This window comes from Nonomuraea guangzhouensis, assembly GCF_019396345.1.
Taxonomy (GTDB): Bacteria; Actinomycetota; Actinomycetes; order Streptosporangiales; family Streptosporangiaceae; genus Nonomuraea; species Nonomuraea guangzhouensis.
On sequence record NZ_JAHKRM010000005.1, the window covers coordinates 388,673 to 446,343 of the forward strand.

Consider the following 57,671-nt stretch of genomic DNA (forward strand, 5'->3'; position numbering starts at 1 on the left):
AGGAGTCGGCGATGAACTTGGCGCTGCTGAAGCGCAGCATGGCGGGGATCAGCACCGCGGGGTAATTCGCTCCGCCGCCGGAGGTCTCGGCGCGTTCCCCGGCGGGGACGAGGTGCCGCAGCGAGCCGCCCGCGCCGATGCCGGCGAAGCCGGCGCCATGGGCGAGGGCGTCGAACCCGGCCAGGTCCGTACGCCACAGCCCGGTGCCCGGTACGTCGGCCAGCAGCTGTCGAAGCTGCTGAGGGGCGGCCGCGAACTGCTGGAGCGGGTCACGCTGCCCGCCGAGGATCAGCGCGACCGGGTGCTCTATCGCGCGGATCGCGGCCACCAGGGTGGCACGCGCCTCCGGCCGCAGCCACCCGATCGAGACGGGGAGCGTCACCACGACGTCGTCGCGCTGCAGCGCCCCAGCCGCCTTCACCACGGCCTTCAAGGCCGCGGGATCGCCGGCCTTGATATAGCGGGTCGGGGTGATGGCGAAGGACGCCCCGTTGTCGAGCTGCTCCTGAAGCGCGCCGTCCAGGTCGCCGCCGAACAGGGCATCCTGCGGCAGACAGAACGGCGCGTCGGTGGTGGCGACCTCCTTCTCGTAGGCGGCGCAGTCTTCGGCCAGCACTCCGGAAAAGGCTCGCCGCAGCGCGTGCAGCCGCGCCGAGCAGCCGGTACCGCACACCACCAGGCCGCCGTGATCGGGATGAAGGTAGCCGGGCGCTTCGAGCAGCAGGTTGGCGCGCTCCAAGGTCAGGGCGCGCTGCGTGATGGCGCGCCCGGCCCTACCGCGGTCGGGCGGCGAGGTGAGCAGGGAACTCGCCCCGGTACGGGCTGGTGCGCTGGTGCGGTCGTCCATGTGCTCACCTCGTGAGACGTAACCGGTGTCAGGCGGGGTCGTGCGCGGGAGATCCGGGGTGGGGCAGCAACAAGCGGGTGAACTCCTCAGCAAGCAGCCCCGCGATCTCAGCGGCGCGGTCCAGTCCGTGCTGAGCAATGAGTCGTTGCGCCGCGGCGGGCACGGCCTGCGGGAGCTCACGTGGGATTTCGCCGGGTTCTTGGGACCGGTAGCCGAGCGTGGACATCTCGATCATCAGGTTGCGGTACTGCCATTCGCTGATGGCGGCCAGGGTGAGCGCCTTACGGGCCAAGGCGGCCATCGACACACCCCATCGTCGCTTCAGCATCTGCAGACGCGGCAGGTCCAAGCCTGCGCTCAACTCGCCGCCGATGTCCGCGGCGGGCATCAGGAACTCGCTGGCGAACTCATCGGCCTGCCGCTCCTGCTGCGGGGTGGCGCCGGGCTCGGGGTGCATGATCACGTGCCCGAGCTCATGGGCGAGGCTGAACCGGAACCGGTCGGCCGGAGCGTGCGCGCCCAGCAGGAACAGCGGGCGCTCCGCGCCGTTCCACTGGCTGACCGCGTCCAGGTCACGGCTTTCGAGATCGCGTACGAGAATCAATCCGCCGGCCCCTTCGATCATTCCGACCAGGTGGGTGATCGGCCCGGCGGGAACCTCCCACAGCTTGCGCAGGGTCTGTGCCGCCTCGGTGGGGGTGTCGAGGTCGTTCACGGCGATGTGCTCGAAGCGGTGAAGGGTCGGATCGGCGGGCAGGGCCCGCAGGAGACGGTGGGTCTGCAGGCGGCCCAGGGCGAGCTGCGCGTGGATGCGGCGCAGCGCGTGGGCTCCCAGCGCGGCCTTCTTGCGGTGATGCACCAGCCCGATGCCGACCCCGGTCAGGTCGGCGTCCAGGCGAAGCAACGCCGACGGGTAGCCCAGCGCGCGGGCGTACACGGTTAGGCGATCTCCCTCGACGACCAGGCGGCCCGCTTCGGCCTTGCTCACATAGCCTTGGCTGATCGGCTCTCCCGCCAGGGCCGACATGGCGCGAGCCAGCGCGGTCTGGGTCATCCCGCGGGAGTCACGAGCCAGCGTCAGCATGCTTGCATGCGCCGTCTCCTGGGCCACACCACGCTCCGGATCTCGCCATCAACCGCTTTTCTATCCCTCAGATTACATCACCAAAATATTCCTCGCGTTGGAATGGCCTACCACGCTGTCGGATGGAGGCTCCCTCGCGGACTCGGTCGGCGATGTGGATGCGCTCGTTCTCGTTCAGGTACCGCGAGGAACGGAAAGGCGGCCTTTGCGGGCCGGCCGGGTGCTCGACCTGCTTCTGGTGGATCGGGGCTTTAGGCTTGAGGCCCTTGCCTGGCGAGTGATGACCGTTCCTCCATTTCTTGCCGGTCCGCAGGTTGATCCCCACCATCTGAGCCGCTTCGCGCGTACTGAAGCCCTGATCCATGAGCCGGAAGTATTCCTCCCGCTCACGGACCAGGGCTCGTGGTCCCTGCGGCTTCTCTGAACTCCCAGATCGATGCCGCGACATCACGAGAGGCCAGCTCAGCTACAGTCATGATCATCAGTGGGGGGTGGGGAGGTAGTCGCGCAGGGACAGACGTGGAAATCCACTGGGTCAGGTCACTAGCGGCGGGGGCTGAGGTCTCGAGGTTCTCCCGCCCATCGCCCGTCAGGTCGCCGGCCTTGCCGTGTCGCCGACCTTCCCCTGGCTCTCCGCTGTCTGGCGGAGTGCCTGATTCCGATTTCACGTATCGCGATCGGTTAGCTACTGATATGTAGGAGTGATGCGGCGCTGCGTTCAGAGGGGGGCGCGCCCGCATAGAGGCGTTCGGCCGCTAGCACTTGCAGCGGCCGGACGCCCCGCATTCCGTCTCGCACACCACCTCGGCAGCACGTGTGCCACGGTCAGCGGCGACTCTCGCAATGCCGCCTCCCCGGCTGCCCACCCGACGGCCTCAAACCCGGCACGCAAGCCGTCGACTCCGACCACGATCATGACGACTCCTTCCTTCCAGAACACCACCGACTGTCGCGGCGGCCTGGCGCCGAAGGTCCCTCAGATGAAGGACGTGCGGCCCTGAGAGGGCCTTGGAGGAACGAGGTCGCCACCCCGGGGGAACCGCTGTGCTGCTGTTACAAACTGCACCCCTCCATCGTCTTCCGCACCGCGTCGGGCGGCCCCATGGACCAGGACCTGCGTACCGGCCTGGAAGGCGTGGAGATCAAGGTCGGCTTCGAGGTGGACCGGATCGACGAGGCCCAGCGAGAGGGATGGAGCGTCCTCATCCAGGGCCCCGCCCACCACATCACCGCCGACGAACTGCCGGAGGTCACCGACGCCGGCGTCACCCCGTGGGCGGGCGGCGAGCAGCACCTCTACATCCGCATCACCCCGCACCGGGTCACCAGCCGCCGCATCCACAACCTCTGACCTTTCGCGAACTCCGCATCGAGATCACGTGGCGCCGCTGCGTCATCAGGCAGGCTTCTGTTTTCTTTTCTATCCCACCCGCAGATCCATGAATTGCGCATTTTCGCAATTTCGTACAGCATGGAGCTGGCTTTGTCGGTGATCGAGAACCAGGGGCGTGATGTGAGCGAGTCTTTTGCCGCCGCGGTCAGGCAACGACTACGTCTGGCGGACGCGGCGCTGCGGGCAGCCCGCGCCGAGGATGACGTCGACGCGCAGATGCTGGCCGAAGCGGAGTGGGAGGACGTGACGCACCTGGCCCGCTCACACGGGGTGCGTCTCGATGCCGACCCGGGCACCACCGACCCGGGCGGCTCCACAACAGGCCAGACGGCGGCCCAGTGATGTCGATGCCCCTGTATGAGGCCAAGGCCGAGCTGTTCAAGCTGCTGGGCCATCCAGTGCGGATCCGGGTGCTGGAGCTGTTGCAGGACGGGCCGATGCCGGTGCGGGACCTGTTGGCCGCCATCGAGGTGGAGGCGACGGGGCTGTCACAGCATTTGGCCGTGCTGCGCTGCTCGGCCATGGTCACCGCGCACCGTGATGGCTCGACCGTGACCTATGCCCTGTCCGGCGGGGATGTGGCCGAACTGCTGCGCGCGGCGCGCACGCTGTTGACGCACAAGCTCACCGGTCAGCATGAGCTGCTGAGCGAGTTGCTCAAGGCGGAGACCGGCGCCTCGTGACTTCCTTGTTCTCCTCGGGCTGGGCCCGTATCCGCGGTGTGCTGCCCGAAGGCGGGGAGCTGGCTGCGATGGGCCGTCGCCCGCGCCGTGACCTGCTGGCCGGGCTCACCGTGGCGATCGTGGCGCTGCCGCTGGCGCTGGGGTTCGGCATCTCCTCCGGTATGGGCGCCGAAGCCGGGCTGGCCACCGCGGTGGTCGCTGGGACGCTGGCGGCGTTGTTCGGCGGCTCGGGCCTGCAGGTGTCCGGCCCGACGGGGGCGATGACGGTGGTACTCGTGCCGATCATGCACGCTCATGGCGCCTCCGGCGTGCTGATGGTCGGGGTGCTGGCCGGGCTGCTGCTGATCGCGCTGGCGCTGGGCCGCGCCGGCAAGTACATGGCCCTGGTTCCGGCCCCGGTGGTGGAGGGCTTCACCATCGGCATCGCCTGTGTGATCGGCCTGCAGCAGATCCCTGCCGCCCTGGGGGTGGCGACTCCCGCGGGGGACAAGGTCACGGCTGTAGCCTGGCACGCTGTCCAGGACTTCCTCGCCCAGCCGCGCTGGTGGGCCCTGGGCATCGCTCTGACGGTGGCCGCGCTGATGCTGGTGGGCGCACGCTGGCGGCCCGCGCTGCCGTTCTCCCTGCTGGCCGTCGCCGCCGCCACCCTCGCCACCGAGCTGGCTGATCTGCCGGTGGCCCGGATCGGGCAGTTGCCCGCCGGGCTGCCCGCCCCCTCCCTGGCCTTCCTGGATCCGGCCGCGCTGAGCTCACTGCTGGCCCCGGCGGTCGCGGTCGCCGCCCTGGCGGCGCTGGAGTCGCTGCTTTCAGCCGCGGTCGCCGACGGCATGAGCGTCAACCACAAGCACGATCCCGACCGGGAGCTGTTCGGGCAGGGTCTGGCCAACCTCCTGACGCCGCTGTTCGGCGGTGTCCCGGCCACCGGGGCGATCGCCCGGACCGCGGTCAACGTCCGCTCGGGCGCCCAATCGCGGCTGGCCGCCCTGGCGCACGCGGGCATCCTGGCGGTGATCGTGTTCAGCGCGGCCGGCCTGGTCGCCCGGATCCCGCTGGCCGCGCTGGCCGGCGTGCTGCTGGCCACCTCGGTGCGGATGGTGGAAGTCGGCTCGGTCAAGGCCATGATCCGCTCCATCCGCGGCGACGCCGTCGTGCTGGCCCTGACCGCGCTCGCCACCCTCGCCCTCGACTTGGTCCAGGCCGTCATCCTCGGCTTGATCGTGGCCGGCGCGCTGGCGTTGCGCGCCATCGCCCGCGACGTCCGCCTGGACGCGATGCCGATTCACCCCGACCTGCCCGGCGACCACACCGAACAGGAGCACGCCCTGCTCGCCGAACACATCGTCGCCTACCGCCTGGACGGACCGCTGTTCTTCGCCGCGGCCCATCGCTTCCTGCTGGAGCTGTCCGAAGTCGCCACCGTCTCCGTGGTGATCTTGCGTATGTCCCGCGTCACCACCCTCGACGCCAGCGGCGCTCTGGTCCTCGGCGACGCCATCCAACGGCTACAGCGGCGTGGCGTCACCGTCTACATCTCCGGCATCCGCGACGGCCACCACCAGCCGCTGCACGCCCTCGGTGTCATCGCCCGCCTCGACCAAGCCGGCCATGTCTTCGCCACCACCCCTCAGGCCATCGCCGCAGCCCGCGACCGGCTCCAGCGAACCGGGGTCCTGCCCGCCTCCAGCCACACCAACACGGTCCCCGACGCCGCCATCACCCCCCGCTGAAGACCCGATCGCTCTCGGCCTGCCCAGCCATCGCATCCACACATCCAGTTCCCATCTCACCAGCGAGATGACGGGCTCAGGACGCGATTGCACCACGTCCACTCCGGTACGGAGTCCGATCCGTCGCGAACCGGCTGAGCAGATCGCACAGCACCGGGTGGGCAGGGCGGCTCCGAACGCCATCATCCAGCCTGGCGGCGGGATGGGAACCAGGGTGAGCAGGGTCCCAAGCGGTGGCACCAGTGTGACCGAACTCTGCAGGGCGGCCGTGGTCATCGGAGCGGTGAGCGTGCGCAGGGAGCGGACCGCCTGCTCCGCCTTCATCTCCTGGCTAACCCCGATGACCACGTTCACCGGCAGGATGGCGGGCACTCTCGGGCACGTCCCGAGCACCAGCAGCGTGACCAGCCCGGCGGCCAGTAACATGATCGATAGGGGATCAGTGAGCTGACGCCTGATCCTCACGGGCACGGACGGTTGTTTGGGCGCGGGAAGTTCGTTGAGCCCGTGCTCGGCCAGCAGGGTGCTGTACGCGAACGCCGTCAGCACATACCGGGCCATGGCGCTACGGATCTTCAGGTCCGAGCCTGAGGCGGGCCCGAAATGGTGGTGCCAGTCCAGCAGGCCGATGCCGCTGGTCGGGCCGTGCTGACTTGACCAGGTTGTTCTTCGTCATCTCGGGGTGTTCGGCCGTGCTGGCCCTGGGCCTGGGAGCCGACGCCCTCGCAGCTGCGGTCGGCGCCTTCACCGCTGGCCTGCTCGAGTACCTGATCAACCGGTGAGCCGGCGGAGTCGCCGACCGGGATGGCGCCGATCTGCTCTGAGGAGCCCGATGACGCAGAGGCAGCGTGCGCGCCGACCGAAACTGTCCGAGATCTGACGCAGGCTCCGGACGATCTGCGCTGCGGTCCGCTCCTGCCCGAGCTCGAGCATCTTGGTCGGGATACGCGGGTCGGCTTGCGGGCGGGATGAGCGCGTCGAACCCGTCGGTCCCGCCAGGTCCCGGATCCACGAGTTCCGTCGGGTGGTGGCCCGGGCGGACGGCTGTTCACGGCCAAGTGGGCGATGTGCCTCTGCACCTGGCGCAGCCGTTCGGCCACCCTTATGGCGCTCGGCTTGCGCCGGTTGTCGTGCCACTGTGTCGCCGAGTTGTTGAGCCAGGCTGGGCTTGTCGTGGACGCCCGACTGGTGCGCACACCCGTTGACCAGCATATCCATCAGGTCGTACGCGGGGGGCACGTCCGCGGGACCGTTCAGAGATCAGCTTGCGGACTCGTGTGGGTAGTGGAGGTCGAAGGCGGGGCGTTCGGATCGGATGCGTGGGAGGGCGGTGAAGTTGTGCCGCGGCGGCGGGCACGAGGTGGCCCACTCCAGCGAGTTGCCGAATCCCCAGGGGTCGTCCGGCAGTGCGCGGCGCGCGCCGCGTGCTGTGCGCCAGACGTTGTAGAGGAAGGGCAGGGTGGACGCCCCAAGCAGGAACGCGCCCGCTGATGATACGGCGTTGAGCGTGGTGAAGCCGTCGGCGGGGCTGTAGTCGGCGTAACGCCGGGGCATGCCGAGCGCGCCGAGCCAGTGCTGGATCAGGAAGGTGGTGTGGAAGCCGACGAACAGCGTCCAGAAGTGAATCTTTCCCCAGGTCTCGTTGAGTAGCCTGCCCGTCATCTTCGGCCACCAGAAGTAGAAGCCGGCGAACATCGCGAACACCACGGTGCCGAACACGACGTAATGGAAGTGTGCGACCACGAAGTAGCTGTCGGTGACGTGGAAGTCCAGCGGCGGCGAGGCCAGGATCACGCCGGTCAGTCCGCCGAACAGGAAGGTGATCAGGAAGCCGAGCGCGAACAGCATCGGGGTCTCGAAGCTGAGATGTCCCCGCCACATGGTGCCGGTCCAGTTGAAGAATTTCACCCCGGTGGGCACCGCGATGAGGAAGCTCATGAACGAGAAGAACGGCAGCAGCACCTGGCCCGTGCCGAACATGTGGTGCGCCCACACGGTCATCGATAGCCCGGCGATCGCGATCGTGGCCGACACCAGCCCGATGTAGCCGAACACGGGCTTGCGGCTGAAGACCGGGAGGACCTCGGTGATGATGCCGAAGAACGGCAGCGCGATGATGTAGACCTCGGGGTGGCCGAAGAACCAGAACAGGTGCTGCCAGAGCATCGCGCCGCCGTTGCTCGCGTCGTAGATGTGCGTGCCCAGTTTCCGGTCGGCTTCCAGGGCCAGCAGTGCGGCGGCGAGCACGGGGAAGGCCATCAGCACCATCATCGAGGTCAGCAGCACGTTCCAGGTGAAGATCGGCATCCGGAACATGGTCATGCCCGGCGCCCGCATGCCCACGATCGTGGTGATGAAGTTGACGGATCCCAGGATCGTGCCGAGACCGGCCAGGCTCAAGCCCATGATCCACAGGTCGCCGCCGATTCCCGGCGAGCTGATCGCGCTGGACAGGGGTGTGTAGGCGAACCAGCCGAAGGCTGCCGCGCCGCCGGGAGTAACGAACCCGCTGATCGCGATCAGTCCGCCGAACAGGAACAGCCAGTAGCTGACCGCGTTCAGGCGGGGGAAGGCCACGTCGGGTGCGCCGATCTGCAGCGGCATGATGACGTTGGTGAATCCGGCGAACAGCGGGGTGGCGAACAGCAGCAGCATGATGGTGCCGTGCATGGTGAAGAGCTGGTTGTACTGCCCGGCGCTGGCGAACTGCAGTCCCGGCTGGGTCAGCTCGGCCCGGATCACCATGGCCATGACCCCGCCGATCAGGAAGAAGCCGAAGGAGGTGATCAGGTACAGGTAGCCGATGATCTTGTGGTCCGTCGATGACAGCCATGACACCAGGAGCCGCCCCTTCGGGGTGCGAGTCCGGGCGGCAGAGGTGACGTGCTCGGTGACGGCCATGCGGATCACCTTTCGAGTCGGCGGGTGACGCGTACCCGCCACTGGTCCGGCCCGCAGGCCAGGTAGGCGAAGCCGTAGTCGTTGTCGCCGCTCGCCAGGGCGTCGCAGAGTTTGCCCGGGTCGGTGCGGGAACACAGGTCGAGGTGTTCACCGCGGGGCAGCCTGTGCAGCCGGTCGCCGATGGCATCGAGCAGCCGCTCGGCGGGCAGCGCGTCCAGGTCGATCGTGGGGCCTTCGGTGAGCGGATACCAACGGTGCGGGCAGGCGCCGAGGGCGGCGGTGGAGATCGTCGGCCTGCCAGGCGCGGTCAGGGTGGCCTGCTCGGTGGCGAGGTGGTTGTGAAGCTGGGTGAGCAGGTCGCGGACGGTGGTGGCGATCTGGGCGGGTGAGCGGGTGTCGCGCCCGCAGGCCGCGGCGGCGATGGTGTCCACGCAGGCGCGCAGCCGTGCGTGGTCGCGGGCCAGCCGGGACAGTTCGGGGGTGGCTTCGTGGGCGGGGAAGAGCAGTCGCTCTTCGTCGGTGAGCTGCCTGATGAGCTCCGCGCGCAGATAGCGGGCCAGCGCCGTCAGCTCCCGGCTGGGCCAGCGGTCTTGCGAGGCGATCTGCAGGACGATACGGGCTCGGTCGGTGATCTGGGCCAGGAGGTGAGTGTGTTCCGCGGTCAACGTGGTCTGCGTATCCATGGTCCCTTCCTTTGACCGGATCTGGGCGAGGCCGATGCCGTAACTCCCTGGACCGGTTCGCGTGCGCGGCCGTAGATGCGTTCGTCTGGATGAATGACCTGCTCTTTGCGGCCCGGTGGGGCCAGTCCATCTGGGTTCTTCCCCGCGCGTGCGTGGTCCACCATTCCTTGCGTGGCGATCATGGCCCTTACCGCTCGTCTTCCCTGAGACCTGGTGCGTCCTTCCTGTCCATGCCGTTCCTTTCCGTACCGTCAAAGGCGTGGCTTGTGCCGGCGACGATGCTTGGGTGCGCGCTAGATCAGCTCTCCGCCAAGATCCCCGCGGTGGTGTGGTGGAACGGCCTCGTTCCGGGTGGTGTCATGCGGGGACGGCGCGTCCGGCTGCGGGGCGCTGTCCCATGCCGGGGGGAGGATCGCGGTGTCCATGCGCCGCAGTTCGTCGCGGTGTAGCGCGACCAAGCGCGCCAGGATGCGCTCGCCTTGGGGGGTCAGCATCACCCGCACCGCCCGGCCGTCGCTGGGATGCGCGCCCCGGTGCACAAGGTCCTGTTTCTGCGCTCGGCTGATGAGTTCGACCACGCTGTGGTGGCGCAACAGCAGCCGGTCGGCGAGTTCCCGTACGCTCGCCCAGTCACGGCCGGGGAACCCTTTCAGAGCCAGCAGCAGCTGGTATTGCTGCGGGGTCAGGCCGGCAGAGCGCACCGCCTCCTCGCTGAAGCGCAGATAGGTGCGGAGCCCGAAACGGAACCGGGCCAGCGCCTCGAAGTCCTGCTTGGTCAGGGGCTCCGTTTGTACTACTTCGTCCTCCACGACCGTGCCGCCCCTCTCTCGGATCTCTCAAAATAATATCGCGATGCGATATAAGCGCACCTTGCCCATACGTGCGAGCCGCCCGCGGCGACGGGGTCGATGGACTGTAATTTATATCGTGCTACGATATAAGTGTCCAGGTGGATGGAGGATGAGATCGCACCTGGCGACAGCGCCCTGGAGGTGTGTCGTGCTCGACGACTACGAACGTGAAGCACTGCGTGAGATCCAGCGCAGGTTGCTGGTCGAGGATCCGGAGTTCGCCCAGTCCTTCGACGCCGATACGCAACGCCTGAACCGGGCGGCAACACCGGACCTACCCAAGAGGGCCTACACGGTCATGCTCGTCTTCGGCTCGGCGTTCGTGGTGATCTTGCTGCTGGCCGGATCGCCGTTCATCGCCTTGCTGTTCGCCGCGTTGACCATGTGGGTCTGGTACGCACGCGCTCACCGCCAGGAGAACGGTCGTGGACGGCCGTGACGCCGACGGCGCCCGGCAGGAGATAGAGAAGGCCCCGAGTCGTCGAGGAAATCCGGCTTAGGGCAGAGCATCGGAGGATGCAATGATCGACATCATCGTCATCTCTGCGCTGATCGCGCTCCTTACGCTGGGCGCGATCGTGCTCGGAGCGAGTGTCCGGGTCGTCAAACAGTTCGAACGAGGCGTCGTCTTGCGGTTCGGGCAGGTCCGCGCCAACATCCGCGGTCCCGGGCTAACGCTGATCGCGCCGATCGCCGACCGGCTGCACAAGGTCAACATGCAGATCATCACCATGCCGGTGCCCGCCCAGGACGGCATCACCCGCGACAACGTGACCGTCCGGGTAGACGCCGTCCTCTACTTCCGGGTCGTCGATCCGGTGCGGGTGATCGTCGACGTCCAGGACTACGAGTCCGCCATCCAGCAGGTCGCCCTGGCCTCGCTGCGTTCGATCATCGGAAAGAGTGAGCTGGACGATCTCCTGTCCAACCGGGAGCATCTCAATCAGGGTCTCGAGCTGATGATCGACAGCCCGGCCGTGGGCTGGGGCGTGCACATCGACCGTGTCGAGATCAAGGACGTGGCCCTTCCCGAGACGATGAAGCGGTCGATGTCACGCCAGGCCGAAGCCGAACGGGAACGGCGCTCACGCGTCATCACCGCCGAGGGCGAACTTCAAGCCTCGGAGAAGCTGGCCCAGGCCGCCGAGACGATGACCGAGCACCCCGCGGCGCTGCAGTTGCGGCTGCTTCAGACCGTCGTCGAAGTCGCCGCCGAGAAGAACTCCACCCTTGTCCTGCCCTTCCCCGTCGAGTTGCTCCGCTTCCTGGAACGCGCGACGCCGCCCGAGGCCGCCCCGGCGACAGCCACCACTGGCACGTCCACCCCGCCCTCCATCGCCGCGCGAGCGGAGGAGCCATCCATACCGGTCGACCGACCTCTGCAGGACGGCCAACACCTTGACCCTGTCACGTCCAGCGGGGTGCTGGCTGACCGGTAGGCCTCAGTGCTTCCCGGGAGGTGGACGAAGGCCTCCACCGTCATGGAAACCACCTGAACTCGGCTTGACGTCCACCGGCGTAGCGTCGGTGTCAAGAGAGTGATGGCGGCCCTGGTGAAGTCCTCAACGAAAGCGGATGTACGTCCTCGGATGTACATCACCGCACGAATAGGAAAGGGAGCCATGCCATGGCCGATTCACTTGCCGAACTTACTGCCCGGGGGGTGTCGATCTGGCTGGACGACCTGAGCCGGGAACGGCTGGTTTCAGGCAGTCTGGCCGACCTGGTCGCGCGGGACCACGTGGTGGGGGTCACCACCAATCCCACCATCTTCGCGAAAGCCATATCCGGCGGTGATGCCTACAACGCACAGATGAGCGACCTGGCGGCGCGTGGCGTCGAGGCCGCGGAGGCCCTGCGGGCGCTGACCACGTTCGACGTCCGTGCCGCCTGCGATGTCCTGCGGCCGGTCTATGACGCTAGCGACGGGGTGGACGGCCGGGTGTCGATCGAGGTCGACCCCCAGCTCGCCCACAACACCGAGGCGACGATCGCTGAGGCACGGGCACTGTGGTGGCTGGTGGACCGTCCTAACCTGTTCATCAAGATCCCGGCCGCCCGTCAGGGGCTGCCGGCGATTGCCGCGTGCCTGGCCGACGGAATCAGCGTCAACGTCACGCTGATCTTCTCTCTGTCCCGTTACGAAGCGGTGATGAACGCCTTCCTCGACGGGATGGAAGCCGCCCTGCAGGCCGGACGGGATGTGTCAGCGCTCGCCTCGGTGGCCTCATTCTTCGTCTCCCGGCTCGACACCGAGGTCGACGCGCGATTGGACAAGATCGGGACCGCCGAGGCCGCCGGACTGCGCGGCCAGGCCGCCCTGGCCAACGCCCGGCTCGCCTATCAACGCTACGAGCAGGTGCTCGCCTTGCCACGCTGGACGGCGTTGGAGGCTGCGGGCGCGCGTCCGCAGCGTCCGCTGTGGGCGTCGACCTCGACCAAGGACCCGGCCTACTCCGACACGCGCTACGTGGTCGATCTGGTCGCGCCCGGTGTGGTCAACACCATGCCCGAGGCCACCTTGCGCGCGGTCGCCGACCACGGCCAGGTGCCGCCCGACTCGGTACGCGAGCACTACCAGCACGCCCAGCAGGTACTCCAGCGGCTGCAACGGCTGGGCATCGACTACGACGACGTCGTGCAAAGGCTCGAAGACGATGGTGTGGCCGCGTTCGAGGCGAGCTGGGACCGGCTGCGCGAGCAACTGGCCACCACCCTACGAGCAACCGACAGAGGTGCTGGACATGGCCGTTGACATGACGTACCTGATCGCCGGAGCAGGTCTGGCGGGGGCCAAGGCCGCCCAGACCCTGCGCGAGGAGGGCTTCCAGGGACGGATCGTGCTCGTCGGTGAGGAGAGCGAACGCCCCTACGAGCGGCCGCCGCTGTCGAAGGGCTACCTGCTGGGCAGAACCAAGCGGGAGGAGATCTACGTCCACCCGCAACCGTGGTACGGCGAGCACGACGTCGATCTGCTCCTCGGTACGGCGGTCACCGGCATCGACCCCGCCGGGCACGAGGTGAGCCTGTCCGACGGCAGCCGGATCGGCTACGCCAAGCTGCTGCTGGCCACCGGCTCCTCCCCGCGGCGGCTACCGATTCCGGGCGCCGACCTGGATGGTGTGCTCTACCTGCGCCGGGTCGAAGACAGCGACCGGCTCAAGGCGGTCTTCCCAACCGCGTCCCGGGTCGCGATCATTGGCGCCGGCTGGATCGGGCTGGAGACCGCGGCCGCCGCCCGCGCCGCCGGAGCCGAGGTGACCGTCCTGGAGAGCGCGGAGTTGCCGCTGCTGCGGGTGCTCGGCCGCGAGGTCGCCGAGGTCTTCGCCGGGCTACACCGCGAGCACGGGGTCGATCTGCGCTGCGGCGTGCGGGTAGCCGAGATCTTCGGCCGTGGCGGCCAGGCTATCGGCGTGCGGCTGGCCGACGGCAGCCAGATCGACGCCGACGCCGTCATCGTCGGAATCGGCATCACCCCCAACACCGGGCTCGCTCTCTCCGCGGGGCTGGAGGTGGACAACGGCGTCCGGGTCACCGCGCGACTACGCACCTCCGACCTGGACATCTACGCCGCCGGCGACGTGGCCAACGCCTTCCACCCTCTGCTGGGCAAGCACATCCGCGTCGAGCACTGGGCCAACGCGCTGCACCAACCGCAGGTCGCGGCCAAGACCATGCTCGGCCAGGACGTCCGCTACGAGCGGCTGCCGTACTTCTTCACCGACCAATACGACCTCGGAATGGAGTATTCCGGCTACGTCGAACCTGACGGATATGACGAGGTGATCTTCCGCGGTGACGTCAAGACGCGCCAGTTCATCGTGTTCTGGCTGCGCGACGGACGGGTGCTGGCCGGTATGAACGTCAACATCTGGGACGTCAACGACGCCATCCAGGATCTCGTGCGCGCGGGCAGGCGGGTGGACACCAGCGCGCTGGGCGATCCCAGGACACCGCTGGGCTCGCTGGTCGGCGCTTCGCCCTGAACAACGGCGGGTCAAGGCGTCGAACCGTAGACACCCGCGAGCAGATCGTGGACTCGTGCGATCGTGAGGAGGCCAGCCATGGAAGGCAAGGACAAGGGCAAGGGCAGGATTCAGGTACGTCGGGTCTATGAAGAACCGGCGGCAGGTGACGGCACCAGGGTGCTGGTCGACCGGATCTGGCCGCGAGGGCTGACCAAAGCCAAGGCCGGCCTCGACGAATGGTGCAAACAGGTCGCCCCCTCAACAGAGCTGCGCACCTGGTATCACCACGACCCCGAACTCTTCGCCGAGTTCGGCCGCCGCTACCGCAGCGAACTCCAAGCCCCCGAACGGGCGGACGCGGTGACGCACCTGCGCAAGCTCGCCCAAGACGGCATGCTGACGCTCCTCACCGCGACCAAACAGCCCGAGATCAGCGAGGCAGCCGTGCTCGCCGAACTGCTCCAGCACTGACCACGGCAATCGACAAGGAAACTCGTAATCGAAGAGGCCGCTACGCGCAGGCGCAGGCTCTGGACCTCCGTCCCGCCGACGGCCGACAGCAGGCGGAAAGCCATCGTGGCGGGAGTAACGCCCGGGTGGCGACAAACTCTTGAGGTAAGCCGGGAGGCGCAGCATGGGGCACAACGTCGCGCAGAAACTTATCGCCACCCACCTCCTGTCCGGCGACATGACCGCCGGGCAGGAGATCGCCCTGCGGATCGACCAGACCCTCACCCAAGACGCGACCGGCACCCTGGTGATGCTCGAACTGGAAGCACTCGACCTGGACCGGGCCCACACCGAGGTGTCGGTACAGTACGTCGACCACAACCTGTTGCAGACCGACAGCAAGAACGCCGAAGACCACACCTTTCTGCGCTCGGCTTGCCATCGATTCGGGCTGTGGTACTCCAAGCCGGGCAACGGTGTCTCCCACCCGACCCACATGCAGCGCTTCGGCATCCCCGGCAAGACGCTGGCCGGCTCCGACAGCCACACGCCGACCGCGGGCTCGCTGGGGATGCTCGCGATCGGCCTGGGCGGCCTCGAGGTAGCGATGGCGATCGCCGGTGAACCGGTGTACCTGCGGATGCCCGAGATCTGGGGGGTACGGCTGACCGGCGAACTGCCGGCCTGGGTGAGCGCCAAGGACGTCATCCTCGAAATGCTGCGGCGGCACGGCGTCAAAGGCGGCGTGAACCGGATCATCGAATACCACGGTCCTGGGCTGGCGCATCTGACGGCCATGGACCGGCATGTGATCGCGAACATGGGGGCCGAACTCGGCGCGACCACCACGGTGTTCCCGGCCGACGATCAGGTCCGGGATTTCCTGCGGGCAGAGCGGCGCGAGCACGACTTCGTCGAACTGCTCGCCGATGCGGATGCCTCCTACGACGTCACCGACGAGATCGACCTGTCGAGTCTGGAGCCGCTGATCGCGCTGCCCAGCTCACCGGGGAACGTGGTCACGGTGCGCGAGGTAGCCGGTCGGCAGGTGGACCAGGTGGTGGTCGGCTCGTCAGCCAACCCAGGGCTACGCGATTTCGCCGTCGTCGCTGCCATCGTTTCTGGGCGGCAGGCGCATCCGAGGGTGTCGTTGGACATCAACCCGAGCTCGCGGCAGATTTTGCAGGACCTCACGAAGATGGGTGCCACGTTCACGCTGATCTCGGCCGGTGCGCGGCTGCACCAGTCCGGCTGCATGGGCTGCATCGGCATGGGTCAGGCGCCGGCCAACGGGCGTAACAGCCTGCGCACCGTCCCCCGCAATTTCCCCGGCCGGTCCGGAACCCGTGAGGACTCGGTCTTTCTCTGCTCCCCCGAGACCGCCGCCGCGGCTGCTCTCACCGGCCAGATCACCGACCCTCGCGACTTGCCGCACCGGCTCGGCATCGACTATCCGCACCTGGAGTTGCCCGCCGAGTCCAGCGTGAACACCGCCATGCTCGAACCGCCGCCCTTGGCGCGCGCCGATCAGGCTGAACTGGTCAAGGGCGCGAACATCTCCTCGCTGCCCGGCTTCCCGCCGCTGCCCGACCGCATCGAGGCGCCGGTCGCGCTCAAGGTCGGCGATGATGTGTCCACCGATGAGATCCTGCCCGCCGGAGCGCGGGTGTTGCCCTACCGCAGCAACATCCCCAAGCTGGCCGAGTTCACCTTCGCACAGATCGATGAGGACTACGTCGGCCGGGCACACGCCTGTCGCGGCAGCGGGCACATCGTGGTCGGCGGCGCCAACTACGGACAGGGCTCCTCGCGCGAACACGCCGTCATCGCCCCCCGCTATCTCGGCCTGCGCATGGTGCTGGCGGTGTCCTTCGCGCGCATCCACTGGCAGAACCTGGCCAACTTCGGCGTGCTCGCGTTGGAGTTCACCGACCCCGACGACTACCACCGCATCGAGCAGGGCGACGTTCTCGTGCTGGACGGGCTCAGGCACGCGATCGCCTCCGGCGGCACCGAGATCACGGTGCGCAACACCAGCCGAGACCAGCAGTACTCCACCCGGCACCGACTGTCCGACCGGCAGATCGCGATGCTGCTGGCCGGTGGGCTGATTCCCTGGCTCCGCGAGCGAAAGAGCAGCCGATCATCCCAGCCGCCCGCCTCGCACGACGTCAGGTAAACATGAAGCTCTCGCCACCGCCCCGTCCGCCCCATGCTCCAGTGCCTTATCGCCAGTCCCAGCGCAATCGGCATTGGTGCCGCTCCCTTTTTCCCCGCGTTCGTGGCGCACATAAAATCAAACTGAGTGAGTGCCTAAGAAGGGTCAATTTACCGGCTGGACGAAAGGCAGCCCACTGGAGGGACCCGTTCGCGGAGCTATAGATTACGCGCATCTGGGAAATTTTACCCGGTCATCACCGATACAGCTTCCGCTTCTTGACATGGCCGACAGATTACGAAGTACCGTTGAGATGGTGGAGGTTCTACGCACAGAGGTGGCCATCATCGGAGGTGGCCTTGGTGCCTGTGCTGCGGCATTGGCAGTCACACGCCTTGGACACCGGGCAATACTCACTGAGGAGACCAGCTGGATCGGGGGGCAGTTGACGAATCAGGCTGTTCCACCTGATGAACATCCGTGGATCGAGGATTTCGGCGCCACTGCCAGCTATCGAGCATTGCGAACCGGCATTCGTGACTACTATCGAGCTTTTCTGCCGCTCAAGCCCGAAGTCCGCGCCGATAGGGCGTTCAACCCGGGTAATGGTTGGGTGAGCAAGCTCTGCCATGATCCACGCATCGCTGTCGCGGTACTTCACCAGATGGTCATACCGCACCAGTTGGCTGGGCGGCTATTCGTGCTACACCCTCACCGGCCGGTCGCGGCATGGAGTCACGGAGACCGAATAGTCGGTGTGGTGGTGCGGAGTATCGAGTCGGGACGGGACGTCCTGATCGAGGCGCCGTTCTTCATCGACGCAACGCCCTACGGCGACCTGCTCGAGCTGGCCGGGGTCGAGCACGTAATCGGAGCGGAGTCGCGTGCCGAGACCGGTGAGCCACACGCGGCAGAGCAGGCGGATCCGCGAGACCAGCAGGCGATTACCGTCTGCTTCGCCATGGAGCACCTCCCTGGTGAGGACCATACGGTCGACAAGCCACTGCAGTACGAACTCTGGCGTGACTTCCACCCGCCCGGGTGGCCTGGCCGGTTGCTCAGCTGGACGACCATGCGGCCGGAGACCAATGAGCCGTTGACGCGATCATTGTTCGAAGCCGATGACGATCATCCATGGTGGCGATTCCGCCGCATCATGGATCGGAACAATTTCGTGGGTGATTTCGCGCGCAGCGATATCACCGTGGTGAACTGGCCGCAAAACGATTATTGGTTCGGCCCCGTCGTCGGCGTTGACGAGGCGGAACAGGCGCGCAACATTGAAGCTGCGCGGCAACTCAGCCTCAGTCTTCTCTACTGGCTGCAGACAGAGGCTCCCCGCCCGGACGGTGATGTGGGCTATCCCGGACTGAAACTTCGCGGTGACGTCGTCGGAGGAACCGCCGACGGACTGGCACCAGCGCCATACATACGGGAGAGCAGGCGGCTGAAGGCCGAGTTCACCGTGCTGGAGCAGCACATCGCTCATCCTCTGCGACCCGATGGGCCTGAACTCTTCACCGACTCCGTCGGCATCGGCTCCTACCGGATCGACCTCCACCCGAGCACGAGCGGGACTCTCTATCGCGATATGGGTTGCTGGCCGTTCCAGATCCCACTCGGGGCGATGATCCCCGTGCGGGTGGAAAACGTGTTGCCCGGCGGGAAGAATCTGGGCACCACCCACATCACCAACGGAGCGTTTCGCGTACACCCCGTTGAATGGAATGTGGGAGAGTCTGCGGGAGTTTTGCTGGCTTTCTGCCTCGAGCGGAAGACCACTCCACGACAGGTTCGCGAGCGGGAAGGCCTGCTCGACGAATATCAAACCCTGCTACGCCAACAAGGTATTCAGCTGACCTGGCCCTCGATTATTCCTTTGTGAGCAGCCACGATGAACATCGACACTCAGCCCTTGCGAATCGGGATCTCTGGATCCTATGGCGGAATGAACCTGGGGGACGAGGCGATCCTGCAGGCCATTCTCGCTCAACTGCGCGCGAGCCTCGTCGCCGAAATCACCGTCTTCTCTCACAATCCGTCGGACACTCTTGCCCGGCATCGCGTCGAGCATGCGATTTCCGCCCGACTGCTGCCAAAGAAGGAGGCCAGACAAGTGGTCAAGGAGTTGGATCTCCTGATCCTCGGCGGTGGCGGCATTCTTTACGACGGGGGCGCCGAGGCATATCTCCGTGAAGTCTTTCTCGCCCATGAACTCGGCGTCCCGGTCTTCATCTATGCGGTCAGCGCTGGGCCGCTCAGGACTCCATCCGCCATGCAGGCCGTTCGGGATGCGCTTAACCATTGCGCCGTCATCACCGTGCGCGATCGATTGGGCTACCGACTGCTGGAGGACGTCGGCGTCCAGAACGAGATCCACCTTACCGCCGACCCCGCCTTCCTGCTGGAGCCGGAAGAGATGCCGATCGACGCCCTCGTAGCCGAAGGCGTCCAACAGGAGCGCAACCTGGTCGGCTTCTCCGTGCGGGAGCCAGGTCCGGCCGCACCGGACATCGATCCCGAAGATTACTATGCGCTGCTCGCCAACGCGGCCGACTATGTCGTCGAACGCTACGACGCCGAAGTCGTGTTCGTCCCGATGGAGAAGACCGACGTCCAGCACAGCCATGCTGTGGTCGCCCACATGCAGAACGCGGAGAGCGCCGAGATTCTGAGGCGCAGGTACTCGCCGGGCCAGGTTCTCGATCTGATGAGACGGTTTGAATTCGCGGTCGGCATGCGGCTTCACTTCCTGATCTTTGCGGCGTTGCAAGGCACCGCCTTCTCGGCACTTCCGTACGCATCGAAGGTGGTCGGCCTCCTCGAGGACTTGAAGATAGATTCACCGCCGCTGGCGAACATGGGAATCGGACAGCTCATCGCGCACGTCGACCGCTCGTGGGACACTCGCAAGCAGATTAAGGCGAAAATCGAAAACCGCCTTCCGTCGCTGATACACCGAGCCAATCAAACGAACGCACTTCTTTCTGATTTCGCCCGCAAAGAGCCGCCGAGCTGAGGTAGAAATGTGGAGCAGCCGACCGATCGGGGTCGGATGCTTGGTCGGACCAGGACGTAGCCATGCCGGTGTGCGCTGTAGCGGCTGCGAGTTCGCTCAGCACAGCTCTGCGGTCGATGCGGTCCAGTCGTTCCGCATCGACGTGCCTGCGGTGACCGGCACCTGTGGCGGGCTGCCGGTCGTACACGACCTGTTTCTACCGTGTCGTCCTCAGCTGGTGGGAGGCGAGGCCGCGCACGTCGACCTCGTCCAGGGTGGTGACCACCAGGTCGGCGTGCGCGGCGGTCAGCAACTGCTGGTCATCGGCGCGAGCGACGCCCAGCGCGGCCATCTTGCCGGCTTTGGCGGCCCGGATCCCGCTGACCGCGTCCTCGACGACGAAGCAGCGCTCGGGTGCGGCTTTGAGCTCGGCCGCCGCGGTCAGGAAGATCTCCGGGTCCGGTTTGCCCCGCGCCAGGTCGCGCCCGGACAGGTCGGCGTCGAAGAAGTCGAGCAGGGTCAGCCCGGGGTGGACGAAGTCGTAGGTCAGGCCTTCCTGTTGGGCGAAGGTGTCGAGGTGGATGTGCTTGAGGAAGCGGTCGGCGTTCTTCGACGACGAGGCCGCTGCCGCCGGGATGCCAAGGTCGCGGACGGCCATGACGAACCGCAGCGCGTCGGGATAGGCCGTGAACTGTCTGGCCTCGATGAGCCGGACGATGAACGCCTGCTTGCGGGCGGCGTAGGTCTGCGTCCGGGCTTGGGGGTCGGGGAATTGAAAGTGTTCGAGGGCCGCGAGCGCCCCGGCCGTGCGCGGTTTGCCGGAGATGACGCGCTGGTAGACCTGCGGGGTGAAGGCATCCTCCGACCAGGTGGTGTGCTCGCGAATGTCGGCCCAGTCGCCCTCCATGAGCTCGCGCAGCGCGTCCTTCCAGGCGCGCTCGTGCGGTGAGTCGACGAGGACGCCGTCCACGTCGAAGATCGCGCCGTCGAATCCGCCGGTCGCCATGGCGGGCTCACCTCCTGTCGCCCGCGTCACGTGGAGGCGGGGAGGACGCCTCGGCGGGCAGCTTGAACACGCACGTGCCGCCTGGGCTCAGTTCGTGGATGTCGGGGCCGACACCGACGCGCAAGGGCCAGCGGAACCCTTCGGCCTGGGCGAACACGATGAGCTCCCCGCCCTTGACACTCACCCGCAGCGAGGTGCCACGAAAGCGCATGCACAGCGCCACGCCGTCGAGCCGGTCGAGCAGGCGCGGCTGCAGGCGCAGCACGCCGTCGTCGCCGATGCTGCTGCCCATGAAACTGCGCTGCAGCAGGTCCAACGTGCCGGACATGACGCCCATGTGGATGCCTTCCTTGGTGGTGCCGCCCTGCACGTCGCTGACGTCGCTTTCCAGCGCCACCAAAAACCGGTCCCAGGAGCTTGCCGGGTCAAGGCCGGCCAGCACGCCGGCGAAGGTGACGAAGCTGAGCGTCGAGCCGTGGGAGGTGCGGCGGTCGTAGTACTCAATGGTGCGCCGCGCCAGATCCCGGTCGTAGCCGTATCCGAGTCGCTCGAAGACCGCCCGTAGCTCGTCGTGATCGAACAGGAAGAACAGCATCACCGCGTCGGCCTGCTTGGCCACCTTGAAGCTGTTGGGGTCCTTGCCCTCGGCCTTGAGGATGCGGTCCATGCGCTGGATGTTGGGATAGGTGGCCCGGTAATGGTCCCAGTCGAGCTCGTCCAGATCGGCGTAGCCCTCGAACTGGCTGATGACGCCATCGTGGAAGGGGATGTACATCCGGCGGCTCATGTCCTCCCAGACGCGTAGCTCCTCATCGGTCACGTGCAGGTATCTGCGCAGCATGGCGGACCGGCTGGCAGGGAGCAGATCGAGCACCTGCGGCATGGTCGCGGAGATCCAGGCCGCCATCGCGTTGGTGTAGGCGTTGTTGCGCAGCCCCGCCTGCTCGGCGCCGGGATAGCCCTCGTGGAACTCGTCGGGGCCCATCACCCCGTGGATCTCATACCGCTGCCTGCCGAGGTTGAAGTGCGCGATCGACGCCCAAAACCGCGTGATCTCCAGCATCAGCTCGGCGCCGTAGTCACGCAGAAACTCCAAATCGTCGGTTGCCTGGTAGTACCGCCATACGTTGTAGAAGATCGCCGCGCTGACGTGGCGCTGGTTGTGGCTGAGGTCGGGGTCCCACTGGCCGGACAGCGGGTTGAGATGAACCTGCTGGGTCTCCTCGGTACCGTCGCTGCCGCTCTGCCAGGGGAACATGGCTCCCCGGTAGCCCGCCTCGCAAGCGGCGGCCCGCGCCTCGGCCAGCCGCCGGTAGCGATACAGCAGCAGCGCCCGCGTGATCTCCGGCAGACGCAGGTTGAGGTACGGGTAGACGTACAACTCGTCCCAGAAAACATGCCCGCGGTAGGCCTCCCCGTTGAGGCCGCGGGCCGGCACGCCGGCGTCGTGCCGGGCGGTGTGGCGGGAGCACACCTGCAGCACGTGGGCGATGTGCAGGCGCAGCAGCAACTGGGCGCGGGGTTCGCGGGGCAACTGGATGTCGCAGCTGTCCCACAGTTCGGTCCACGCCGACTGATGTTCGTCCAACGCGTCGTCGAAGCGCGGGTATCGCAGCACGTGCCGCCCAGCGGCGGTCAGCGGCTCAGTGATCGCGTTGTCGCGGGAGGTGAACAGCGCGACCATCTTCTCCACGCGGGCCGGCTTGCCCTGCTCCACGTCGAAGGCGAGCACCTGCTGGATGTAGTCCTCCATCTGGTGCAGGCTCCGCTCCACGCCAACGGGGCCGTTAAGTTGAAGCCGCTCGCCCAGAAACACCTGCGTTCGCGCGGCTTCGGCGACGTAGATGTTCGACTGACGCGTCTGTACCTTGAGCGCGATGATCTCGGGCCCGAACGTGCGCGGCGACACGGGGTCGAGGTGGCGCCCCTCCAACTCGCGGTAGCGGGCGACCATATGATTGGTCATCCGGCCGTCGAGCGCGGTCACGACCTCGACGCGCCCAGACCAGTTCTCCGGGACCAGCGTCCACTCGATCCCTGCCTGGTGACTGTAGGCCATGCTCACGAACCGGCGGCTGGTCAGAGTCGTCACGCGGCCCGCGTGGTCACGGAAGCGCAGATCGCGCCGGACCAGCGCGAACCGGATGTCGTAGGTGTGCTGGTAGTCGAGCAACTCCACGCTGCCGAACCTGACGGCGGCCTCGCCCTCGATCCTGAGCTTCAGCACCAGCCAGTTGGGCAGGTTGACCAGGTCCTCGTTCAGCACCGGGTAGCCATCGAAGATCGTGGTCTCCCGGTTATAGCCGCCGTGAGCGTAGGTGCCCGGATAGTGGACCGAGCCCATGTCCTCCCACTCGGCGGTGCCGCGCGTGCAGAAGTAGCCGTTGCCCGTCGACGTCAGCGCCTCCCGCAGCGTCTCGGACGCCGGGTCGAAGCCGTCGTAGGTGAGATCGAAACCTTGCATGGCGCCCCCCGAGCGCGTCCAGCACGGTCACAGCGCGGTCAATACCCCAAAGTGGTCAGGAAGCGCTCCACCTCCTCCGGCGAGGCCAGCGCGAACTCCGCCTCCGTCGGCCGGCCCGCCACCTCAGTGTCATCAGGATGGCCGACGATGATGCCGATTCCGCGACCACGCAGCACGCGGAAGGCGTCTTCGTCGGTGACGTCATCGCCCAGGTACAGCGGGACGAAGATCTCCGCGCCGAGGTTGAACACCTCCAGCAGGTAGAGCACGGCCCTGCCCTTGTCCCAGTCGACCTTCGGCTGGATCTCATACACCATCTTGCCCGGCATGATCTTGATTTCGTCGGGCTGTCGGGCCTGCAGCGACCGCACCACGGCGACGACCCGGTCACGGTCCTCCGCGGCCGCGAGCCGGTAGTGCACAGCGACCGACGCCCGCTTCGGCTCCACGATCACACCATCGAGCGACCCCGTCTCGGCCCACAGCCGTTCGGCAACCGCGGCGATCAGACCCGCCGATCCAGGCGCCGGATCGTGTGCGATCACACCCTCGCCTGGGCTCCAGATGTCGAACCCATGGCTGCCCGCCACGACCAGGTCGTCGATGCCCATCAACCGCTGCACGACCGTCCGGTCCCGGCCGCTGACAACGCACACCGGGCACCTGGCGGCGAGATGCCGCACGGTCTCGCGCATGCCGTCCGAGATCACGGCGTCTTCAGGCCGGTCGACGATGGGCGTCAGCACCCCGTCGTAGTCCAGGAACACCGCAGGGCGACGACCTGCCAGCCGCGTCGCCAGCCGCCCGCGGTCATGAAGTGCGCTGGGCAGGTCTCGAACGGTCCCTGCTGGACCCATCCGACGTCACCCCCCGCGGCTCACCGAGCCTGGAACGTCCCCGTACCCTCCAGGGTGCCCCTGAGACGCAGCCCGATGCAAGCCGTCACATCACCGGGTAAATCCAAGGCGAATCACCATCGGCTACCTCTCGGGGCTCCACCACAGCCTGTTCCGCCGGATGGGCAAGGCCAAGATGATTCTTTTCCCCGCCCAGGTGGGAGACGTCAGCTGACGATGATCAGCGAGGTGAGCAGATACACCGCGATGGACACCAGGTCCTGTACGACCGTGGCCAGCGGTCCCGAGCGAACGCCGGATCCTGGCCGAGCCGGTTGAGCAGCCACGGCAGAGCCATGGCGAGCACCGAAGCTACTGAGCAGGCGGCGAAGAGAGAGATGGAGGCGGTGAGGGCAACCTGGGCGTCGCCAAACAAGAGGGCGAACGGAAGGAAGGCGACGGCCATGGCGGCGCCGATGATGAGGCCGGTGATGGCCTCTCCGCGAACAAGGCGGCGGATGGAGACTCCGACGGAGAGTCCCCGTACTACGACCGCTTCGGTTTGCGTGCCCACCGCGTCGGCCATGTAGACGACGCCGGGCAGGAAGAACGCGAGGGTGACGTTGGCGGCCAGCTGTTCCTCGAACGAGCCTACGATGCCGACTGACAGCATCGCGCCGAGAAGTCCGAGCAGCAGCCAGGGAATCCGGTGGGCGAATCGCCGACGCACTGGCTCTTCTGCGGCGGTGCGGGCGGTGGCGGAGCCCTGGAGGTAGCCGCCGAGCCTGGCCATGTCCTCATCGTGTTCCTCGAGCAGGACACGGAGCAGCCGGCGCGGGGGGATCAGCCCGTGGAAGTGCCCGTCGGGGCCGACCATCGCGAGGCTGCTTTCTGCGTGCTGGACGGCCTGCCAGGCGGCGATCTCCTGATCCACGCCCGGGGTCACGGTGGGCGGGTCATGATCGGCGAGCTCGCCCACGGTGATAGCACCGTCGGCGGCGAGAAGCCGCTCGATGCTGACCAGCCCCTGGAGCCTGCCATCCTCGTCGACCACCACGATGTCGCAGGCGCAGTCGAAGTGGCGACCCAGCATCCGCGCGCGGGCATCTCCCACGCTCACCTCGGGCCTGAAGGTCGGCACCTCCGTCACGACATGCTCGGCGGCCGTGCCCGTGAAGTCCGCACCGCCCGTGAGCGGGCCGACCGTCACGGTGCGTGGCCTGGAGCTCTAGGCGGCCGAACGCTGTATGGGAGCCTCGCCGGCCCGTCGATCCGCTCGAGCCGGACGATGTCGTAGCTTTCATCGCCAACAGCGCGGCGGCTGCGCGCGCTGCCGCTGTCCGCCGTCACGGTCTGCTCCCCAGTTGCTCACTGCGGTGAAGCCGATAGCGGAGGAACAGGTACGACGCGCACCGGCGGACGCTGACCAGTTCGGCGCTCTCCCGTCTACTGGGGAGCAGCTCCAACCCGGTGACCAGGCCGGGACGCGAGGTGTCCGCGCGGCCGGCGATCACCGGGGAAAGGGTGAGGAAGAGTTCATTGGCCAGGCGGTCGCGGACCAGGTGCCCGAAAAGGTGCGGGCCGCCCTCACTCAGCACCATGGTGTGCCCGCGATCACGGATGGTCCGCAGCACATCCGCCATGCGCAGGACCGGGCCGTCGCCCAGAACGACGACGGTGCAGGTTGCCGGGAGACGCTCGTCAAGCAGCCGGGCCCCGGCCTTTGTGGTGAGGATGAGCGCACCGGCTTTGAGCCCAGGATGGCTGGTCGGCACGTCCCCGCTGGCCGTGACCACAGCCAGCTCAGGACCGGCGGTACGCCCTCGGCTGCCTCGCACATTCGCGAAGTCGGCGGCGGCCGCCGGGTAGACGTGCTCAGGCGTCCACCGATGGCCCAGGCTGGCCCGCAGGGTTCCGGCACCGATGACCACAACATCGGCGAAGGCGCGCAGCAGCCCCATGACGAACCGGTCCGCCGGTGCGCCGCCGCTGATCGCCGAACCGGAGGAAGGGTACTGCGGGCCGAGAGCGACCACTCCATCCAGTGAGGCGACGAAATTGGCGTACACGCACGGCTCGGTGAATCCCAGATCCCCGCCGTAGGCCGTGGCGAGCGCCGAGGGCAGGCCTCCAGGCGGCAGCCCGGCCTGCTCATACAGCAAGTTCAGCAACTCCACCGGTGCCTGGCCAGCGGGATGTCCGGCTTTGTGCGTTGCCATACCCGGTCAACCTCGGGGACCGCACAGCCCGATGAACTCGGCGCGCAACTGCGCATCGGCGTCGTAGTTGCCGCGCCAGTAGGTGGTGCGGGTGCTGGATTCGATCTCCCGCACGCCGCGCATCTGCGTGCACAGGTGCACCGCCTCCAAGTGCACCGCCACACCGTGCGGGGCCAAGATGCGCTCCAGTGCGTTCGCGAGTTGCTGGCCGATCCGCTCCTGCACGGAGAACCGGCGCGCGAACAGTCGCACCAGCCTGGTCAACTTGGAAAGACCCAGGATGTGCTCATGCGCGATGTAGCCGATGTAGGCCCTGCCGAAGAACGGCAGGCTGTGGTGCTCACACAGGGAGAAAAACGGAATCGGTCCCTCCACCACCTGACTGATACGACAGTCCGAGCCGCCGTGGCATTCGGTCGGAAACGCGGTGACCAGCTTTTCATCGCCCTCGAACCCGCTGGTCGCATCGAAGATCGCGCGCAGGAAACGGCGTGGTGTGTCCACCGTGGACGATGACCCGACTGGCATGCCCATCGCGGTGAAGATCTCCTTCATATAGCCTTCGAACCGCTGCCATTGCTCCGGAGCGATCTGCCTGGGGCAGACGGCCTCCCACTCCTCGGCAATCGCCCCAGAGACCGTCACCGGCAACTCAGTGACATCCGACGACACCCCCACGTGCTCGGTATGGTCGCTCACCTGTGCCACCTCCTCACAAAATTGATCCGCGCGCGTCGCGCGCCGGCAAGGCTTGCGGCGCTCATCAGTCCTGATCTGAAGCTGCTTCGCCCATCGCGTGCAGGGCAAGGTTGGCGTGCGCGTAGGCGCCGCCAACGCGCATCTCCGCAGCCACGCATATCGCCTCCATGATCTCCTCCGGACTGACCCCTCTGCGGCGGGCTAGACGGGTGTGCCGATCGTTGCAGTAGGGGTACTGCATGACGTTGAGCGACCGCCACTGCGATCAGTTGCTTGGTCTTCTCGCCCAGCGCTCCGTCGGTGACCACGGCCCGGCTGAAGTTCTCGAACGCCTCATGAATACCCGGCGCGGCCACATGTACGACATGTCCCAGCTCAGCGGCCATACGACCCTGTCCGGTCTATGATTCGTCCAGCAATTCACATCCTCGGCCGCATGGATCCTTCATCCGGGCGCCGCCAGCGACTCCGGCCTCCGTGACAGAAACCGCCGAAAATGCCAGCGTCTGGTTCGGTGAGATGCTCCGGCCGCTGCCCAGCCCCTGGGGCGAACAACGGCGCCACGATCGCCTAAGCGGCCTTCTCGCCGGAAACTAGTTGCACCGCCGGTCCCGTGGCGGCTGATGCGATCGTGGCCGACGCCAGTCCGAACACGGCCAGCGGTCGACCGAATCGGCCGACGGCTCGGCGCTCAGCGCGACTACGCAAGGACAGGCATGTCCTCACCACGCATAGATCCGCCTCATGATCTTACGCCGCACCGCCAAGTCCGGGCCAGGATAGGCCACCATCACCGGCACACCGCTCGGATCACTGCCCTCAACCAGCGTGAAGCCGTCACCAGTCCGCGTGTGGACATGGGCTTTTGCGTCTTTGAGGAACTGCTCACAGCGCCGCAGATCCTGCTCGTCAGCCGCAGTCCAGATCACGTACTGAATGCCGACGGTGCCCAGCGCGCGAGAGGCATCGCCACCCATTGCGCGAAGGTAAACCTGGAGGTTGTCCGCGCTGACCAGCAGGGCCGCAGTGGTACTGCGGACCGTGACCTCCATCCCCAGGAGCTCACGGTAGAAATCCACGCTGACGTCCAAATCGCGGACGAACATCACCACCGATGCCAACTGCACTCGGGGGGCGGCCTCTGGAAGGGAGGCACGCTGGGCATCTCCCGGCTGAACAGGGCTACTGTCCGCGGCGGATTCCCAACGGTCAGATCCGGATGCAGAACCCGGTCGCATGCCGCCCCCGATCTTCCCTCGCAATCGCGACAGGCTTGCTCTGGACTACGGTTCCCTTCCACGCTACAACGCCCAGCATTCGGGTCACCACGCCGCCGGCGCCGCATCGAGTCTCTCGGCTACGGCATCGCGCACGGCGTTGCGGCCATACAGCAGCGCCGGTACGTCGACACCGTGCGCTGGGATCGGCTCGGTGCACCTGGGAACCGCAGTGAGTGGGCAGTCGCCGCGCTGCGCCTGCTCGAAGGCCAGCTCCAGCGCCCGTTGCGCCGATGGTCAGCGGTCGACGCCGACCATGATCGGAGAGCCCAGGGCGTCGGCGAAGGCCGCGGACGACGATGACGGTTCCGATCGCATGGGTGGCGACCTGCTGGCTGACCGAACTGCGCAAGAGGCAAACCGGGCAGGGCGGTGGGTCTGACGTCGCCTTCGGGTGGGCCTTCACGGCAGTCGGAGCGTATAGCCGCCGCGATTGTGGGCCAGTCGGGCGATGGCGTGGGTCTGTTCGTCGTCGTTGTCATCGACGCGGTCGAACTGCTCGGCGACCCGGCCGCCCGCGCGGTCGCAGAAGGTGGTGGCGATGTAGCGTTCCTGCCCGGACGCTTGGACGCCCTGGACGTCGAACAGGGCGCTGGTACGGGAGATGGTGGCGATCTGCGCGTAGATGTCGATCGCGGCGTGGGCAAGGCGTTTCTGCTGGCGCTGTCGGAATTGGATGTCGGGGCCATGGATGCGCAGCAGCTTCTCGGCAGTGGCACGAAGCTGACCGACCTGGCCGGCGACCCGGTCGGCGTGGCGGCCAAGCGTGGGGTGGGCGGTGTCGAGCCGGTCGGGTCGTACCCGGCGCCGCAGACGCTGACCGGCGTAGTCGGCGAGGATGCCGATGCTGCCGATCGGGTCGGTGAGGTTCAGGTGGCGCAGGTCGGTGACCTCGTCGGCGACGGTTTTGAGGCCGGCGAGCGCGACGAAGGCGCGCAGCACATCGTTTGCGCCTTCGAAGATCGAAAAGACGCGGCTGTCGCGCAGCGCCTTGGCCGCCGGCGAGTCGGCCATGTACGCCTGACCGCCTAGGAGTTGGAAGACCCGGTTGACGGCGTACCAGTGAAACTCGCTACCGGCGATCTTGGCCATGGCCGACTCGACAGAGTAGTCCGGCACGCCGGCATCGACGAGACCGGTGGTCAGATAAGCCATCGACTCGAAACCGTACAGGTAGGACACCATCCAGCTGATCTTGTCTTCGACCAGTTCGAACTCGGCCAAGGGCCGGCCGAACTGCTCGCGTCGGGTGGTGTGGTCGATGGCCAGGTCGATGAGGCGTTTGGTGGCGCCGACGACGCCGGTACCCAGCGACATGCGCCCGTTGTTGAGGGTGTGCATGGCGACCCGCAGGCCGTCTCCGGGTTCGCCTAGGACGTTCTCCTTGGGCACCCGTACATCGCGGAAAGTGAGCCGGCGCAGGTCGTTGCCGCGCAACCCCAGGGTGTCGTAGCGGTCCGGGGCGTCGAAACCCGGCATGCCCTTCTCCACGATGAGAGCCACGTGACCGGTCTCAGCGCGGGCGAAGACGCACACGACGTCTTTGCCGCCGTTGCCGATCCACCGTTTCTCGCCGTTGAGGACGTAGGAGCCGTCTGCCTGCCGCTCGGCGTAGGCGGTGATGCCGCGCATGTCGGAGCCGGCGCCGGGCTCGGTCAACGCGAACCCGGCAAGCTTACGGCCGGCGGCCAGATCGGGCAGGAACCGGGCCTTTTGCTCGTCGGATCCGAACAGGTGGATCGGTTTCATCCCGATCGACTGGTGCACCCCCATGACCACCGACAGGCTGCCGTCGTAACCGCCGAACTCCTCCATCACCCGGCAGTAGCCGGTCTGCGACAGGCCCTGCCCGCCGTACTCGGGCGCCACATACAGGCCGAGCAGGCCGCGTTCGCCGAGCCCGCGCACAATGTTGTCGCCCACCCACCGTTCCTGCTCAACCTTGATCGGGTCGTAGCTCGCGTCCAGGAAGTCCCGGGCGTCGCCGATCAGGCCGTCGACGCGGCGCTGCTCGTCACGGGTCAGCTGCGGATAGGGCATCACCATCGTGGCCGGCAGTCGGCCCGTGAACAGCGACTTGGCGAATGACGACACTGGCGGTGCGCCCGTGTCCGCTGCCTCGGCGCCGGTCCGGTCTCGTGCTGCGGGTCGCGTGCCGATGGCCGGGTGGGGCGCTACCGGTGCGGTGGGACCGGTGGCTACGTGCGCAGGTTCCGGGGCGTCCGACACGTCCTGCCGAGGTCGGGTCGTGTCGCCGCCATGGGTGGCTTGGGCACGGACGATGGCCACTGTGCCGGTCGCGTGGTGCAGCACGCGCTGGCTGGTGGAGCCGAGCAGCAGGCCGGTGAAGCCGCCGCGGCCACGGGATCCTACGACGGTCAGGGCGGCACCCGCGGATTCGGCGACCAGGACATCGGTGGACTCACCCTGGACGGCCTTCTGCTGGACCGGAACATCGGGGTACTTCTCGCGGCATTCGGCCACGGCTTCGGCGAGCAGCCGGGTAGGCCATTGGTACAAGTAATCCGTGTAGTAGCTCCCGATCCGCCACTGGTAGGCGTGCACGGCGACAACGCCCAGGCGGTGCAGCGCCGCGTACGCGAAGGCGAAGTCGACGGCCAGATTCGACAGGTCCGAGCCGTCCACGCCGACCACCACCTGGCCGGTAGCCGGGCCGGTCTCATCGGGGCCGCCGGATGGGCTGTCACGCACGACGACGACGGGGCAGGCGGCGTGCGCGGCGGTCTGGACGCCGACGGACCCGACGAGCAGTCCGGTGAACCCACCCAGGCCGCGGTGACCGACCACCACCAGGGCAGCGTCGCGGGAGGCGTCGATCAACGCCGCGGCGGGGGCGCACACTGGAAGATCAGTGCTGATGTCCAAGGCGGGGGCGATCTGGCGGGCTCGGTCGGTGGCGGTGCGCAGGAGTTGTTCGGCTTCCTGCTGGAGCCCGGCATCGGGCGGGCCCATCACCGGCGGTTCCAGCGATACGCCCATCAACGGCCACAGGAACGCGTGCACGATCCGCAGCCGATACTGCCGGGCGGCCGCTTCTCGGGCTGCCCAGTCCACCGCGGACAGGCTCTGTGGAGAGCCATCGACTCCCACGACGATCACAGCGGCCTGGTTGATGGTCATGCTCTCGGTCCCCTTCCGAGTGTGAGCGACGGCGGCTGCCGCAGCTGGGTGATCTGGCCGTCGGCCAGATCAGTCGATGCCGGGTTCAGGTACGAGCGTTGCGGGTCCGGCTGTGGATGGTGATCTCGGCGCCTGCACCTGCGTGAGGAGTTACGTGCCCGGATCGCTGAGCGGCGATGGCTTCGCGATGGTCAAGAGCGGGGCCGCGTTATTCCCGGCCTTCGGCGTGTGCCACGCGCCAAGCACGATCAGCAGCTTTCCGGCTGAGCCGGATGAGGTGGCGCCGTCGCCGGCCAGCCTTATCTGACCGCGCAACAGGTGCAGAGTTCGACAGGCGGTGCCCGCGTCCACCGTGGATGGTTTGCCTGCCGCGGCCGTGCGGCGATCGTCGCCCGTGTGGCAGCCGGCCATCGGCGAGCGCCGGCCGCTCGAACATGACTCAGCTCCGCGGCTGCAGGTGATGCCAGCTCTGCCCACTGGTCGAGTCGGCGTCGCCCGGGCTGCGGTGATCGTGCCGGCCGACTGGTCGACGGTGCCGGCTGCGGGAGGTGCGTGAGCTCCTCCAAAACACCGGCAAGGTCCAGGACCCGGCGCACGCGCCGCTGCGGATTGACCACCGTGTAGCCGCGTCCACGCCGGATGGCGATGTTATGGCCGGCCACCAGGGCGCCGATTCCCGCACAATCGAGGAACGTCACCGTGGCCAGGTCGACGACGACGTCGACCGGGCCTGGTGCCTGCAGTGTGTCCTCGATGGCGGCTCGCAGCGCACCGGCGGTGAGCAGATCGATCTCGCCGACAGGGGTCAGCGTGACGACCCGGTCGCCGACCGAGTATCGGGTCGATGAGAAACGCATCGGTGGCCTCCGTTCAGTGCAGTTGTTGCCGCGTTCGCGCCGGTGCATCCCGGCCAGCTGCCGGCCGGGCAGCCGGTCAGCTTGCGCTGGCACGGCACGCAGAACCGGGCGTGCGGCAGGATTTCCAGCCGTTGCGGCGGGATGTCGGTGGCGCAGCGTTCGCAGATCCCGTAGCTGCCCTCAGCCATGCGCCGCAACGCCTGCGCAGTGTCGGCCACCACCTGGCGGGAGGAGGCGATCAGCGCTTGGAGGATGTCGTCGTCGAAGCCGCCGCGGTCGGGCTGCCGGCCGCACACGGTAAGGTGTGCGAGCTGGTCGCTGTGCCGCTGGAACTGCTCCTCCAACGTGGTACGCAGCTCCTCGATCGGATCGTGCACAGTCGGATCGTCCACAGTGCTGGTCACGTAACTGGCCCCTTTCTCAAGGTTCGCGATGGCAGGCGCGGCAGATGTCCACGCCGCGGGTCGCAATGGGTGCGCTGGTGCCGGGTGCGAGCCAATGGGATTGGGGCAGCCGCGGCGGCGGGATCCCGGCAGGCCGCCATGGCCTGCCTCCTCGCTCGATCCGGCATCACCTTCTACAACCAACCTACGTCGTCATGAGGCGGAAGGCAGGGGGCTCCACCGGCCAACATGCCAGGGGCCTGGTTGCCGACCGTCGGCAATCACAACGTCACCGCGCTCACCTGGCCAACGAGGACCGCACGCCGTCGCCGGACACCTCGTGCCCGCGCCCGTCGACATGATGAAGACACCGGTGATCAGCGATCGTTCCAGCAGGTCGGCCCGGCAGCTGCGTGGCCCGGTAGGCGCTATGGTCAACGCCGTCCGCCGACCGCGACCTGCCCCTCTCTGGTCACGTCGACAGCGGCGACGCTGGTCGCCTCCGTCTATCGTGGTGGGCTGTCGCAGGCGTTTCGTCAGGTCGGTGGCGGCGTGGGCTCGCCGGCCGGCCACTCGCCATGGGATTGATGCCGCGTGCCGCGATCAAGGGTGGAAGACGGCGGCTGCGAGACGGTGCCGGGACATGGACATCGACGACGCCGCGGATGACGAACAGCGGCGACGGCCAGAGCAGCGACGGCTCCGGCCGCCAGCACGAGTGAGGCTCTCAAAGATGGGCCGTGGTGGGGTTGCTCGGACACGTCCTTCATGGTGGTTGCGTCCCGCGATATCGGGCAGGTGCAGGCGAATAGGCACGGCCAGGTCTAAACTGCCGACGTCCGGCAAGGACCGGCTGGCGAAGCAGGCGCCCCGTCATCGTCATCGAGACCCGTCGACCAGCAGGGTTGACCAAGCTGGCCGGTGGGGTTTCCGCCGCTGCCGCCGGGCACCGTACACGGTGCATCGAAGGCGTCCGTGGTTCGGGAGGCGAGGCGGGTACGGAGGTGGGCATGGCCGACAGCACCCGGGGGCGCAGCGAGCGCCCACCGTCGGAATCTGAGCCGGATGATGCGTGGCTTATCGGGGTCGCTGAGGGGGCCAGCCGGGACGCTGGGGGTGTGCCGGTGGAGTTGCTCGGTGAGTACCTGCCGCTGCTGGCCGACGCCGCCGTCCACGGACGCCGGCCCAAGCACGGCGAACTGGAGGCGGTGGGTCTGCTCGGCCGGCGGGCCGCGGAACAGGGCATCTCCGCCGGGCGGGTGGTTCAGCTGTACCTGTCGGCGGCGCGGCGGCTGTGGCAGGACCTGCCGATGGCGGTGCGCTCCCGCGACCGTGAGGAGGTGCGCGCCGCCACCACCGCAGTTCTGCACGTTGTCGACGTCGCGGTCGCCAGGCTCGCCGAAGGCTACGCCGACGCGCGCCGCGACCTGGTTCGCCGGGAAGAGACGCTGCGCCGCGAACTGATCGACGACCTCCTGCGCGGCGACTCCGACCTGGGCGCCTTGGTGGGACGCGCCGAGCCGTTCGGGCTCGACCTCGCCCGCGTCCACCAGGTCGCCCTCGCCGCGCCGAGCCGGCGGCTGCCCGATGCCGACGCGGCGATCAGCGCCCTGGAGGCGGTCGTGTTCGACCGGCTCGGTGACCGGGACGTGCTCGTCGCGACCAAGGACGGTCTCCTCGTCGTGCTGGCACCCGCCGACCCCGCCCTGGCCGGCCGGGTAGCGCCCACCGCCGATCCCGGAGACGACCTTGGGCGGCTCATGCACCGCGAACTCAGCCGCCTACCGCGCGGGCGCCCTTGGCGGGTCGCTGTCGGCCGTGCTTATCCGGGCCTGTACGGCATCGCCCGCTCCTACGAAGAAGCCCGCGAAGCGCTCACCATGGCCGGCCGGTTGCATGTCGACACCCCGGTCGTCAATGCCCACGACCTGCTCATCTACCGGGTTCTGCTACGCGACCAACCCGCCATCGTCGACCTGGTACACGCCGTGCTCAGCCCACTGCTGCAGGCTCGCGGTGGCGCCCAGCCGCTCCTGACCACCCTGGAGGCCTACTTCGACACCGGAGAGGTGGCCACCGAATCGGCCAAGCGGCTGCACGTGTCGGTGCGCACCGTCACTTACCGGCTGAACCGGGTCAAGATGCTGACCGGTTACAACCCGGCAGACCCTGCTCACCGCTTCACCCTGCAAGCGGCGGTGCTCGGCGCCAAGGTTCTCAACTGGCCGGAACAACCCTTGCCCACGTCGGCCTAGCCTGGACAGCGAGCAACCCATACGGCTGGAGTCAGTTGAACGCGACCCGTGCCGCTCAACAAGTCGATCAAGGTCCGCCCCGGACGGGCATCGGCCACCCGGCCGCAGCTGTTTATCGGCGCGACGACCATGATCATGCATACGCCGTGGTGCCTCCTACGATGACCGGGACATGACCTGGGCGTGGTGGCCGCGGTTGAGCCGGCCCGCCTCAGCCCGCACGACGCTGCGGCACCGGTGCGAGGGCGTTTCGCCCGGCCTGCTGGGTGGCCGCGCCATCATCGGATCAGAGCAGCTTGGCAACGGTCAACAGGACCGCGGAGTCCTCCAACGCCTCGAGACTGTGGCGGGTGTCGGGCACGATGAGCAGGTCTCCGGTGCGCGCCTCCCACGACTGCGTACCGGCGATCATGCGGACACGGCCGTGGAGCACCTGCACCGTGGCCTCGCCGGGGTTCTCGTGCTCGGCGAGGCTCGCGCCTTGGCTCATGCCGATGACCGTCTGCCGGAGCACCTTCTCGTGGCCGCCGTAGACGGTGCCGGCAGCGTGACCGCCACCGGCCGAGGCTGCCCGGTCGGCTTGTTGGCGGGCCAGAGCTGTGAGCGAGACTTTCTGCATGTCGTCCTTGCCTCCGGGTTTGACTGCTGGCACAGGCGTGGGACCGCCTCTGGCGTCTTTTGGGCATCGCCGCACTGCAACGTGAATCGTCTCTCACACTGGTGCGGCGCCACTGGGCTGCGGCGTCTCTGGTTACCGGCCGGCTTATCGCCGAGGACCGCGGTTTGCGAGTCCGGAACGTAAGCGCCGCAACGGTCTTTGAAGCAAGGCATCAGGTCGCGGCCACGCCGAGCGTGGTGCGAGCCTCGCGGATCATCTGGTGGGTGAATCCCCATTCATTGTCGTACCAGGCCATCACCTTGACCAGGGTGGCATCCACGACTCGGGTCAGGTCGAGGTCGACGACGGCCGCACGGGGGTCGCCGACGATGTCGGCGGAGACCAGCGGATCCTCCGAGACACCGATAATGCCCTGGTAGTGGCCGGATGTAGCCTCCTGCCGGTAGGCGTCGTTGACCTCCTCGACGGTGGTGGGCCGGTCGGCGACGAACACGATGTCGGCGATCGAACCCACCGGGATGGGGGCGCGCACCGCGATCCCGTCGAACCTGCCGGCCAGTTCGGGGACGGCACGGGTGGTGGCTCGTGCCGCTCCGGTCGAGGTGGGTACCAGGTTGGCCGCTGCGGCCCGCCCGCGCCGGAAACTCTTGCTCGGGCCGTCGACGAGTTGCTGGCCGGCGGTGTAGGCGTGGATGGTCGTCATCACCGCCCGTTGGACCCCGATGTGCCGGTGGGCGACCTCGATGACCGGGGTGATGCAGTTGGTGGTGCAGCTGGCGCAGGAAATGATCTGCGGTTCACCTTTGGGGTGGTTCACACCGTGGACCACCGTGGGCACGCTCTCCGCGGTTGTCGGCGCGGAAAGGATCACGTACGAGGCGCCGGCCCGAAGGTGCTTTTTCAGGTCGTCCTCGGTCTTGAAGACACCGGTGCATTCCAGCACCAGGTCCACGCCGAAGTCAGCCCACGGCAGGTACGCCGGGTGATGTTCGGCGAACGCCGGGATCCGCCGGTCGTCGATGAGCAGCGCTCCGTCCACGGCGTCGACCTTGCGGTGGTAGCGGCCGTAGACAGTGTCGTATCTGAGCAGGTAGGCCAGGTTGTCGACGTCGGCGATGTCGTTGACCACGACGAGGTCGAGCCCGTCGCCGTCCAGGAGGATCTTCAACGCTGCCCGGCCGATGCGGCCCAGTCCGTTGATGGCCACGCGTGGCATCTCATCCCACCTTCATCTTGAAGTCTCGTCAGCATGCAGGAGCTGCGGCGAACCGGCGACACTCGCAGCTGATGCCCTACCCGATCCGCGCGGTGAAGCCGCCCTCAGGTGTGGCTCGGGTGACCGGTGACCAGCGGGGTATCCACTCCCGCTCGGCCGAGCTTGGCCGCCCCGCCCGGCGAACCCAGCGCCGCGACCGCGCCAGGCAGCGCTTCGGTGAAGAATCTGGCGTTGTCGGCGATGAACTCCGACCAGGCCGCCGGCACGTCGTCCTCGTAAAAGATCGCCTCTACCGGGCAGACCGGCTCGCACGCGCCGCAGTCCACGCACTCATCGGGGTGGATGTACAGCGCCCGAGCCCCCTCATAGATGCAATCGACCGGACACTCCTCGACGCAGGCCCGGTCGACGACATCGATGCACGGCTCCGCGATCACATAGGTCATATCGGCCTCCTCCTCGCCGGGCATCGCACCAGCGGCTGTTTTTAGACTATCAGCATCATTTTTAATAGAGTGGTGGGGTGGACAACAAGCGAGCGGGCGAGCGAACCCAGACGCACGGCGCACTCGCCGTCGCCAGCCGGCTGCGGCTGCTGGATGTGTTGCGGGCCAGCGATGGCCCATTGGATGTGCGTGAGCTGGCCGCGGCGTGCGACCTGCACGTCACCACCGTCCGCTTCCATCTCGACGTCCTCATCGATGCGGGCCTGGTGCGAAGCCAGGCCGGCCAGTCCGGGACACGAGGACGCCCGCGACGGCTCTACAGCCCGGCCAGCCGCGCCATCGCACCCAGCGGGCACACCGGCTACGAGCTGCTGTCCGCGCTCCTTGTCGCGCAATGGGTCGGCGACCGCGACGAACGCGCGCAACGGGCCGAACAGGCCGGCTGGGCATGGAGCGGACAACGCGAACTCCTCCCCGCGCCGGCAACCGCCCCGGCGACGCTGGGCGAGGCGGCGGTCCATGTGAACGCCGTGTTCGCCGAGCTCGGCTTCGACCCCGAACTCGGCCACGACGGGGACAGCATGCAGATCCGCCTGCATGCCTGCCCGTTTCGCGCCATCGCCGCGACGCATCCGGAGGTGGTCTGCTCGATCCACCTGGGCATGCTCCGCCGGGCCCTGGCCGACGTCGAGGCCCCACCCACGACGGTCAGTCTGCAGCCCTTCGTCCAGCCTCACCTGTGCCTGGCACAGATCACCCCTGCGGCCGGGCCGGTCCACGGCCAGCAGGCTCCACCGCCGCCCGGCGTCGGGAGTCAGCCGTGAACACCCATCTTGCCGCCGTGGCGCAGATCGCCGTCCCGTTCCTCTGGCTGGGCATGGTGCTGGCGATCTCGTTCCTGGAAACCCCGCTGAAGTTCCGCGCGCCCGGCATCACCGTGCCGCTCGGGCTGGGCATCGGCCGGTTGGTCTTCCGGGCCCTCAACGTCGTGGAACTCGCCTTGGCCGTCACACTCACCCTGGCGCTGCTCGCGAGCAACGCCAGCAAGGTCAACCTCGGTGGCACCGTGACGACGGTGCTGATCGCGCTCTGGACGCTGCTGGTCATCCAGGTGGCGATTCTGCGGCCCCGTCTGGATCGCCGAGCGCGACACCTCATCCAGGGACAGAGTCCACCGCGATCGCACCACCACCTGGCCTACATCGCCGCTGAATGCGCCAAGATCGTGCTCCTGCCCGCCCTCGGCATCCTGCTTACTGATCGGCTCCTGCCATGACCGTCTGCCAGGCGACGCCGACAGGTCACCGACCGGCCGGGCCGGTTTGTCGCCCGCACCCGCCGCAGGCTCAGGCCACGGCATCGCGGCCTGGCACCCGGGCCGCGTCAAAGACTGCCCGGCGCCTTTTCGGCGCCGCACGTTCGTCGCACGGGCGCCGGTCCGGCTGCGCTTCGCCGGCTCGCAGCATGAGCGGAGCAGACCAGCCCCCGTCCGGGCCGGTGTTGTGCGCATCAGTGCCGGTGAACGTCGCAAGGTCAACGCTTTCAGAGAAAGGGCCGACGTCATGACCTCAGAAATGCAGCGCCAGCCGCTGATCAGCGGCGGGCTGCCCAGCCAGCTTCTCGACCTGGACCCCGCCGAAACGCAGGAGTGGCTGGAGTCCTTCGACGCGGTAGTGGACCACGCCGGATCGAATCGGGCCCGGTACCTGATGCTCAGCATGCTGCAGCGCGCCCGGCAACGGCAGGTCGGGGTGCCCAGCCTGCACAGCACCGACTACATCAACACCATCGCGCCGCAGTTGGAGCCGCCGTTTCCCGGCGACGAGCAGATCGAACGGCGCATCCGCGCCTACATCCGGTGGAACGCCGCGATCATGGTGCACCGGGCGCAGCGGCCCGGCATCGGGGTAGGCGGGCATATCTCCACCTACGCCTCGGCCGCGTCGCTGTATGAGGTGGGGTTCAACCACTTCTTCCGCGGCCACGGCGCCGAGGGCGGCGGCGACCAGATCTACTTCCAGGGCCACGCCTCGCCGGGCATGTACGCACGGGCCTTCCTGGAAGGCCGGCTATCGGCAGACCAGCTCGACGGATTCCGGCAGGAACTGTCCTGGCCAGGCGGCGGCCTGCCGTCCTACCCCCATCCGCGGCTCATGCCGGACTTCTGGGAATTCCCCACCGTCTCGATGGGTCTGGGCGCCATCAACGCGATCTACCAAGCCAGGTTCAACCGCTACCTGCACCACCGCGGGATCAAGGACACCAGCCGGCAGCGGGTGTGGGCGTTCCTCGGCGACGGGGAAATGGACGAGGTCGAGGCGCTCGGCGCGATCGGCGTGGCCGCCCGCGAGGAACTCGACAACCTCACCTTCGTCATCAACTGCAACCTGCAGCGCCTGGACGGCCCAGTCCGCGGCAACGGAAAGATCATCCAAGAGCTGGAGGCCTTCTTCCGCGGCGCCGGCTGGAACGTCATCAAGGTGATCTGGGGCCGCGAGTGGGACCCCCTGCTGGCCGCCGACACCGACGGCGCGCTGGTCAACCTGATGAACCTCACGCCGGACGGGGACTACCAGACCTACAAGGCCGAGTCCGGGGCGTTCGTCCGGGAGCACTTCTTCGGCCGCGACCCGCGCACGGCCGCCATGGTCGCGCACCTGTCCGATGAGGAGATCTGGGGACTCAAGCGCGGCGGACACGACTACCGCAAGCTGTACGCGGCCTACCAGGCGGCCGTGCAGCACACCGGCCAGCCGACCGTGATCTTGGCCAAGACCATCAAGGGCTGGACCCTCGGCTCGCACTTCGAGGGCCGCAACGCCACCCACCAGATGAAGAAACTCACCCTGGATGACCTCAGGTCCTTTCGCGACAGGCTCTACCTCGACATCCCCGACGGGGCCCTCGACGAGAAACTGCCGCCCTACCACCGGCCGCGCGAGAACGCCCCGGAACTGGAGTATCTGCGCGAGCGGCGCCGCGCGCTGGGCGGCTATCTGCCCACCCGTACCGTGCCCCACCGGCCGCTGACCCTGCCGGACGCCGCAGCGTACGCGGTCACCGGCCGCGGCTCGGGCCGGCAGCAGGTAGCCACCACGATGGCGTTCGTCCGGCTGCTCAAGGACCTGATGAAAGACCCCGGCATCGGCCACCGGTTCGTGCCGATCATCCCGGACGAGGCCCGCACCTTCGGCATGGACGCGCTCTTCCCGACCGCGAAGATCTACTCCCCGCACGGGCATACCTACCTCGCCGTGGACCGGGAACTGATGCTCAGCTACCAGGAGGACACCAAGGGTGTCCTGCTGCACGAGGGCATCACCGAAGCCGGCTCGACGGCGTCGTGGACCGCGGCCGGCACCTCCTACGCCACCCACGGCGAAGCGATGATCCCGATCTACATCTTCTACTCCATGTTCGGCTTCCAGCGCACCGGCGACGGCCTGTGGGCAGCCGCCGACCAGATGAGTCGTGGCTTCCTGCTCGGCGCCACCGCCGGCCGGACCACCCTGAACGGCGAGGGCCTACAACACGAGGACGGCCACTCGCTGCTGCTGGCCTCCACCAACCCCGCGTGCCTCGCCTACGACGCCGCCTTCGCCTTCGAACTCGGCCACGTCGTCCGCGACGGCCTGCGCCGGATGTATGGCGAACCCCGCGACGGTGAGGACCAGAACGTCTTCTACTACCTCACCCTCTACAACGAGCCCATCGCCCAGCCGGCCCAGCCGGCCGACGTCGACATCGACGGCATCCTCGCTGGAATGCACCGCTACCGCCCAGCTGAGAAGACCGACGGGCCGCGAGCGCAGATCCTGGCCTCCGGCATCGCCGTGCAATGGGCGTTGCAGGCGCAACGCCTGCTGCGCGACGACTGGGGCGTCGGCGCCGATGTCTGGTCAGTGACCTCGTGGACCGAACTGCGCCGCGAAGCCCTCGCCGCCGACGCCTGGAACCTCGCCCACCCCGGCCGGCCGCGCAGAATCCCGTACGTCACCAGCCGCCTGGCCACCGAACCGGGCCCCGTCACGGCCGTGTCCGACTGGATGCGGGCGGTGCCCGACCAGATCGCGCCGTTCGTTCCCGCCCCCTGGTCCTCCCTGGGCACTGACGGCTTCGGACACTCCGATACCCGCGGGGCGCTGCGCCGCCACTTCCACATCGACGCCCCCTCCATCGTGCTGCGGGTGCTCACCCAACTGGCCGAGCGTGGAGAGCTTGACGCCTCCGCGCCCGGCAAAGCCGTCGAGCTGTACCGGCTGAACGAGGTCACCGCCGCCGCGCCCGGCAACACCGATCGCTCCGCCGAGTAAAAACCCGGAGACTCTCGTCCACCGCTGATGGGGCGCGTGGGGGCAGGGGGAAGCGCGCGGGATGCTACTGGGCTCAGGTCGGCCAGACGATGGCCGCGGTAGCGGCCTCGACGGCCGCCCGCACCATCTCTGCAGGTAGGGACCGAGTAGCTGGATGGTCCTCGGGGACGTTCATGGCTCGACCAGGCCCGCGCGGATGGCATGGCGGGTCAGTTCCAGCCGGTCGCGCAGGCCGAGCTTGTCCAGGATGTTGGCGCGGTGCCGTTCGACGGTCTTGACGCTGATGACCAGGATGTCGGCGATGTCTTTGGAGGAGTGGCCTTCGGCGATGAGTTTGACGATCTCCTCCTCGCGTGGGGTGAGCGGGGTGTCGGGCACCGGCTCGCCTTGCTGGTGGCGTTGCAGGTAGTCGCGGATGAGCGCGGTGATCGCTCCGGGGTAGAGGAACGGTTCGCCGCGCATGGCCGCGCGGCAGGCCTCGATCGTCGTCTGTGCAGGCGACCAGGAAGGGCGCGCCGTCCTGCCCGCCCTCGACGACGAACCCGCCATGGCGTTCGCTGAACTCCCCGCCCCCGCCGTACGCAGCACCTTCCGGATGGCCTCGGCATCGCGGTCCCGCACCGTCCCAGGCGGCCGGTTCCCCGTCCGTACCCGAACTCCGGCGTGCCCTCGCTCATAGCCCCCGCCGTAAGCGATCTCACACCTCAGTCGCAGAGTCCCTGTATCGCCGCAGGTCAAGGGCATATCCGACGAAAGTTTCGTCAGGACTGCTGGGACCCCTTCCCCAGCGCCTGCGGGTCGCCGGCATCATCGTGCTCCTCTACGCGATACCCCTTACCCGGGTCGTCCAGCTCACGGTCGATGATCTGTTCCGCGACGGAGAAGACGTGTTCCTGCGCCTGGGGGAACCGCCCTCGCCCGTCCCCGAGCCGGTCGCGTCCCTGCTGCTGGACTACATTGCGGCTCGCGACATTATGAACACCGCCATCAACCGTGCCTCTCGCTGGCTGTTCCCCGGCCGCCGAGCGGGCCAGCCCTGCCGCCCCGACCATCTCTCCGAGCTCCTCAACGAGATCGGCATTCCAGCGGCCGCCGCCCGCGGCGCTGCCATCCGGCAACAACTCCTGGAGATGCCTGCCCCCGTCGTCGCCGACGCCCTCAGCTACCACGACAAGACCGCCGCCCGCCTCCTTCGAGAAGGTGGCGGAGGGTGGAACCGCTACGCCGCCGGGGAACACGGAACGTCACCATAAAGCCCTGCAGGAACGACAACTTACGGCAGCTGAATAGGCGGGCCCACCAGTCAGTACCGGAGACCCATGGGGGTTAATCGGCGTCGTGATCAGGCTCAGGGCCGCTTACCGCGTTCAGTTGCTCGAGTAAAGCGCCGAGGCTCTTCCCGGGCTGAGGCTCTTGTGGCGGTGGCAGGTCGGCGATCGCGCCCACCAGGAGTGGTCCGTCCAGCAGGTCGGCGGTGAACGTCACGCCGGTGAGGCGGGCCGCCATCGCGAACATCCGCGCGAGGCCATGTCCGGACAGGTCGTCGTAGCGTTGGTCCCAGTCCTCATCTGAGCTCTCCTCGAGAGGCAGGCCGAACTCGCGCATGAGGCCGGCGAGCCGGTCGGTGTCGGCACCGGAGCGACGCTCGGGAAAACTCGGGTCGAAAGCCGTGAGCACCATGCCGTCCGCAGCGTAATGAAAGTAGTCGCAGGCATAGTCATGCCGCAGGATGGACACCACGTCGGTGCCGGCCGACAGCCGCGCCAGCATCTCCGTCCCCGACCAGCCGTACGGCTCCACCGCCGCGCACCCCTCGCCGGTTGCGACCACTCCGGCATAACCACCTCGTCACCGCCGTCGGTCACCATCGTGAAGTCGGAAACCGCCAGCTCCAGCTCGGCGAAGCTCATCTGCGTGCTCGTGCGGGCGCCGAACCGGCGCAGCACCTCGGCCGGGTCGAGCCCGCGCAGCAAGGTCACGCAGTAGATTTCGCCGAGCAGGTTGCCCCGATCGCCGTACGGCGGTTGCAGCCAGCGGAACGGCGTCAGCGCATCGATGGTCATGTCGCGATCTTGGCAGGCCCTACCGACAAAGTCAGGCCCACTTCACCCTTCCGCGCGCACCTGCTGCCCGAGAGCCCGGCTTGTTGCCGCCGACATCACGGAAAGTCACTACCACGGCCCTCGGCTTCGAGAACTCGCGATAGTCGAATAGGTGACTCCACCAGTACCGAGGCCGTAGCAACACGGTAATCATCAGCCGGATCCAGAAGGATCGTCACCGGTACTGGCTCAAGCGGCGCCGGGATGGTCGTCATGAATTCATCCTGACCGGCAGGGCCGGCCCTTCAACGTAATTGCCGACACGAGGGCCGATTGCCGCGGATTTGTCTTGAATTCCGGCAGGACGCGTCGATTGAATGCGCCAGCAGATGCCTCGGTGTGCGCAGACGGCGCCGCGCGTCGCACCTCAGCGCTCGCATATGCGGCAGGGCTGCTCTTCGCACCACTACTGATCACTCATGGCAATGTGGAGCTGACCGTGTCCTGACGTTTTGCAGCTGACCTAACAGGCACTGGCGTGAGGTCCCCTGCCAGCAACAGGCAGTATCTCCGATTCGGTGTGGTCGAGCGCGGCGTAGAGTCGGCCGCGCGTCAGTTCGGCAGTCAGTGCTTCCTGGTCGACCAGCGTTCCCCAGGCGATGTTGATGAGCGTCGCACCGTCGCGCATGAGTGCCAGGCGGGCGGCGTCGATGAGGGGCCGAGTCTCGGGCAGTGCGGGGGCGTGCTGGCTGACCATGTCGGAGCGGGTGAGCAGCTCGTCCAGCTCCACGTGCGGCACACCCAGATCCTCCGTCAGGTACGGATCAGCGACGAGAACGCCCAGGGCTGAACGGGCGCAGCAACTCGATCACGCGCCGTCCGATTCTGGAGGCGCCGACGATGCCGACGGTTGCCGAAGCCAGGGAACGACCTTACGGGCCAGGGCGCCGTCGAGATCGGGGGCTGGACGTAGGTCCCGTCCTCCTGGCCGCCCAGCCCGCCGCCTTCGGCTGAGGGGACCACGCCGGGTGATTGTGACGCTGTCGCGCGCCCGTACCGGCGTTGATGTAGACAGGGGTCCATGGAGCCCGTGATGGAAGCGCTCACCGGTTGGCTCGCGACGCCGACGTGGGAGGAGTCGGCGCGCTTTTTGGCCGGCCATCCGATCCTGCTCACCGACGCGGGCGAACTGGCTCTTGCGAGAGAGATCCCGCGAGAGACGGAGCCCACGTCGCTCACCGGTTTGGAAGAGCATGCGATGTTGCTGCAGCAGGCCCGCCGCCACGGCGTGGAGGCGACATTCACCGAGTGGGCAAGACGGCGCGAGGAGATCACGCAGGCCTCGGCGCTGGAAGAGTCCGCTACCGCCCGGTATGGGGCAGGCGATGCGACGGCGCTGGACGAGCTCGTCCAGGCCAGGGCTCGAATCAGTGAGCTGATGGTCGACATCAGGAGCCGCCATCAAGCGGCCCTGGTGGAGGAGGCCCACGCCCTGTGCGAGCGGCACCGCCTCACGCGCCACGACGACGATCTCGGCCGCGCCGTGGAGTGCCTGCGATCCGCGTTCCGGCCACCGATGACCGCATCCCCCAAGTGGGTGACCGTGGTGACGGACGTGGTCGGCCTGCTTGCCCACCGCGGGAGCATCGCCGCACTCGACCTCGCCCAGACGCTGGTGAGCAGGGCGCTCAACGTGACGGCACCGGACTCTGCCGCTGTCCCTACCTTGCTGAGCCTGTCAGGCCGTGTGCTCCGCATTCGGTGGGAGTGCGGCGGAACGCGGAACGATCTTGGCCACGCCGTGTCTCTGCTGGACCGGGCAGTCGATACCGACCGCGCCGCGGCCTTCCACCATCTGCCGCGCTCGCTGGAGAACCTCGCTATCGTGCTGCTGGAGCGCTACCGAGAATACCGCGAGAAGCCCGACCTGGATCGTTCCGTGGCGTTGTTGTCCGAGCTCGAAGACTTGCTGCCGAGACGGTCCCCGCAACGGTCCACCGTGCTCACGAACTTGGCGGGAGCGCTCCTGCTGCGCGCGGACGCCGGATCTGTCGACGAGGAGAGGGCCGACGACCTCGATCGGGCGTTCGAGCTTACGGGCGAGGTGCTGGCGTCGCTGCCGCCCGGCTCGCCCGCCGCAGCCACCGTCCACGGTACGCTGGCCAACGCCTGGCTCAGCCGCTACGACACCGGTCATGAGCTGATCCAGCTCGACCGCGCGGTCGAGCACGGCGAGCGGGCCGTCGCGGCAGCCGTACCGGGGAGCCGGGATCGGCCTGCGCACCTGGTCAGCCTGGCGAGAGCGCTGCTGAAACGTGCCAGAAGGCTGGCAAATAACGAAGACTATGATCGCGCCGTCTCGCTGTACCGCACCGCGACCGAAGAGACCTTCCCGCAGTCGCCCAGCTTCAAGGAGCGGCGGAGCGGGTTCGGCACGGCGTTACTGACCCGATATCTGCACAGCGGCGCGGAGCAGGATCTGCATGAGGCCATGTCGCAGCTCACCGAAATCCCGGCCACGGAGGCAACCGCGCCCTCTGTCCGCGACACCGAGCTGCTGTACGACGCCGGGAACGGGCAGTGGATCCGATATCGGCGTACACGCGACCTCTCATGCTTGGAACGGGCGATTGCCCTGTTGGAGATGGCCGCAGCCGACATTTCTGCCGACTCCGTCCATCGAGCCCAATGTGTCAACAGCCTCGCCGGAGTGCTTACCGAACACTTCATCCGCACCAGAGACGTCAGCAGCCTCCGCGACGCCGTGGCGTACTTCCGCGAGGCGATGGACGGCGCCGACAGTTCCTCCGAACGCCTCGACTACGTGGCGAACCTCGGGAACGCCCTGCGTCTCCTCTCGGGCGCCACCCCTGACGGAGAGGGACTCGACGAGGCGGTCACGCTCCTGCGATCGGCCCTCGGCCTGGTGCCGGAGTATGCCGCGCAACGCGGCCCGCTCCTCACCAATCTTGCAGCCGCCCTGATCGTGGCCGGCGGCCAAGCCGAGTTGGAGGAGGCTGAACTCCACCTCAGAGCGGCCCTCGAGCTCACCGCCACGGGCTCGCCGGATCGCCCTGTGCAGCTGGCCAACCTCGGCCGCGTACTGATCAGGCTGCACGGTCATACCGGGCAGCAGCACCACCTCGACGAGGGCGTCCAAGTGCTGAGGCATGCCTGCCAGCTGGGTTTGAAAGCCGATCCCGACGTGACTCTCGGGGTTTGCCGGCCCTGGGGCGGCTGGGCGGAGCATCGCGGGGAGCACGCCGAGGCGGCAGAGGCGTTCTCCTGGGGCATGCGCGCCGCGCATCAGCTCTTCCAGGCGCAACTGTTGCGCTCGCATCGGGAGAACTGGCTCGGGAGCACGGCAGACGTACACGTGCGGGCCGCGTGGAACCATCTCGCGCGCTCACCCCAACACCGCGGTGACGCGGTGCTCGCCCTCGAACGCGGTCGGGCTCTGCTGCTGTCCGAGAGCCTGAGATTCCGCGATTCCGCCCTCGACGCTCTGGCCGAAGGCCCGCACCGAGACCTTGCCGAACGCTTCGGCAGGGCGGTGGCCCGCGTCGCCGAACTGAGCGCGCTTGATCGGTGACCGACCGACGTTGCCCTTCGCCCGCATGGCAAGGCAGGGTCACGGCCCCGCCAGCAGTTCCGGGCAGTAGTGCGCCAGCAGCACTCGCGTGAGTTGCTCACCCCTGACAGTGAGCAGGCGGAAGTTCTCCGCCGACACCGCCCTGAAATCGGTCGGGTAGTCGACGACCGCCGCACGGGGCACGTAGTCCGCGATCGGAACGGGAAGTTTGTGATCCCGCATGGCCAGGTAGGCATGCACGAACCCGCGCAGCGGGCCGCGCTCCACCGCCGTGTTCAACAGCGCACGGCTGCCGTCCTGGGTTCTGTTGTAGGCGATGTCGAAGCTACGGACCAGGCGTCCGAGCAGGAAGGGGGCAGCCTGTTTGGTCGTCCGGCCGCGGCCGGCGTCGATGGCGAAAATATAGTCCAGGTCGTACACGTGGCTGGTGAAGGCGCGGGATCGTCCAGGCAGCAGCGGGGACAGGCCCAGGTTGTCGTACACGCCGCCGTCGGTCATGAGCACGGCTTCGGTTCTGGTTCCCATCCGGGCGTCGGCGAAGTCGTAGGTGCGGGCGAGGGCGGGTAACAAGGCGGGGAACGCGGCGGAGGCGGCAACGGCGTCGGCGACCGGCACAGCCTGGACGATGCGGCCGTAAGCCGAACAGGAACTGCCCGCGCTGCCGAAACGCACGGCGTTCGTGGTGATGAGATCGGTCGCGGAGATGACGCTGGTGAGGTTCGGGACGGTGATCTGCTCGACGGTGCGGGAGCCGAAGAACCGCGTCGCCAGCACGTGTACGAGTGCCTCGGTCCGCGTGAATGTCCTCAGGCGACGCCGTGGCAGCCCCGGCATCGACCGGACCCTGCTGACGACCCCCTTGAGCACGCGGCTTGGAAGCAGCGCGCTCCGGATGAGTTCGGCCTGCATGCCCCGTCGGAGGAGGGCGGTGACGTTGTCGTCGAAATCGGCGAAGTCACGCGGGCCGTATGCCCACATGGCGGCCAGGAGGCTGCCGCCGCTGATTCCGGAGACGACGCGGACCTGGGGCAGGAGGCGGCTGTCGTGCAGGGCGCGCAGGCAGCCGAGACCGAAGGCGGTGGCTCGGAAGCCTCCTCCCGACAACGCGAGCCCGATCGCTGGAGCGGTGCTCATGAGCGCCTCCCGTGCCGTGCTCGTCCTGGCGGCTCGGTCGGATACGTACCCGCGCCGGCAGGTGATCTACGGTCGAGTGCACCCCCGATTACTCCAGGAGCTTGCTCAATGAGACACTCTCCAGCTCACGGACATGCCTCGACGCTCTGGCGTAGCGGTCGGCGAGAACGCCGAGCCGGGCGCGAAGGCGGACGGGGTCGTGTAGGGCCTCCGCGCTCACGCGTGCGCGGCCTCCTTCGAGCACCGCGGCCGCCTCCTTTGGGCCGCCCGCGCGGACGAAGGCGTACGCCGCCCCGGCGGCGAGGTCCGCTTCGGTCCGCAGCCACATCTCCCACGCTCCGCGTTCGTGCTGCGCCCGGAAGAGCCACCGGGCCGCGTCCACCGCCAGCCGGTAAGCCTTGGCCGCCTCCGTCCACGCCTGGCGGACTGTGGCCCACTCCGCCCAGCGGCGCCCCACGTCGAGGGCGATCTCCGGCTGCCGGCCCAGGGCGGCTGTCACGGCGTACTCGAAGCCCTCGATCCCCGCGGCCAGGTCCTCGGGACGTCCCTGGACGTCGTGCCGAGCCCTGTGGGCCGAGGCCAGGTTGCCGCGCGCCAGCGGGTCCTCCTCGCCCGCCTCACGGAAGGCTCCGATGGCCGCCTCGACATCGCCGCAGGCCAGGAGGGTCAGGCCGAGGCCGTTCCACAGCCGCGTGATGTGGGGTGATCCGGGAGGGCACCCGCCGATCGCGCGTCTGAAGGCGTCCTCCGCGGCGGGCAACGTGTCCTCTCCGGTCTCGAACCTGTTGAGGTGCACGTTGCCCAGATGGCCCAGGCAGATGGCGGCGGGCAGGGAGCCTGGCGGTAGCTCGGCCGCGGCGCCTTCGAGAATGGCCGACGCCTCCGCCAGAGTCGCGGGATCGCGGTCGCGGGCGAAACGCAGTTGGAGCAGGTCCCCGAGCGTGGCGCGCAGCATGGCCGCCTCCGAGGTGTCGCCGTCTAGGTCGATGGCTCGCCGCGCGGTGTCGATGGCCTCTTCCAGATCGGAGAGTGAGCCGCGGTGCTCGTAACGGATCGTTAGGCAGTTGGTGAGGGTGCTCAGCAGCGTGGGGAGGAACTCGGTCGCGGAGCCGGCGCGAATGGCTCGCGCGGAGGTCGTGATGGCCTCGTTCAGGATCTCTGTGGCGCCGTCGAGTTCGTACCAGATGCCGAGGTTGACGGCGAGGTCGTGCAGGACGACGGGATCGTCCTCGTCGGACAGTGCCACGGCCCGGCGTCCGGCATCGATGGCGGCCAGGAGGTCGGCGGTGTCTTCATGGTGTTCGTAGCGTATGCCGTGGACGTTGCCCAGCGCGGTGAGGTGGTGCGGCTCGGGCGCGGCGGCCACGCAGGCCGCGAACCCCGCCACCGCGAGTTCGAGGTCGCTGTCGCGGTGTTCCTCGAAGAACCGGTTGATCGCCGCCAGCCCCAGGACATAGGCCATGGTGGCTTGCATGTGCGGCGTCGCCTGGGAGAACAGCGGATCGGCGACCAGGCGGGACAGCAGAAGGATCGATCGGTCGCGCTTGCCCGCATTGTTGTCGGCGTCAGCCTCCTCGCGGGCCCGGATCGCCGCCAGCCATGACGCGCGCAGTCCCTCGGGGACGCCTTGGGTGGACACCGCGTCGAACGCCTGGCGGATGCCGGCGCGGCGAGCGTCGCGCAGGACTTCCCGGTAAACCGGCGGATAGCCGCCCAGGAGCGCGTCGGCGCGATCGGAGAGCAGCTCGGGGTGGCGCGTCACGATCGCGCGTGACTCGCTCCAGGACGCGGCGCCGACGAACGCCTCGATCAACGCGAGCAGCTCGGCGTCCGGGGGGTTGTGGCACATCCTTCCTCCCCGTCACGATGTCAGAGAGAATCGTACCGAGATGGACGGAGATCAGCTCGTCGCCGCGTGGCTGGCACGGTTGGACCGGGTGCCTCCCGGCGACCCTGACCGACCCGATCTGCTGAGCCGGTCGGCGGGCGAGTTTCTCGACCGCTGTGGGCCGGGCGGCTCATCGGCTCACCTGCTGGATCTGGCCCGCGCATGGCTGGAGGAGGCCGTCGCCGCGGTCCCCTCGGAGTCGCTGGAACACGGGTTCCATCTCAGCAACCTCGGCGTGGTGCACCAGGAACGGCACTCCGTCACCTGCGACCAGGCGGCGCTGGATCAGGCCGTCGAGTGCTTCGCGTCCGCCGCGGACCAGGCGCCGGCGCAGGACCCCGATCTGCCGATGTACCTCAACAACCTGGCGAACGCGCTGACCGGCCGCGCTCTGGCCGCGGACATCGCGCGAGCGGTCGACGCCGCCGCGCGAGGCGTGACGCTGACGCCCTGGGACTCGCCGGACCTGCCGCTCTACGCCAACACGCTGGGCAACGCGCTGTTCCAGCGGTACGAGGCCGAAGGAGCCTGCGCCGACCTGGACGTCGCCGTCGACGCGTATCGGGCCGCGGCGGGGCAGGGACGGGGCACGGACGTCCACGCCATGTCCCTGGGGAACCTGGGCTCGGCACTGTGCGCCCAGGCCGCTCTTAGCGGCCGGAGCGCGCTCATGGACAGAGCCGTACGTGCCTGCGAGTCGGCTGTGCGTGCCGCCCCCGCCACCTCCGCGGATCGCGAGCCCCGGCTGACGGGCCTGGCGGACGTCCTGCGCGAGAGTCACGTGCTCGGGGGCGCGCCGGCGCCCCTGGAGCGGGCGATCTCGATCTACCGGACCGTCCTGGCCAGGGCCGCACCCGGCGAGCTGCCGGGCTACTGGAACAACCTGGGCAACTGCCTGCGCGACCGGTTCGCGGCGTCCGGATCTCGGGCCGACCTCGACGGGGCCATCGCCTTGTCCCGCCAGGCACTCGATGCCGAGCCCGGCAAGCTGCTCTACCTCGGCAATCTCGCGAGCGGGCTCCGCGCGCGCTACCTGCTTCTCGGCGACGAGACCGACATGCGGGAGGCGCTGGACGTCTACCGGAAAGCCGCCTCGTCCCCCGGTCCGGCGGTCCTTCGAGCGCGATGGCTGAACAACCTCGGCAACGGCTTCCACGAGCGCTACGTCCGTGCGGGTGACCTGGACGACCTCCACGAGGCGATCCGGGGGTACCGCCGGGTCGGCGAGCTGGCTCCGGAGGGGTCGGTGGGCCGGTCCCGCGTGCGCGGTAATCTCGGCACCGCGCCAGCGGAGCTGCACAACGTCAACGGGCAGGCGCGCGAGCTCGACGAGGCCGTCTCCCCGTTCCGTGAGGCTGTCGCCGCCTCTCCGCAGCGAGCCCTCGACTTGGACAATCTGGGCACTGCACTGGTCACGTCGTTCTGCGGTAAGGGTGACCGCGCGCTCCTCGCCGAAGCGGCACGGCTGCACGAGGAGGCGGCTCCTTATGCCCAGGCGGAGGCGACGGGCTCGTACCAGGACATGCGAGCCGCCCTGACGGTGCTGCGCCGGACGGCCGAGCGAGCGGAGCCCACCAATCCGCACATCGCACGATATGTCGGCAATCTCGCAAGCGTCTATCGACAGTCGCACGCGCTGTTCGCGGATGAAGCAGACCTCCGCGAAGGCGTACGCTTCTACCGGCAGTCGTGTTCGACGCGAACGGCCGCGCCGATCGTCGTTCTGCGCGCGGCGCAGGACTGGGCGGCCTGGGCAGGCTCACGAGCGGCTTGGCCGGAGGCGGCAGAGGCGAGCGCAGCCGGGCTGTTGGCCATGGAGGGACTGGTCGCCATCCAGGCCGCCAGAGCTGAGAAGGAGGCTTGGCTGCGCGAGGCGCGAGAGCTGCCCGGCATCACCGCGTTCGCCTGCGCTGAGACGGGCGCGCTGCAGCAGGCCGTGACGGCGGCCGAACGGGGCCGGGCGGTGTTGCTGTCGGAGACGATCGAAAGGGAGAAGCCCAGATTGGAGCACCTGCACGAAACAGGCCACGGCAGGCTGGCGGACAGGCAGAGAGATGCTGGCAGACCTCGTCGCTGAACTGCGATCGGCCGAGCGTACCTTCCTGTACACGGGGAACGTCGAGCTCCTGGACCGTGCGGAGACGCTGATCGGCGGTGACCTCGCCGACGTGCCGTTCGCCGCCCCTACCCGGCCGTGGTTATCGCTGCTCCGCTACGACCGCACCGGCAAGGAAGCCCATCTTGACGCCGCCATCGGCGTGCTGGAGGCGAGCAGCTGGTCCGACCCGCGGCTGATCCCGCTGGCAGCCGCCGTGCTGCTGCGCCGCTGTGCCCGCGACGGCGACGTGACAGACCTCGATCACGCCATTGAGGCTGGCAGCGAGCACGCATGCGGGGCGCAGGCCGGACCGCTGTGGCTGGATCCGGCCTGGCGCCTGATGGATCTCTCGCGCGCCCGCCTTGAGCGGTATCGGCTCGGTGCTGACGAGGCCGACTTGCGCCACGCCGTGGACACCGCCCGCCGGGCCGCCAAGAACGCCGGCGAGCGGATCGTTCGCGCGATGTGTCTTGGTCACCTGGCGCTCTGCGAGCAGGAGCTCTACCTGGCCTCCGGCACACGAAGCCTGCTGGACCGGGCCATCCGCAGGTACGAGCGGGCGCTGGCCATGGCCGGCACGAGCCCGGTCGTCCGCCCGATGCTGCTCACCGAGTACGGCACAGCCCTGCAGGACCGTTTCGCCGAGGACCAGGACCTCGCCGACGCCGACTGCGCCATCACCCTCGCCCGGGAAGCGGCGCAGGCCCAGGCATGCCGTCCGGACCTGGCCTGCCATTGGGTCAACCACGGCACCGCGCTGATGACCCGCTACGAGTCCACCGGTGACCCGGCTGATCTCGACGAGGCGCTGCGGCGCTGGAACGAAGCCATGGACATGCTGCCTGCGGGCTCACCGTACCGTCCCGCCTTCCACGACCGCCTGGCCTACGGGTTCCTCACCCGCTGGGAGCACGGGCACGGCACCGAGGCCGACGTGGAGCTCGCGGTGAGCCACGGCCGCCCGGCGGTACGCGAGGGAGCGTCCAGGCCCGAAGCCCTCGTCTACCGCAACCATCTCACCCAGGCCCTGTCACACCGGTGGAGGATCGGCCGAGCGCCCGCTGACCTGGACGAGGCGGTCACGGTCGTCGCCGGCGCGGTCGAGGCGCCGGGCAACGCGCAGGCCCTCCTGCCCGATCTGCTCGCCAACCTAGCTCACACGCTGCTCAACCGCTACGAGGCCCTGGGCGACCCGGAAGACATCGAGGCCGCGTTACAGGTGATGCACCGCCTCAACGGCCGCGACCTTCGGCAAGCGCAGCGGGCCACATGCACGGCGGCCGTGGCGCGCGCCCTGACCCTGCGCTACGAGGCGGCAGGAAGCCCCGCCGACCTGGCGGCGGGTATCGCCGCGGCCCGTCGCAGCCTGGCTGGCGGCCCAGACATCACCGGGGACGCCCGCCTGAGCTGGCTGGTCCGGCTCGTCCACCTGCGTTACCTGCGCTACGGGCGGCGCCGCGACCTCGACCTGGCGATCCGGTCGATGGCGACGGCGATCGGCGACGAGGCCGGCGCTGACAACCTCGGCAACCTGGCCGCCCTACTGTCGGAGCGCTACGAGCGCGACGGGGATCCCGCCGATCAGGCGGAGGCGCTCAGCCTCGGGCGTCGCGCGCTCCAGGGGAACGTGAGCGAGTCGGCCCACCTCGGCAACAATCTGGCCGCCGCCCTGCACGACAGGTTCCACAGTGAGGGCCGATGGGACGAGCTCGAAGAGGCGGTCGCGCATCACCGGGAGGCACTGGCCCTGGAAGCAGCGACCTCGCCCAGGCTGCCAACCATGCTGAACAACTTCGGCGGTGTCCTTCAGGACGTCTACCTGTACAGCGAGGACGCCGGGCTCGACGAGGCGATCGACGCGCACCGGCGGGCGGTGGAGCTGTGCCCGGCGGCCTCGCCGCATCGGCCGGGCTGCCTGGCCACCCTGGGGGCGGCGCTGCAACTGCGATTCGAACGCGATCGCCGGCCAGCGGACCTGAACCGCGCCGTCGACCTCTATGAGCAGGCCCTGGAAGCGCTGGACGCCGGCGCGCCGGACCGCACCATGGTCCTGGCCAACCTCGCGTCAGTGCTGCACCTGCGTGCCATGGCGAGCGGAAGGAGGGCTGACCACGACCGCGTGGTGGACGTGTTCCGATCCGCTCTGCGCCGCGTCCGCGGGCCCCGACCGGTACGAGCGATCCTGCTCAGCAACTACGCGCAGGCACTGGCGGAGCGCCACGACCGGTTCGGCCACCCGTACCGGCGGGCCGAGGTGCTGGGCGCCTACCGCAAGGCGGCAGCCGCGAGCCAGGGCCAGGGGGTGATGAGGTTGCACACGATGACCGCGTTCGGCACGTGGACGGCGCGGCGGGGCCTCTGGCCGCTGGCCGTCGAGGCGTGTCACGCGGCGGTGGAGGCGCGCCGCGCCCTCTTCGGCGTGCAACGGGAGCGGGCGCATCAAACCAGCTGGCTGCGCTGGGGCGAGGACGTCAACGCCGCCGAGGCGGTGGCCCGCATCCGTTGCGGAATGCCCGGTAAGGCCGTGGCCGCACTCGACGGAGGCAGAGCTCTTGGCCTGTCAGAGGCGCTGGAGACCCGAACGTTGCCCGACAGGCTGCGCGCCCAGGGACACGACGAACTCGCTGCGCGCTACGAGCGGGCTGTGGCGCGGCTGGCCCGGGCCCTGACCGCTCGGGCCGTGGAGGCGACCCGACCAGGACTTCCGGGGAGGGCCTGAGCAGGTGATCACTCCATCGGCGTGATTCCGGTCGCCCGGAGCCTGCGCAACGGCCATCGGCGAAGGCGATAGAGGTCGGTCGCGGCCTCATCCGGCTCGCGGTACTGCCGCACCAGCAGCTCCCCGGCATTGCATGCCTCCTCGAACGTCGCCGAGCCGATCTCCGTCGTCTCCAGATATCGCCATTCGTCGCTGCGACGCCAGGTCTCCCAGGCGAGCAGCGCGTGACCGGGCACCACGACGATGGCCGGGCTCAGCGACATCGCCTCGAGCAGGCTCGCCATCAGCACTGTGGCGTCGACGCAGTTGGCCTGCCGATCGGTGAGGCTCTCACGGGGCAACCGGACGCGCTGGCGCGTGCCACCGTCGTCGGGGCTGCAGGTGATCACCGAGTTCACATAGTTGATGCCGGCCTGCTTCAGCGCGGTAAACATAGCTCTAACCTGGGGTTCCACCTGCTCCATGCCGCTCTGGTAGCCCTCGAGGCGCCGACTCGGGTGCACGGCGGCGACGTCGCGGAGGAAACTCATCACCTCGCCCGCGTTGGGAGTGACGAAGGCGCCCAGGTAGCGGCTGAGGTCGATCTCCAGCTGGGTGGAAGGATCGATGACCGCGAGCGGCGCGGTGGTCCTGGCCAACAGCCGCAGCACCCGCGTCGTGTGGAACTCCGCTCTGCCGTCCAGGTCCTCGACAAGCACGTTGAGCGTGGCAGCCGTCATCTCGGTGATGGTCCGTACGCGGTCGGAGAACAGGGTGGGGAACTGGCCGATCGTGACCTCCTCGGCGCAGTCGAGCTCCACGGTGTCCACCGCCCGGGCCGAGTACCCCTCGATGTAGGAGGTGACGCGGACACGCCGGATGGCGTCGCCTTCGGCGTTCACCACCCGGACCGAGACGAAAGGCTGCCGGGCCGGGTCGAACAGGTGGCAGATGGCCGTCGGCACGTGAGTCATGCGGAGCTGCACGTCGACGTCCAGGCCGGTGCTGGCCGGACCCCGGAGTTCATCGTCCAACCGCAACGCGGCGCGGGCGCGTTGCGCGGCCAGGCCGCCCAGCTCCTCCTCCCGCCTGGCCAGCTCGCCGAGCAACGTCGCCGACCGGCCCGCGACGGGCCCGGTGTAGATCTGCCGGCGCAGGGCGTTGACCTCGGACCGGTACAGGTATTCCCGCTCGCGCAGTTCCTCCAAGGAGCCGGTGCCGGTCATGAAGCTCCCTGATCGGGAACGCCGACCCGCACCGCCGGGTCTCCGTACACCGTGTAGGCGAGCCAGGTCGGATCGCCGTCCTCCTTGCGCACCTGTTCCCGGGCGTCTGACACGGCCCGGCCCAGCGGTTTCTTCTTCTTGGCGAACGACTCGTAGAATGCCTCGGCGAACGTCCGTGCCGAACCGGACTGCAGCGGCCACAGAGTGCCGAGGAAGACTCCGGCACCGGCCGCCATGAATTGGCTGGCCCAGCCCATGGGACGGCTCAGCCGCCGTACCTCCGCGGCGGTGCGGCAGGCGTTGAGGAAGACGATGGGCGTCGCATTGATGAGGGAACTCTTCGCGACCGCCGTCGCCAGGTCGCTCGGCCGGAACGGGCCTTCGTCCAGCCGGAGTACGGAGCCGCTCTGCTCGTTGAACTCATGGTGACAGGAGAAATGCAGCACGCTGGGCGGCGCGACCAGCATCGCGCTCAGCTGGCCGAGCGTGGTGATGTGCCCGCGATGGTGCACGCCTGTCCCCAATAGCTCCTGAACGCCGCGGATCTCGTCGGAGGCGTTGCGAGGTGCTCGCTTGGAGGTCACGTAGGCGGCGCTGCGGATGGACAGGTGCCCTGCGGGTTCCTGCCCGTCAACGGCCCGGACCACCGGGAACTGATCGACGAGGAAACCGCGGTCGTGGTGGCCGTCCATGGGATGGAGCAGTTCCCAGGGCAGTGTGTCGGCGGCGTTCAGCACGGCGAAGGACGAGATGCCGTCCGCGAGCTCCCAGAACCGGGCCCGGATCTCCTCCGGGACGGCCCGTCGCCACAGGTCTACGCCCAGATTCCTGAGGCGATCTCGTCTGGCGGCCGTCGTGCTGTAGGGCGAGTTGTTCGCGAATTTGGACAACTCGGCGACCAGTTCCTTGACCACCTCCTCGATCCCGCCGCCCAGGCGCCGGACCACACTGTCGTCGTCGAGTCCCGGCCCCAGTAGGTGAAAGCTATATTTGCCGCCGGACACCTGCGACACCTCCAGCGTGACCTGGCCCGGGTCGCCGGGCGTGGATGGCAATTCTCCCTGGAGGTTCGTGAGGTGGTTGGGAACGGCGTCCTCGTGCACGATGGTCCGCGCTGACACCCCGCCCAGGAACCTGCCGCTCTCGAAGGCCCGCACGTGTATGTCGTGCGCACCGGTACGCATGCCGCGCAGGCCGAACTCCACTGGTGCCGAATCCTCGTCCTGCGGCACGCGAAGGCGGATGCGCTGGTGTTCCAGGAAGACCAGGCCAGGTGCCTCCACGGTGACGGTGATCGCGGTACCTTGCCTCCCCACGTCGAACGGTGTCAGCGGGGCAGAGACCTGATGGTCGCCCTTGGACCTCGCGACCCAGGCCACCACGCTGAACTCCCTGCCCACGGTGATCTGCTCAGGCATGGACACGAACAGGTGGCGAGGAACGTCGCGGTAGCGGCGTTTGCGCTGCTCCCGCATCCAGTCCGCCAGCACGGGGTTACCCGCGAGCACCGTCAGCGCGG

At 68.2% G+C, this 57,671-nt stretch carries 51 protein-coding genes and 3 pseudogenes (2 of these 54 running past the window's edge); 23 read left to right on the plus strand and 31 right to left on the minus strand.

Annotated elements, in window-relative coordinates:
- From KME78_RS12520 to KME78_RS67900, 4 genes and pseudogenes are all read right to left on the minus strand, one after another.
- Positions 1-847 carry the 5' portion of a hypothetical protein gene (locus tag KME78_RS12520; RefSeq protein WP_219528994.1) on the minus strand. The gene continues 341 nt to the left of window position 1, outside the view, so only the first 847 of its 1,188 coding nucleotides appear in the window; it begins with the start codon at positions 845-847; its stop codon lies off the left edge, out of view.
- Positions 848-875: 28 nt separating this feature from the next.
- A complete protein-coding gene (locus KME78_RS12525; protein WP_219528995.1) occupies positions 876-1,931 on the minus strand; it encodes an ImmA/IrrE family metallo-endopeptidase in 1,056 nt (351 codons plus the stop codon).
- 279 nt (positions 1,932-2,210) lie between these two features.
- A pseudogene (locus tag KME78_RS68420) lies at positions 2,211-2,379 on the minus strand (helix-turn-helix domain-containing protein); the annotation flags it as partial.
- Positions 2,380-2,649: 270 nt separating this feature from the next.
- Complete coding sequence (locus tag KME78_RS67900) at positions 2,650-2,847, minus strand: universal stress protein (protein WP_372454900.1); 198 nt, start codon at positions 2,845-2,847, stop codon at positions 2,650-2,652.
- 156 nt (positions 2,848-3,003) lie between these two features.
- Between KME78_RS67900 and KME78_RS67905 the strand changes: the two genes are divergently transcribed.
- The 5 genes from KME78_RS67905 to KME78_RS64185 all read left to right on the plus strand — a co-directional run bounded on the left by KME78_RS67905 (position 3,004) and on the right by KME78_RS64185 (position 6,185).
- Entirely contained in the window at positions 3,004-3,282 is a 279-nt protein-coding gene (locus tag KME78_RS67905) for a pyridoxamine 5'-phosphate oxidase family protein (protein ID WP_372454908.1), read from the plus strand.
- Between the two features lie 162 nt (positions 3,283-3,444).
- Entirely contained in the window at positions 3,445-3,666 is a 222-nt protein-coding gene (locus KME78_RS12540) for a hypothetical protein (protein WP_219528998.1), read from the plus strand.
- The gene (locus KME78_RS12545; protein WP_219528999.1) at positions 3,666-4,007 is read left to right on the plus strand and encodes an ArsR/SmtB family transcription factor; all 342 of its coding nucleotides are present in this window, start codon (positions 3,666-3,668) and stop codon (positions 4,005-4,007) included. The genes KME78_RS12540 and KME78_RS12545 overlap by 1 nt, the downstream gene beginning before the upstream one ends.
- 68 nt (positions 4,008-4,075) lie before the next feature.
- Complete coding sequence (locus KME78_RS12550) at positions 4,076-5,734, plus strand: SulP family inorganic anion transporter (protein ID WP_219529087.1); 1,659 nt, start codon at positions 4,076-4,078, stop codon at positions 5,732-5,734.
- Between the two features lie 244 nt (positions 5,735-5,978).
- Entirely contained in the window at positions 5,979-6,185 is a 207-nt protein-coding gene (locus tag KME78_RS64185; RefSeq protein ID WP_246651022.1) for a hypothetical protein, read from the plus strand.
- An 11-nt stretch (positions 6,186-6,196) separates the two neighbouring features.
- Here KME78_RS64185 and KME78_RS64190 read toward each other — a convergent pair.
- Positions 6,197-6,295: pseudogene (locus KME78_RS64190) on the minus strand (hypothetical protein); the annotation flags it as partial.
- Between the two features lie 92 nt (positions 6,296-6,387).
- On the opposite strand from KME78_RS64190, the gene KME78_RS66095 reads away from it, so the two are divergent.
- Complete coding sequence (locus KME78_RS66095) at positions 6,388-6,516, plus strand: hypothetical protein (protein ID WP_281428698.1); 129 nt, start codon at positions 6,388-6,390, stop codon at positions 6,514-6,516.
- Positions 6,517-6,994: 478 nt separating this feature from the next.
- Here KME78_RS66095 and ctaD read toward each other — a convergent pair whose 3' ends face one another.
- From ctaD to KME78_RS12570, 3 genes are all read right to left on the minus strand, one after another.
- Positions 6,995-8,635 (minus strand): aa3-type cytochrome oxidase subunit I, encoded by a 1,641-nt coding sequence (gene ctaD, locus KME78_RS12560; RefSeq protein WP_219529000.1) that lies wholly within the window; start codon positions 8,633-8,635, stop codon positions 6,995-6,997.
- Between the two features lie 5 nt (positions 8,636-8,640).
- Positions 8,641-9,318 carry a hemerythrin domain-containing protein gene (locus tag KME78_RS12565; protein WP_219529001.1) on the minus strand — a complete coding sequence of 226 codons (678 nt, stop codon included), beginning with the start codon at positions 9,316-9,318 and terminating at the stop codon, positions 8,641-8,643.
- Positions 9,319-9,611: 293 nt separating this feature from the next.
- Positions 9,612-10,127 (minus strand): MarR family winged helix-turn-helix transcriptional regulator, encoded by a 516-nt coding sequence (locus KME78_RS12570; protein ID WP_219529002.1) that lies wholly within the window; start codon positions 10,125-10,127, stop codon positions 9,612-9,614.
- 190 nt (positions 10,128-10,317) lie between these two features.
- Here KME78_RS12570 and KME78_RS12575 point away from each other — a divergent pair, with 190 nt between their 5' ends.
- From KME78_RS12575 to KME78_RS12610, 8 genes are all read left to right on the plus strand, one after another.
- Positions 10,318-10,608: a DUF3040 domain-containing protein gene (locus tag KME78_RS12575; protein WP_219529003.1), complete on the plus strand. Its 291-nt coding sequence runs from the start codon at positions 10,318-10,320 to the stop codon at positions 10,606-10,608.
- An 82-nt stretch (positions 10,609-10,690) separates the two neighbouring features.
- Complete coding sequence (locus KME78_RS12580; RefSeq protein WP_246650934.1) at positions 10,691-11,608, plus strand: slipin family protein; 918 nt, start codon at positions 10,691-10,693, stop codon at positions 11,606-11,608.
- Positions 11,609-11,796: 188 nt separating this feature from the next.
- Positions 11,797-12,924 carry a transaldolase gene (gene tal, locus KME78_RS12585; protein ID WP_219529004.1) on the plus strand — a complete coding sequence of 376 codons (1,128 nt, stop codon included), beginning with the start codon at positions 11,797-11,799 and terminating at the stop codon, positions 12,922-12,924.
- Complete coding sequence (locus KME78_RS12590; protein WP_246650935.1) at positions 12,914-14,155, plus strand: NAD(P)/FAD-dependent oxidoreductase; 1,242 nt, start codon at positions 12,914-12,916, stop codon at positions 14,153-14,155. Before tal ends, KME78_RS12590 begins: the two co-directional genes overlap by 11 nt.
- 78 nt (positions 14,156-14,233) lie before the next feature.
- Entirely contained in the window at positions 14,234-14,608 is a 375-nt protein-coding gene (locus KME78_RS12595; RefSeq protein ID WP_219529005.1) for a DUF488 domain-containing protein, read from the plus strand.
- Between the two features lie 163 nt (positions 14,609-14,771).
- Complete coding sequence (locus tag KME78_RS12600) at positions 14,772-16,766, plus strand: aconitate hydratase (RefSeq protein ID WP_219529006.1); 1,995 nt, start codon at positions 14,772-14,774, stop codon at positions 16,764-16,766.
- A 262-nt stretch (positions 16,767-17,028) separates the two neighbouring features.
- Positions 17,029-18,630 carry an FAD-dependent oxidoreductase gene (locus KME78_RS12605; protein ID WP_246650936.1) on the plus strand — a complete coding sequence of 534 codons (1,602 nt, stop codon included), beginning with the start codon at positions 17,029-17,031 and terminating at the stop codon, positions 18,628-18,630.
- 9 nt (positions 18,631-18,639) lie between these two features.
- Positions 18,640-19,764, plus strand: a complete 1,125-nt coding sequence (locus tag KME78_RS12610; protein ID WP_219529007.1) for a polysaccharide pyruvyl transferase family protein — start codon at positions 18,640-18,642, stop codon at positions 19,762-19,764.
- 196 nt (positions 19,765-19,960) lie between these two features.
- Here KME78_RS12610 and KME78_RS12615 read toward each other — a convergent pair whose 3' ends face one another.
- The 7 genes from KME78_RS12615 to KME78_RS67910 form a co-directional block, all read right to left on the minus strand.
- Positions 19,961-20,749, minus strand: coding sequence for an HAD family hydrolase (locus KME78_RS12615; protein WP_219529008.1), 789 nt, complete (start codon positions 20,747-20,749; stop codon positions 19,961-19,963).
- Between the two features lie 7 nt (positions 20,750-20,756).
- Complete coding sequence (locus tag KME78_RS12620) at positions 20,757-23,213, minus strand: glycoside hydrolase family 65 protein (RefSeq protein WP_219529009.1); 2,457 nt, start codon at positions 23,211-23,213, stop codon at positions 20,757-20,759.
- 38 nt (positions 23,214-23,251) lie between these two features.
- Positions 23,252-24,070, minus strand: a complete 819-nt coding sequence (gene otsB, locus KME78_RS12625; protein ID WP_219529010.1) for a trehalose-phosphatase — start codon at positions 24,068-24,070, stop codon at positions 23,252-23,254.
- Positions 24,071-24,290: 220 nt separating this feature from the next.
- Positions 24,291-25,259, minus strand: coding sequence for a magnesium transporter (locus tag KME78_RS67125; RefSeq protein ID WP_219529011.1), 969 nt, complete (start codon positions 25,257-25,259; stop codon positions 24,291-24,293).
- Positions 25,260-25,395: 136 nt separating this feature from the next.
- The gene (locus KME78_RS12635; RefSeq protein ID WP_219529012.1) at positions 25,396-26,268 is read right to left on the minus strand and encodes a dihydrofolate reductase family protein; all 873 of its coding nucleotides are present in this window, start codon (positions 26,266-26,268) and stop codon (positions 25,396-25,398) included.
- A gap of 6 nt (positions 26,269-26,274) precedes the next feature.
- Entirely contained in the window at positions 26,275-26,967 is a 693-nt protein-coding gene (gene folE / locus KME78_RS12640) for a GTP cyclohydrolase I (RefSeq protein ID WP_219529013.1), read from the minus strand.
- Between the two features lie 64 nt (positions 26,968-27,031).
- Positions 27,032-27,208: a carboxymuconolactone decarboxylase family protein gene (locus KME78_RS67910; protein ID WP_219529014.1), complete on the minus strand. Its 177-nt coding sequence runs from the start codon at positions 27,206-27,208 to the stop codon at positions 27,032-27,034.
- On the opposite strand from KME78_RS67910, the gene KME78_RS12650 reads away from it, so the two are divergent.
- Positions 27,207-27,374: a hypothetical protein gene (locus KME78_RS12650; RefSeq protein WP_219529015.1), complete on the plus strand. Its 168-nt coding sequence runs from the start codon at positions 27,207-27,209 to the stop codon at positions 27,372-27,374. The two genes, KME78_RS67910 and KME78_RS12650, sit on opposite strands and share 2 nt — an antisense overlap.
- A 315-nt stretch (positions 27,375-27,689) precedes the next feature.
- Here the strand turns inward: KME78_RS12650 and KME78_RS12655 are convergent, their stop codons facing one another.
- On the minus strand, positions 27,690-28,079 hold the full coding sequence (locus tag KME78_RS12655) for a VOC family protein (RefSeq protein WP_219529016.1): 390 nt from the start codon (positions 28,077-28,079) through the stop codon (positions 27,690-27,692).
- A gap of 567 nt (positions 28,080-28,646) precedes the next feature.
- Positions 28,647-31,385, minus strand: coding sequence for a universal stress protein (locus KME78_RS12660; protein ID WP_219529017.1), 2,739 nt, complete (start codon positions 31,383-31,385; stop codon positions 28,647-28,649).
- Between the two features lie 154 nt (positions 31,386-31,539).
- Here KME78_RS12660 and KME78_RS12665 point away from each other — a divergent pair, with 154 nt between their 5' ends.
- Positions 31,540-31,692: a hypothetical protein gene (locus KME78_RS12665; RefSeq protein ID WP_219529018.1), complete on the plus strand. Its 153-nt coding sequence runs from the start codon at positions 31,540-31,542 to the stop codon at positions 31,690-31,692.
- Here KME78_RS12665 and KME78_RS67915 read toward each other — a convergent pair.
- A complete protein-coding gene (locus KME78_RS67915) occupies positions 31,685-32,290 on the minus strand; it encodes an STAS domain-containing protein (RefSeq protein ID WP_372454901.1) in 606 nt (201 codons plus the stop codon). The genes KME78_RS12665 and KME78_RS67915 overlap by 8 nt on opposite strands.
- Positions 32,191-32,646 carry a TraR/DksA family transcriptional regulator gene (locus KME78_RS67130; protein ID WP_219529020.1) on the minus strand — a complete coding sequence of 152 codons (456 nt, stop codon included), beginning with the start codon at positions 32,644-32,646 and terminating at the stop codon, positions 32,191-32,193. Before KME78_RS67130 ends, KME78_RS67915 begins: the two co-directional genes overlap by 100 nt.
- A gap of 1,103 nt (positions 32,647-33,749) precedes the next feature.
- On the opposite strand from KME78_RS67130, the gene KME78_RS12680 reads away from it, so the two are divergent.
- Positions 33,750-34,880, plus strand: coding sequence for a PucR family transcriptional regulator (locus KME78_RS12680; protein ID WP_219529021.1), 1,131 nt, complete (start codon positions 33,750-33,752; stop codon positions 34,878-34,880).
- A 286-nt stretch (positions 34,881-35,166) separates the two neighbouring features.
- On the opposite strand, the gene KME78_RS12685 is transcribed toward KME78_RS12680, so the two are convergent.
- The 3 genes from KME78_RS12685 to fdxA all read right to left on the minus strand — a co-directional run bounded on the left by KME78_RS12685 (position 35,167) and on the right by fdxA (position 37,161).
- A complete protein-coding gene (locus tag KME78_RS12685; RefSeq protein ID WP_219529022.1) occupies positions 35,167-35,499 on the minus strand; it encodes a cupin domain-containing protein in 333 nt (110 codons plus the stop codon).
- Between the two features lie 211 nt (positions 35,500-35,710).
- On the minus strand, positions 35,711-36,715 hold the full coding sequence (gene gap / locus KME78_RS12690; RefSeq protein ID WP_219529023.1) for a type I glyceraldehyde-3-phosphate dehydrogenase: 1,005 nt from the start codon (positions 36,713-36,715) through the stop codon (positions 35,711-35,713).
- A gap of 104 nt (positions 36,716-36,819) precedes the next feature.
- Positions 36,820-37,161 carry a ferredoxin gene (gene fdxA / locus KME78_RS12695; protein ID WP_219529024.1) on the minus strand — a complete coding sequence of 114 codons (342 nt, stop codon included), beginning with the start codon at positions 37,159-37,161 and terminating at the stop codon, positions 36,820-36,822.
- A 77-nt stretch (positions 37,162-37,238) separates the two neighbouring features.
- Here fdxA and KME78_RS12700 point away from each other — a divergent pair, with 77 nt between their 5' ends.
- From KME78_RS12700 to aceE, 3 genes are all read left to right on the plus strand, one after another.
- Positions 37,239-37,985 carry a helix-turn-helix transcriptional regulator gene (locus KME78_RS12700; RefSeq protein WP_219529025.1) on the plus strand — a complete coding sequence of 249 codons (747 nt, stop codon included), beginning with the start codon at positions 37,239-37,241 and terminating at the stop codon, positions 37,983-37,985.
- Positions 37,982-38,437 (plus strand): hypothetical protein, encoded by a 456-nt coding sequence (locus KME78_RS12705; RefSeq protein ID WP_308126916.1) that lies wholly within the window; start codon positions 37,982-37,984, stop codon positions 38,435-38,437. Before KME78_RS12700 ends, KME78_RS12705 begins: the two co-directional genes overlap by 4 nt.
- A 286-nt stretch (positions 38,438-38,723) precedes the next feature.
- The gene (gene aceE / locus KME78_RS12710) at positions 38,724-41,474 is read left to right on the plus strand and encodes a pyruvate dehydrogenase (acetyl-transferring), homodimeric type (RefSeq protein WP_219529026.1); all 2,751 of its coding nucleotides are present in this window, start codon (positions 38,724-38,726) and stop codon (positions 41,472-41,474) included.
- Positions 41,475-41,645: 171 nt separating this feature from the next.
- Here the strand turns inward: aceE and KME78_RS12715 are convergent, their stop codons facing one another.
- The 5 genes and pseudogenes from KME78_RS12715 to KME78_RS12735 all read right to left on the minus strand — a co-directional run bounded on the left by KME78_RS12715 (position 41,646) and on the right by KME78_RS12735 (position 44,315).
- Positions 41,646-42,095 (minus strand): helix-turn-helix transcriptional regulator, encoded by a 450-nt coding sequence (locus KME78_RS12715; protein WP_372454902.1) that lies wholly within the window; start codon positions 42,093-42,095, stop codon positions 41,646-41,648.
- Between the two features lie 140 nt (positions 42,096-42,235).
- The gene (locus tag KME78_RS12720) at positions 42,236-42,712 is read right to left on the minus strand and encodes a hypothetical protein (protein ID WP_219529027.1); all 477 of its coding nucleotides are present in this window, start codon (positions 42,710-42,712) and stop codon (positions 42,236-42,238) included.
- Between the two features lie 88 nt (positions 42,713-42,800).
- Complete coding sequence (locus KME78_RS64205) at positions 42,801-43,274, minus strand: DUF6461 domain-containing protein (RefSeq protein ID WP_219529028.1); 474 nt, start codon at positions 43,272-43,274, stop codon at positions 42,801-42,803.
- 152 nt (positions 43,275-43,426) lie between these two features.
- Positions 43,427-43,537, minus strand: a pseudogene (locus KME78_RS67920) (hypothetical protein); the annotation flags it as partial.
- A 502-nt stretch (positions 43,538-44,039) separates the two neighbouring features.
- The gene (locus KME78_RS12735) at positions 44,040-44,315 is read right to left on the minus strand and encodes an NAD(P)-dependent oxidoreductase (RefSeq protein ID WP_308126918.1); all 276 of its coding nucleotides are present in this window, start codon (positions 44,313-44,315) and stop codon (positions 44,040-44,042) included.
- Positions 44,316-44,609: 294 nt separating this feature from the next.
- Here KME78_RS12735 and KME78_RS12740 point away from each other — a divergent pair, with 294 nt between their 5' ends.
- A complete protein-coding gene (locus KME78_RS12740) occupies positions 44,610-47,108 on the plus strand; it encodes a hypothetical protein (RefSeq protein ID WP_219529029.1) in 2,499 nt (832 codons plus the stop codon).
- Positions 47,109-47,147: 39 nt separating this feature from the next.
- Here KME78_RS12740 and KME78_RS12745 read toward each other — a convergent pair whose 3' ends face one another.
- Entirely contained in the window at positions 47,148-48,242 is a 1,095-nt protein-coding gene (locus KME78_RS12745) for a patatin-like phospholipase family protein (protein WP_219529030.1), read from the minus strand.
- An 88-nt stretch (positions 48,243-48,330) separates the two neighbouring features.
- Positions 48,331-50,091 carry a tetratricopeptide repeat protein gene (locus tag KME78_RS12750; RefSeq protein WP_219529031.1) on the minus strand — a complete coding sequence of 587 codons (1,761 nt, stop codon included), beginning with the start codon at positions 50,089-50,091 and terminating at the stop codon, positions 48,331-48,333.
- 40 nt (positions 50,092-50,131) lie between these two features.
- On the opposite strand from KME78_RS12750, the gene KME78_RS12755 reads away from it, so the two are divergent.
- Both KME78_RS12755 and KME78_RS12760 read left to right on the plus strand, forming a co-directional pair.
- Positions 50,132-52,207, plus strand: a complete 2,076-nt coding sequence (locus KME78_RS12755) for a tetratricopeptide repeat protein (protein ID WP_219529032.1) — start codon at positions 50,132-50,134, stop codon at positions 52,205-52,207.
- Positions 52,185-54,947, plus strand: a complete 2,763-nt coding sequence (locus KME78_RS12760; RefSeq protein ID WP_219529033.1) for a hypothetical protein — start codon at positions 52,185-52,187, stop codon at positions 54,945-54,947. Before KME78_RS12755 ends, KME78_RS12760 begins: the two co-directional genes overlap by 23 nt.
- Before the next feature lie 8 nt (positions 54,948-54,955).
- On the opposite strand, the gene KME78_RS12765 is transcribed toward KME78_RS12760, so the two are convergent.
- Together KME78_RS12765 and KME78_RS12770 are read right to left on the minus strand one after the other, a co-directional pair.
- Positions 54,956-56,152 carry a hypothetical protein gene (locus tag KME78_RS12765; protein WP_219529034.1) on the minus strand — a complete coding sequence of 399 codons (1,197 nt, stop codon included), beginning with the start codon at positions 56,150-56,152 and terminating at the stop codon, positions 54,956-54,958.
- On the minus strand, positions 56,149-57,671 hold the 3' portion of the coding sequence (locus tag KME78_RS12770; RefSeq protein ID WP_219529035.1) for a CHAT domain-containing protein. The gene runs 166 nt beyond the window's last position; only the last 1,523 of its 1,689 coding nucleotides appear in the window; its start codon lies off the right edge, out of view; its stop codon occupies positions 56,149-56,151. The genes KME78_RS12765 and KME78_RS12770 overlap by 4 nt, the downstream gene beginning before the upstream one ends.

Excerpts from the sequence above, each read along its gene's own strand:
- KME78_RS12525 (WP_219528995.1), bottom strand. The coding sequence starts at position 1,931 with ATGCTGACGCTGGCTCGTGACTCCCGCGGGATGACCCAGACCGCGCTG.
- KME78_RS67900 (WP_372454900.1), bottom strand. The coding sequence starts at position 2,847 with ATGATCGTGGTCGGAGTCGACGGCTTGCGTGCCGGGTTTGAGGCCGTC.
- KME78_RS12545 (WP_219528999.1), top strand. The coding sequence starts at position 3,666 with ATGTCGATGCCCCTGTATGAGGCCAAGGCCGAGCTGTTCAAGCTGCTG.
- KME78_RS12550 (WP_219529087.1), top strand. The coding sequence starts at position 4,076 with ATGGGCCGTCGCCCGCGCCGTGACCTGCTGGCCGGGCTCACCGTGGCG.
- ctaD (WP_219529000.1), bottom strand. The coding sequence starts at position 8,635 with ATGGCCGTCACCGAGCACGTCACCTCTGCCGCCCGGACTCGCACCCCG.
- KME78_RS12565 (WP_219529001.1), bottom strand. The coding sequence starts at position 9,318 with ATGGATACGCAGACCACGTTGACCGCGGAACACACTCACCTCCTGGCC.
- KME78_RS12580 (WP_246650934.1), top strand. The coding sequence starts at position 10,691 with ATGATCGACATCATCGTCATCTCTGCGCTGATCGCGCTCCTTACGCTG.
- tal (WP_219529004.1), top strand. The coding sequence starts at position 11,797 with ATGGCCGATTCACTTGCCGAACTTACTGCCCGGGGGGTGTCGATCTGG.
- KME78_RS12590 (WP_246650935.1), top strand. The coding sequence starts at position 12,914 with ATGGCCGTTGACATGACGTACCTGATCGCCGGAGCAGGTCTGGCGGGG.
- KME78_RS12595 (WP_219529005.1), top strand. The coding sequence starts at position 14,234 with ATGGAAGGCAAGGACAAGGGCAAGGGCAGGATTCAGGTACGTCGGGTC.
- KME78_RS12600 (WP_219529006.1), top strand. The coding sequence starts at position 14,772 with ATGGGGCACAACGTCGCGCAGAAACTTATCGCCACCCACCTCCTGTCC.
- KME78_RS12605 (WP_246650936.1), top strand. The coding sequence starts at position 17,029 with ATGGCCGACAGATTACGAAGTACCGTTGAGATGGTGGAGGTTCTACGC.
- KME78_RS12610 (WP_219529007.1), top strand. The coding sequence starts at position 18,640 with ATGAACATCGACACTCAGCCCTTGCGAATCGGGATCTCTGGATCCTAT.
- KME78_RS12615 (WP_219529008.1), bottom strand. The coding sequence starts at position 20,749 with ATGGCGACCGGCGGATTCGACGGCGCGATCTTCGACGTGGACGGCGTC.
- KME78_RS12620 (WP_219529009.1), bottom strand. The coding sequence starts at position 23,213 with ATGCAAGGTTTCGATCTCACCTACGACGGCTTCGACCCGGCGTCCGAG.
- otsB (WP_219529010.1), bottom strand. The coding sequence starts at position 24,070 with ATGGGTCCAGCAGGGACCGTTCGAGACCTGCCCAGCGCACTTCATGAC.
- KME78_RS12635 (WP_219529012.1), bottom strand. The coding sequence starts at position 26,268 with ATGGCAACGCACAAAGCCGGACATCCCGCTGGCCAGGCACCGGTGGAG.
- KME78_RS12650 (WP_219529015.1), top strand. The coding sequence starts at position 27,207 with ATGACGTTGAGCGACCGCCACTGCGATCAGTTGCTTGGTCTTCTCGCC.
- KME78_RS67910 (WP_219529014.1), bottom strand. The coding sequence starts at position 27,208 with ATGCAGTACCCCTACTGCAACGATCGGCACACCCGTCTAGCCCGCCGC.
- KME78_RS12660 (WP_219529017.1), bottom strand. The coding sequence starts at position 31,385 with ATGACCATCAACCAGGCCGCTGTGATCGTCGTGGGAGTCGATGGCTCT.
- KME78_RS67915 (WP_372454901.1), bottom strand. The coding sequence starts at position 32,290 with ATGCACCGGCGCGAACGCGGCAACAACTGCACTGAACGGAGGCCACCG.
- KME78_RS12685 (WP_219529022.1), bottom strand. The coding sequence starts at position 35,499 with ATGCAGAAAGTCTCGCTCACAGCTCTGGCCCGCCAACAAGCCGACCGG.
- gap (WP_219529023.1), bottom strand. The coding sequence starts at position 36,715 with ATGCCACGCGTGGCCATCAACGGACTGGGCCGCATCGGCCGGGCAGCG.
- fdxA (WP_219529024.1), bottom strand. The coding sequence starts at position 37,161 with ATGACCTATGTGATCGCGGAGCCGTGCATCGATGTCGTCGACCGGGCC.
- aceE (WP_219529026.1), top strand. The coding sequence starts at position 38,724 with ATGACCTCAGAAATGCAGCGCCAGCCGCTGATCAGCGGCGGGCTGCCC.
- KME78_RS12740 (WP_219529029.1), top strand. The coding sequence starts at position 44,610 with ATGGAAGCGCTCACCGGTTGGCTCGCGACGCCGACGTGGGAGGAGTCG.
- KME78_RS12745 (WP_219529030.1), bottom strand. The coding sequence starts at position 48,242 with ATGAGCACCGCTCCAGCGATCGGGCTCGCGTTGTCGGGAGGAGGCTTC.
- KME78_RS12750 (WP_219529031.1), bottom strand. The coding sequence starts at position 50,091 with ATGTGCCACAACCCCCCGGACGCCGAGCTGCTCGCGTTGATCGAGGCG.
- KME78_RS12755 (WP_219529032.1), top strand. The coding sequence starts at position 50,132 with ATGGACGGAGATCAGCTCGTCGCCGCGTGGCTGGCACGGTTGGACCGG.
- KME78_RS12760 (WP_219529033.1), top strand. The coding sequence starts at position 52,185 with ATGCTGGCAGACCTCGTCGCTGAACTGCGATCGGCCGAGCGTACCTTC.
- KME78_RS12765 (WP_219529034.1), bottom strand. The coding sequence starts at position 56,152 with ATGACCGGCACCGGCTCCTTGGAGGAACTGCGCGAGCGGGAATACCTG.